Annotated in this window: 42 protein-coding genes and 1 pseudogene (1 of these 43 cut by a window edge); 31 read left to right on the forward strand and 12 right to left on the reverse strand. The window is 69.0% G+C overall.

All coding sequences use genetic code 11. The features are described from left to right. Positions 1-121: 121 nt before the first annotated feature. The gene (locus tag ACGFWJ_RS27115; protein ID WP_392954262.1) at positions 122-577 is read left to right on the forward strand and encodes a spore-associated protein A; all 456 of its coding nucleotides are present in this window, start codon (positions 122-124) and stop codon (positions 575-577) included. 406 nt (positions 578-983) lie between these two features. Next, complete coding sequence (locus tag ACGFWJ_RS27120) at positions 984-1,526, forward strand: hypothetical protein (RefSeq protein WP_392954263.1); 543 nt, start codon at positions 984-986, stop codon at positions 1,524-1,526. 513 nt (positions 1,527-2,039) lie between these two features. Here ACGFWJ_RS27120 and ACGFWJ_RS27125 read toward each other — a convergent pair. Further along, entirely contained in the window at positions 2,040-2,195 is a 156-nt protein-coding gene (locus ACGFWJ_RS27125) for a hypothetical protein (RefSeq protein WP_392954265.1), read from the reverse strand. 938 nt (positions 2,196-3,133) lie between these two features. On the opposite strand from ACGFWJ_RS27125, the gene ACGFWJ_RS27130 reads away from it, so the two are divergent. Then, positions 3,134-3,397, forward strand: a complete 264-nt coding sequence (locus tag ACGFWJ_RS27130) for a hypothetical protein (protein ID WP_392954267.1) — start codon at positions 3,134-3,136, stop codon at positions 3,395-3,397. Positions 3,398-3,921: 524 nt separating this feature from the next. Here ACGFWJ_RS27130 and ACGFWJ_RS27135 read toward each other — a convergent pair. Then, a pseudogene (locus ACGFWJ_RS27135) lies at positions 3,922-4,397 on the reverse strand (DUF4158 domain-containing protein); the annotation flags it as partial. 41 nt (positions 4,398-4,438) lie between these two features. On the opposite strand from ACGFWJ_RS27135, the gene ACGFWJ_RS27140 reads away from it, so the two are divergent. Then, positions 4,439-4,675: a hypothetical protein gene (locus ACGFWJ_RS27140; protein WP_392954269.1), complete on the forward strand. Its 237-nt coding sequence runs from the start codon at positions 4,439-4,441 to the stop codon at positions 4,673-4,675. A 262-nt stretch (positions 4,676-4,937) separates the two neighbouring features. Here the strand turns inward: ACGFWJ_RS27140 and ACGFWJ_RS27145 are convergent, their stop codons facing one another. Continuing rightward, positions 4,938-5,378: a roadblock/LC7 domain-containing protein gene (locus ACGFWJ_RS27145; RefSeq protein WP_392954271.1), complete on the reverse strand. Its 441-nt coding sequence runs from the start codon at positions 5,376-5,378 to the stop codon at positions 4,938-4,940. A 373-nt stretch (positions 5,379-5,751) separates the two neighbouring features. Then, a complete protein-coding gene (locus tag ACGFWJ_RS27150) occupies positions 5,752-6,147 on the reverse strand; it encodes a contact-dependent growth inhibition system immunity protein (RefSeq protein ID WP_392954273.1) in 396 nt (131 codons plus the stop codon). 754 nt (positions 6,148-6,901) lie between these two features. Here ACGFWJ_RS27150 and ACGFWJ_RS27155 point away from each other — a divergent pair. Then, positions 6,902-7,411, forward strand: a complete 510-nt coding sequence (locus tag ACGFWJ_RS27155; RefSeq protein WP_392954275.1) for a hypothetical protein — start codon at positions 6,902-6,904, stop codon at positions 7,409-7,411. A gap of 438 nt (positions 7,412-7,849) precedes the next feature. Here the strand turns inward: ACGFWJ_RS27155 and ACGFWJ_RS27160 are convergent, their stop codons facing one another. From ACGFWJ_RS27160 to ACGFWJ_RS27170, 3 genes are read right to left on the reverse strand one after another with little or no spacing between them, the layout of a single operon-like run. Then, positions 7,850-9,811 carry a DUF3732 domain-containing protein gene (locus ACGFWJ_RS27160; RefSeq protein ID WP_392954277.1) on the reverse strand — a complete coding sequence of 654 codons (1,962 nt, stop codon included), beginning with the start codon at positions 9,809-9,811 and terminating at the stop codon, positions 7,850-7,852. Continuing rightward, positions 9,808-10,293 (reverse strand): three component ABC system middle component, encoded by a 486-nt coding sequence (locus ACGFWJ_RS27165; protein ID WP_392954278.1) that lies wholly within the window; start codon positions 10,291-10,293, stop codon positions 9,808-9,810. Before ACGFWJ_RS27165 ends, ACGFWJ_RS27160 begins: the two co-directional genes overlap by 4 nt. Then, positions 10,280-11,506, reverse strand: a complete 1,227-nt coding sequence (locus ACGFWJ_RS27170; protein ID WP_392954280.1) for an ABC-three component system protein — start codon at positions 11,504-11,506, stop codon at positions 10,280-10,282. Before ACGFWJ_RS27170 ends, ACGFWJ_RS27165 begins: the two co-directional genes overlap by 14 nt. Before the next feature lie 888 nt (positions 11,507-12,394). Here ACGFWJ_RS27170 and ACGFWJ_RS27175 point away from each other — a divergent pair. From ACGFWJ_RS27175 to ACGFWJ_RS27245, 15 genes are all read left to right on the forward strand, one after another. Further along, positions 12,395-13,729, forward strand: coding sequence for a Mu transposase C-terminal domain-containing protein (locus ACGFWJ_RS27175; RefSeq protein WP_392954282.1), 1,335 nt, complete (start codon positions 12,395-12,397; stop codon positions 13,727-13,729). Positions 13,730-13,767: 38 nt separating this feature from the next. After that, positions 13,768-14,493, forward strand: a complete 726-nt coding sequence (locus tag ACGFWJ_RS27180; RefSeq protein WP_392954284.1) for an AAA family ATPase — start codon at positions 13,768-13,770, stop codon at positions 14,491-14,493. A 68-nt stretch (positions 14,494-14,561) separates the two neighbouring features. Continuing rightward, positions 14,562-15,338 carry an AAA family ATPase gene (locus ACGFWJ_RS27185; RefSeq protein WP_392954286.1) on the forward strand — a complete coding sequence of 259 codons (777 nt, stop codon included), beginning with the start codon at positions 14,562-14,564 and terminating at the stop codon, positions 15,336-15,338. After that, a complete protein-coding gene (locus ACGFWJ_RS27190; protein WP_392954288.1) occupies positions 15,335-16,681 on the forward strand; it encodes a hypothetical protein in 1,347 nt (448 codons plus the stop codon). Before ACGFWJ_RS27185 ends, ACGFWJ_RS27190 begins: the two co-directional genes overlap by 4 nt. A 33-nt stretch (positions 16,682-16,714) precedes the next feature. Beyond that, on the forward strand, positions 16,715-17,458 hold the full coding sequence (locus ACGFWJ_RS27195; RefSeq protein WP_392954290.1) for a hypothetical protein: 744 nt from the start codon (positions 16,715-16,717) through the stop codon (positions 17,456-17,458). Between the two features lie 1,524 nt (positions 17,459-18,982). Continuing rightward, the gene (locus ACGFWJ_RS27200) at positions 18,983-19,237 is read left to right on the forward strand and encodes a helix-turn-helix transcriptional regulator (RefSeq protein ID WP_380330250.1); all 255 of its coding nucleotides are present in this window, start codon (positions 18,983-18,985) and stop codon (positions 19,235-19,237) included. 164 nt (positions 19,238-19,401) lie between these two features. Continuing rightward, positions 19,402-20,295 (forward strand): DUF6083 domain-containing protein, encoded by an 894-nt coding sequence (locus ACGFWJ_RS27205; protein WP_392954292.1) that lies wholly within the window; start codon positions 19,402-19,404, stop codon positions 20,293-20,295. A 159-nt stretch (positions 20,296-20,454) separates the two neighbouring features. Then, positions 20,455-23,679 (forward strand): DEAD/DEAH box helicase, encoded by a 3,225-nt coding sequence (locus ACGFWJ_RS27210; RefSeq protein WP_392954294.1) that lies wholly within the window; start codon positions 20,455-20,457, stop codon positions 23,677-23,679. A gap of 379 nt (positions 23,680-24,058) precedes the next feature. Continuing rightward, positions 24,059-24,772: an XRE family transcriptional regulator gene (locus ACGFWJ_RS27215; protein WP_392954296.1), complete on the forward strand. Its 714-nt coding sequence runs from the start codon at positions 24,059-24,061 to the stop codon at positions 24,770-24,772. Positions 24,773-24,789: 17 nt separating this feature from the next. Further along, on the forward strand, positions 24,790-25,995 hold the full coding sequence (locus ACGFWJ_RS27220; protein WP_392954298.1) for a M20 family metallopeptidase: 1,206 nt from the start codon (positions 24,790-24,792) through the stop codon (positions 25,993-25,995). A gap of 121 nt (positions 25,996-26,116) precedes the next feature. Further along, the gene (locus tag ACGFWJ_RS27225; RefSeq protein WP_392954300.1) at positions 26,117-26,857 is read left to right on the forward strand and encodes a hypothetical protein; all 741 of its coding nucleotides are present in this window, start codon (positions 26,117-26,119) and stop codon (positions 26,855-26,857) included. After that, complete coding sequence (locus tag ACGFWJ_RS27230) at positions 26,851-27,486, forward strand: hypothetical protein (protein WP_392954302.1); 636 nt, start codon at positions 26,851-26,853, stop codon at positions 27,484-27,486. The genes ACGFWJ_RS27225 and ACGFWJ_RS27230 overlap by 7 nt, the downstream gene beginning before the upstream one ends. Then, positions 27,483-27,947 carry a tyrosine-protein phosphatase gene (locus ACGFWJ_RS27235; protein ID WP_392954304.1) on the forward strand — a complete coding sequence of 155 codons (465 nt, stop codon included), beginning with the start codon at positions 27,483-27,485 and terminating at the stop codon, positions 27,945-27,947. The genes ACGFWJ_RS27230 and ACGFWJ_RS27235 overlap by 4 nt, the downstream gene beginning before the upstream one ends. Continuing rightward, positions 27,944-29,017: a glycosyltransferase gene (locus ACGFWJ_RS27240; RefSeq protein WP_392954306.1), complete on the forward strand. Its 1,074-nt coding sequence runs from the start codon at positions 27,944-27,946 to the stop codon at positions 29,015-29,017. Before ACGFWJ_RS27235 ends, ACGFWJ_RS27240 begins: the two co-directional genes overlap by 4 nt. Beyond that, positions 29,008-30,042 (forward strand): hypothetical protein, encoded by a 1,035-nt coding sequence (locus tag ACGFWJ_RS27245; RefSeq protein ID WP_392954308.1) that lies wholly within the window; start codon positions 29,008-29,010, stop codon positions 30,040-30,042. The genes ACGFWJ_RS27240 and ACGFWJ_RS27245 overlap by 10 nt, the downstream gene beginning before the upstream one ends. On the opposite strand, the gene ACGFWJ_RS27250 is transcribed toward ACGFWJ_RS27245, so the two are convergent. Then, complete coding sequence (locus tag ACGFWJ_RS27250; protein WP_392954310.1) at positions 29,926-30,435, reverse strand: NUDIX domain-containing protein; 510 nt, start codon at positions 30,433-30,435, stop codon at positions 29,926-29,928. The genes ACGFWJ_RS27245 and ACGFWJ_RS27250 overlap by 117 nt on opposite strands. 233 nt (positions 30,436-30,668) lie before the next feature. On the opposite strand from ACGFWJ_RS27250, the gene ACGFWJ_RS27255 reads away from it, so the two are divergent. Both ACGFWJ_RS27255 and ACGFWJ_RS27260 read left to right on the forward strand, forming a co-directional pair. Beyond that, positions 30,669-30,833 (forward strand): hypothetical protein, encoded by a 165-nt coding sequence (locus tag ACGFWJ_RS27255; protein ID WP_392954312.1) that lies wholly within the window; start codon positions 30,669-30,671, stop codon positions 30,831-30,833. Then, entirely contained in the window at positions 30,834-31,097 is a 264-nt protein-coding gene (locus ACGFWJ_RS27260) for a hypothetical protein (RefSeq protein ID WP_392954314.1), read from the forward strand. Between the two features lie 106 nt (positions 31,098-31,203). Here ACGFWJ_RS27260 and ACGFWJ_RS27265 read toward each other — a convergent pair whose 3' ends face one another. Both ACGFWJ_RS27265 and mycP read right to left on the reverse strand, forming a co-directional pair. After that, positions 31,204-31,734, reverse strand: a complete 531-nt coding sequence (locus ACGFWJ_RS27265; RefSeq protein WP_392954316.1) for a hypothetical protein — start codon at positions 31,732-31,734, stop codon at positions 31,204-31,206. Continuing rightward, entirely contained in the window at positions 31,731-32,945 is a 1,215-nt protein-coding gene (gene mycP, locus ACGFWJ_RS27270) for a type VII secretion-associated serine protease mycosin (protein WP_392954318.1), read from the reverse strand. Before mycP ends, ACGFWJ_RS27265 begins: the two co-directional genes overlap by 4 nt. Before the next feature lie 312 nt (positions 32,946-33,257). On the opposite strand from mycP, the gene ACGFWJ_RS27275 reads away from it, so the two are divergent. Both ACGFWJ_RS27275 and ACGFWJ_RS27280 read left to right on the forward strand, forming a co-directional pair. Then, positions 33,258-45,587: a LamG-like jellyroll fold domain-containing protein gene (locus ACGFWJ_RS27275; RefSeq protein ID WP_392954320.1), complete on the forward strand. Its 12,330-nt coding sequence runs from the start codon at positions 33,258-33,260 to the stop codon at positions 45,585-45,587. Positions 45,588-45,592: 5 nt separating this feature from the next. Then, complete coding sequence (locus tag ACGFWJ_RS27280; protein ID WP_392954322.1) at positions 45,593-46,312, forward strand: hypothetical protein; 720 nt, start codon at positions 45,593-45,595, stop codon at positions 46,310-46,312. A 756-nt stretch (positions 46,313-47,068) separates the two neighbouring features. On the opposite strand, the gene ACGFWJ_RS27285 is transcribed toward ACGFWJ_RS27280, so the two are convergent. Further along, a complete protein-coding gene (locus tag ACGFWJ_RS27285) occupies positions 47,069-47,347 on the reverse strand; it encodes a hypothetical protein (protein WP_392954324.1) in 279 nt (92 codons plus the stop codon). Here ACGFWJ_RS27285 and ACGFWJ_RS27290 point away from each other — a divergent pair. From ACGFWJ_RS27290 to ACGFWJ_RS27310, 5 genes are all read left to right on the forward strand, one after another. Then, positions 47,339-48,490 carry a hypothetical protein gene (locus tag ACGFWJ_RS27290; protein WP_392954326.1) on the forward strand — a complete coding sequence of 384 codons (1,152 nt, stop codon included), beginning with the start codon at positions 47,339-47,341 and terminating at the stop codon, positions 48,488-48,490. The two genes, ACGFWJ_RS27285 and ACGFWJ_RS27290, sit on opposite strands and share 9 nt — an antisense overlap. A gap of 717 nt (positions 48,491-49,207) precedes the next feature. After that, entirely contained in the window at positions 49,208-50,701 is a 1,494-nt protein-coding gene (locus tag ACGFWJ_RS27295) for an HNH endonuclease (protein ID WP_392954328.1), read from the forward strand. Positions 50,702-50,935: 234 nt separating this feature from the next. Beyond that, positions 50,936-51,661 carry a WXG100 family type VII secretion target gene (locus tag ACGFWJ_RS27300; protein ID WP_392954330.1) on the forward strand — a complete coding sequence of 242 codons (726 nt, stop codon included), beginning with the start codon at positions 50,936-50,938 and terminating at the stop codon, positions 51,659-51,661. Then, complete coding sequence (locus ACGFWJ_RS27305) at positions 51,658-55,521, forward strand: RHS repeat-associated core domain-containing protein (protein ID WP_392954331.1); 3,864 nt, start codon at positions 51,658-51,660, stop codon at positions 55,519-55,521. The genes ACGFWJ_RS27300 and ACGFWJ_RS27305 overlap by 4 nt, the downstream gene beginning before the upstream one ends. Before the next feature lie 5 nt (positions 55,522-55,526). Further along, positions 55,527-56,024, forward strand: coding sequence for a hypothetical protein (locus tag ACGFWJ_RS27310; protein ID WP_392954333.1), 498 nt, complete (start codon positions 55,527-55,529; stop codon positions 56,022-56,024). 162 nt (positions 56,025-56,186) lie between these two features. Here ACGFWJ_RS27310 and ACGFWJ_RS27315 read toward each other — a convergent pair whose 3' ends face one another. Then, positions 56,187-56,312, reverse strand: a complete 126-nt coding sequence (locus tag ACGFWJ_RS27315; protein WP_392954335.1) for a hypothetical protein — start codon at positions 56,310-56,312, stop codon at positions 56,187-56,189. A gap of 744 nt (positions 56,313-57,056) precedes the next feature. Between ACGFWJ_RS27315 and ACGFWJ_RS27320 the strand changes: the two genes are divergently transcribed. Together ACGFWJ_RS27320 and ACGFWJ_RS27325 are read left to right on the forward strand one after the other, a co-directional pair. Then, positions 57,057-57,488: a hypothetical protein gene (locus ACGFWJ_RS27320; protein ID WP_392954337.1), complete on the forward strand. Its 432-nt coding sequence runs from the start codon at positions 57,057-57,059 to the stop codon at positions 57,486-57,488. Positions 57,489-57,654: 166 nt separating this feature from the next. Beyond that, positions 57,655-57,671: the start of a tyrosine-type recombinase/integrase gene (locus ACGFWJ_RS27325; RefSeq protein ID WP_392954339.1), read on the forward strand. It continues 1,111 nt past the right edge of the window; the window shows 17 of its 1,128 coding nt (coding positions 1-17); it begins with the start codon at positions 57,655-57,657; its stop codon lies beyond the right edge, outside the window.

Raw genomic sequence — 57,671 nt, forward strand, 5'->3', positions numbered from 1 at the left:
TTTGTACAAGACGCCGCCCCCTCAGGTGAACGAGGCTGAGGCAGCCCCACCACAGCAGCCGGCGAGGGCTTCCCGCCGATGCGACCAGGCACAGCGATGCCACGGACAAGGGAGAAACGGCATGACCACACGCACTGCTCGGCCGAAGAACAAGACCCGTTCCGGCAAGGCCCTGGCGACGAAGGCCGCCCTCGGAGCGGCGGCGCTGTCCGTGCTCGGGACCATTCCCGCCACCGCAGCTCCGCAGCAGATCCTCGCGGCGCCCTACAACGGGGCCTGCGGCTCCGGCTACTCGGTGGTCAACTCGGCCCCCGTCGGCAACGGCACGCTCTATCTGACCTACAACTCCTCCAACGGCATGAACTGCGCGGTGACCACGCGCTACAACGACGGCACCAAGCCGTGGATGGTCGTCAAGATCTCGCAGGCGGGCGACCCCGGCTGGGCGGACGTCGACCAGGGGTACTACGGCGGATACGCCGGCCCGGTGTACGTCTACGGGAAGGGCCACTGCATCGACTGGTACGGCGCGATAGACAGCGCCTCCATGATCGTCCTGGGAACCAACTGCGGATGATCGCCCTGACCGGAGCCCCCGCCACCGCCCTGCCCCTCCGGACCGGCGTCAGCCCCCGGCAGCACTGCCAGTAGACGAGCCGCCTGCCCACCCCGCCCGTTCCCTGCGACCTGAGTACGGGCCGAGCGACAGACCGGTGCACGCCGTCCGGCCTGCCACCCGGCCCCGACCAGACCGTCCGGCGTCCGCCCCCGCGGCGGGCTGCTCATCGCCGCCGCCGCCGGCCGCCCGACGGCCAGACCGTCGAGTACAGCGGGCCCGGTCCTGATGATGGATGGCGGCAGAGCGGGCACGGCCGGCCCCGAGCGGGCCGCTCACCGACACTCGACCTCTCCTCCCACCCGCCTGTCGGCGACCGCAGTGGTTTCGTCTCCAGCCGCGCTCTCCCGCTCTCCGGGTGGGGCATGTGGATGAGCAACTACGCCCTGAGGGACGGCTACAGCTTGCCCAGTGGCACCTGGACCGGGCGGACGCGCTCCGCCTGGGTCTGGTGAACCGGGCAGGTACTCTCCTGAGCGCCAACGCGCTCTTGATGACCGGCGTGGTGTTCGCCTCCGGAGCGACATCGTCGGACGTATCGCCAGCCATTGGGGCGGTCGGGCTCCTCGCGCTGGTCGTGAGCGCGTTTTCGGCGACCCTCGCTGCCTCGGTACTCACCGGGTCGGGCAAGCTGCCGTCATTGGCGCAGCCGCCCGACGCCTTGGTCCCTGTGGCGTTCAGCTACAGCGACACCGTCAAGGCGTTCGCGTCCCCGGAGCAGTTCCGTGAGGGGCTTTCCGCCCAGACCGTCGAGGCCGCGGCCGACGCCGCCGCACTCGAACTGTGGCGGTGTATCAGCGTTCACCAGCTCAGAGCACGAAGGATGCGACGTGCCACCCAGTACCTGTTGGGTGGCGCGGCCCTCCTGGTCACCATGGCCGCGATGAAGCTCTTCACCGCTCTGACCTGAGGTATCGGACTGGTTGGGAAGCACCGGCTGGCGGTGGGGCCGGGGAAGTCTTGTGCTGGCCGGTGCCGGCCCGGCCGGGTAACGACGACGACCAAGCCGCCAAGTGCAGCCGGACGAAGCTCTCGTCCGGCTGCTTGTACAGGGTTCGGTACCCATGTCCGGCACCTGGCCGTTCCCGCAGGCCAGGGCCGGCTTTCGGTGCTTCTCACCGGCCCGACATACCTCTGTGCGCCTGGTCCTGGTGGCGGATGGTGGTGGCGGGTTGGGCGCGGTCGGTCGGGGAGGAGGCCGCTCACCGGCGCTCGGCCTGCTTTTTGTCGGACGACGTCAGAACGTCAGTGGGTCGCGACGTGAGATGTCAGTGATCGGCGACATGAGGCACGAGAAGTGACGGTCACAAGGACCAGCCGTGCGGCAACACGCTCCTCAGGTCTACCTGGCGCTAGCCCATGCGGGGACAGTCCCCCAGGGGGTGCTCAAAAGGGCCATCGCCGAGGGTCGAGAGGCGCAGGCTCAGTGCCAGTCGCAGGAGGCCGTGCAGCCGGACCGGCCGGGCGGGGCGCCGTTCGCGGTCGCCCCCCAGAGCATCAGGGCGAGCACGATCACCGCCAGCACCACGGCCATCACCGTTCCCGGTACGTCACGTCCGCCGTTCGGTCCGTCGGCCACCGTGACCACCTCCCCGCCGTCCTTCCATGAGAGGGGCTGTGGGGTGTGCGGTCAAGGGGCGGCCGGGCGGAGACGGCGCTCGGCCTCCCCTTCGCGTCCGTCTTGCCGGACGACATCCGGTTCAGCGAAACGACACGAAGTGTCAGCGGCGCGGGTCATCGGTGCGTCACCAGGCCTGCCGCCGATCGCGGTTGAGTCGCAGGCTGTGCCGCAGCCGAGCGCGCGGTACGGCCCGTCGCCAGCCACCGACAGTTCGCTGTCGTCCGACAGCGGTGGCGCGGGGCCGGCCCCACGCCGCATCTTGTGGAGCGCCTTGTGGGGCACCTCTCCGGCTCCCTTGTGGGGTGTCCTGTGGACACCCAGTCCCATGGCCTGACCTGGTATCACCGCAGCTCAAGGCACCTGACCGGGGCTCGGAAACTCCGGCAACCCCTTCTCCTCTGTCTTCTGGTCTTGGTCGGTTGGCGGTTCGGGGTTCGCGCCTGCGGCGGGCTGTTGTTCGCCGCCGCAGGCCGCCCCGACGGCCTGGCCGTCGAGCACCCGGACCCGGGCGGGCGGGGCCACTGGCGCTTGCTGCTCTCTGCCGCCCTGGCCGGGGGCCGCGCCCGCCCCCGGCGGCTGGAGGGCCGCGCGGCCGGGCTCTGGCGGGCCCGCTGTGGCTGTCTGACGGCCCGCCCGACGTCTTCCCGCCAGCCCGCCTGACGCCTCGTCTGCCGGGCCCGACCGTCGGTGATCGCTGGTTCGCGGAGTGGAGTGCCCGGTCCGTCCTGCCGACTGTCGGGCCATTCCTGCGGGCCAGTGGGGGCTGCCGGGTGCGAAATGGGGTGATAGCTGTTGGTTCGCGGCGCTCGGGCCCGGCTCTCTGCCGGCCCGGGGCGTCCGGTCATCCGCTGCCCGGCCGCCGGTGTGCGCGGCCCGGCGAACCGAAAGGAACTCCCGTGCGTCGACTTCTGACCTCGCTGGCCCTGGCCGGGGCCACCGCCCTCCTCCCCACCCTCGGGATGGTCGCCGCCGCCCCGGCGGCCCACGCCACCGTCTCGCAGTGCGTCGACCAGGCGACGCGGCAAGGCGCTCCTCCGCAGGCCGCCCGGGCGGCCTGCCAGGCTGCCGCAAACGGCGACTTCGATACCTGCACCGGCCTCCTGGAGGACTTCATCGGTCCCGTCGCACAGTTCGCCTGTCTCGTCGCGGGCCAGGACTGAGCACACCGGTGTTGCCCGCAGCCCGACCGGGCTGCGGGCAACACCGGTGCCGTGTGCACCCAGGCCACCCGGGCGGCCCGGCCAGGCCGCCGAGCACCCGCCCGCCGGGAGCCACCGCCGAGTTTGTCCCGGGTCTGCCGGGGCGGCCTGCTCGGCATTGGGGGCACAGGCCGGCAGGTGGAGGAGGGCTTTATGGCCTGGCCGATGACTTCGGGCGGTTTTGGTATGGGGTTTTTCCATACGAGGTCTCTTTCGGGGTGAAGCCGTTGCCCGGTCCGGGCCGCTTCCCCGGCCCCCTGGGCGGACCTGTCAGTGGCCGGTGGAGAAGATCTCGCGTACCTCGCGGATCGCGTAGTAGACGAGCACGTAGCCGGCCACCGGGTCGGCCCACCAAAGACCGGCCAGGGAGTTGAGCACCAGCCGACGAGGACGGCGGCGGCAAGCAGGCCGTCGATCAGGGTGACGCGGCCCTCGGTCTTCAGCACCGGGTTGTCCAGGGCCGCGCCGGTGCGGGCCTTGCCGAAGGCGAGCGCGATCATCACCGGCGCCCGGGTCAGGTTCACTCGGCCCAGCTGGAACGCGGAGATCTCGTTCACCCGGTCCAGCGCCCGCGCCATCGCCGTCCCGGTCGTGCAGGTCGGCGGCCGGCGCAGCCGCTCCAGCTCCGAGACCCGGGCGCCGTCGGGTACCCCAGCAGCCGCACCAGCTCGCCCAGCAGAGCGGCGTCCGTCCGCCGGGCGGCCCGGGCCACCGTGGCGTGCAGCCGCTTCTCCGCGACCGTCCGCACCTCCGCCACCTGCCGGGCCAGCACCGACACGCCCGGCAGCAGCACCCGGTGCCGGCGCAGCCACGCCACCGCGTGGTCGAACAGCGCCACCGGCCCCTCGGCGTGCGTCCACGCCCGCCCGCGCAGGAACGTCCGCAGCTGGCGGCCGGCCTGCGGGTCGTCGTACTCGCGGTACTCGTACCGCCGGCGAATCTCCCAGGAGTGCTCGGCTGCTCGGCAACGTTCGCAGTCGGGTCCCTCGCCGGGCGGCCGGGATGACCCTGGAGAGCCTCCAGCAGGCCCAGGACCGCGCCCGGTCCGAGGAACGCTGCGCCGACCGGTATGCCGACGCCGGCCACGGAGCCGTCCGCGACCTCACCCGCCACCTCGACCCCGCCACGCTGCGCCAGGTCATGAGCTGGCTGGAGCGCACCCGCACCGCGGCCTTCGCGTTGCGCGGCACCGAGCAGGCCCCGCACGTCCGGCCCGTCGTACGGCACCGCCAGTTCTGACGGCTGTGGTGCCGATCCACTCGCCGGGGAAGCCCGAGGCCTCATCGGTCTTGCGGTCGCAGACGTGGCCGGGGCCGACCGGGCCAGGCCGCCCCCGGCTACGCAGGAGCGCCGCTGCTCGGCGGCCCCGATACGCAGACGCCGGAGACGAGGCCGCCTACGCCGCTGCGGTCACCGTCTACGCCGGGGGGGCAGCGTGTACGCGCCCACACCGCACCGCCCAACCGCGCACGGCCGACCGCCGGTGGCACCGTGGGCGGGGCTACGCCTCGAACAGGTCCTGGACGTCCTCGTCGGTGATCGGGGCGAGGCCGGGGTCGTCGCCGAGGATCGTCTCCAGCTCGGCGGCGGCCCTCTTGACCCGAAGGCGGACCAGGCCGAGCGAGGACCGCTCGTCGAAGACGACGATGAGCAGAGCGGCCTTGGCGACGATCGAGAGGTGGATGTTGTCCTGCTGACCCGGGGAGAGGACCGTGGACTCGCCCTGGCCGATCAGCCGGGCCTGGCCGTCGCCGGAGTCGACGTGACCACCGGTCAGGGCGGCGGGCGAGGAGGTGTCGAGCCCTGCGGCGTCACTGGCTGCCGCGATCCGCCGGCCGGTCCTGTCGAACAGCACGGCCGCCTTGGAGTTCGCATCGGCGCGCAGCGTCGCCAACGCCCTGTCCAGCCTCGCGACCACTCCGCTGTTGTCGGTGACGGCCATGGGGATCCTCCGGGATGTCAGGGCGGGCTGCTGGTTTGGCGTGTACGCGGACAGTCTGTCGCCTTCGGCGGGCAGGACCGGCCAAGCCTGACGTGGAATTACCCGATCGGGTGATTCACTGCCGGCCCCGCCCCGGCCAGTCCCGTGCCGGATGCCCGGCAGTGGCTCTGGTCGTGACAACGGCCAGGCCGTCGAGCGCTGTGGTGTTCGGGTGCGGTGTCAGCGGGATGCGGCTTCGCGTCAGCGGTTGCTTGGAGGCTGAGCCGCAGGTGGGGATGTGCAGCAGGGTGGAACGCTGACGTTGGCCCGCACCTCCACTGACGTGTGGCCGCATCGGCCGGTGGCTTCCCGTCCGCGCCTTAGATGCGGCGAGCTACCGAGCCAAGAACCCCTCAACCTCGCGCTCCAGGGCGGGCGGCACCTCGGCCAGCTCCGAGACGATCAGGCGGACCTCCCGCCCGAGTTCGGGGAACCCACTCCAGGCCTCCGCACTCCTGGTGAGCACGGCAGCCAGCAGATCGCCCTCGTACATGTCGCCTTCCGCCAGTGGGTCGGCCCGGAGGAGCTCCACCGCCAGGGGCAGGAGATAGGCAAGGCCCGCGTCTTGCCCGATCAGCAGCCGCATGTCCTCGACCGTCAGGCCGCCGATCTGCTTGCGCCGAAGCTCGCGTACGGTCGCCATCAACCGGGTTTCGCCGCCCGACGGGACCGACCAGCGGTCGCGCTCAAGCTCCTCAAGAGAGCGGTCACGGTTCACGAATCGAGTCACCGACCGATCGTCCCATGTCAGATCTCAAACGCGGTCTCACAGGGGCGGTCGGTGGAACGGGCGGGGGAGAAGGCGTCATGACCTGCCCAACGACGGCAGGCGGTTTTCGGTATGGGGGTATTCCATATTCGGCTTGATGGGATTTCTACATGGTTGGGCATTCCAGTGGATGGGTGTTGTACCCGAATTCCGCGTTCATATCGTCAACGGGCCGAGGGGGTTCCTGCTGGCGTGCTTTTGATGCCGGTTGTGAAGTTCGGCTGAGGTGTCAGCAGGATGTGCGGCTTCTGATGTCAGTTGGGTGCGAGGTCGATCTGCAGCTGGGAATGCTTTTTAAGTGATGGATCCGCTGATGTGGGCCGTATTTTTTGGTGACACGAAGCCGTATCTATCGGTGATAGGCGGCCCGTACCTCCATTGTTTATCGAATCTAAGTTCTACTTATTGGGTGGTGCTGTTTCGATGGAGGTACGCGCGTGGAGCCGCACAGGCGCCGTGCCCTCGGGGCTGACACCCTCCCTGGGGGCGGTTCCACCCCGTGTCTCTACCTCAGGTCACCGGCCAGGCGCTGGTCCCGGTCGTCCTGCCGGGTTCCCCGGTCGGCCGCACGGGCTGACGCCGGCCTACCAGAGACCTACCAGGATTCGGAGATGCCTGGTAGGCGATCGGCAATATCCGTCAGTCGGGGACGGACGCGCCACTACGTTCGCCATCGAGCAGGTCCCATCAGCCTGCCGCCGAGGAGGAGGAATCCGTGGGCCGTCATAAGCCCGGCAAGCCGCGCCGCAGTTCGAAGGACCCGCACGACCACCCTGGCGTTCATCTGGAGGAACTGCCGCACTCCGACGGCCCGGACGCGGACGATGCCCTGTTCGCGGCCGTCACAGGGGCCGCACTCGCACGCTGCACCTCGTGTCAGGACGTGACGCTCACGTTGCTGGTCGAGGACCCGGCGACCTGTGCCCGCCTGGTGGAACTCGCGTGCGGCGCGATGATCGAGGCTGAAGGAAGTCCGCCCCCCAATCAGACCGACCCAGACCTGCCCGGCCTCGCCAGTCTCTCCTTCCGACGCCTGGCCCGCGCGGGCCAGGGCGCTACCGCCCACGCCATGCACGAGGAGTGCGAGCGGATGACGGCTCGCGAGCGCCGCGATGCCGCCAACACGGCCTTGGACACCATCGTCGGCTATGCCTATCTGCCCCCGGGAGGACTCGCCGGGCTGAGACGGCAGCACATGCGTCTTGGGGGTAACTCGGCTCTTTGACAGGCCGTATGCCGCGGGCGGGAAGTCCCGGGAGCCGGGTGCTCACCTGCTGCTGGTCGAGACAGCGCTTGGGGGGATGAGTGCTTCTCCGTCTCGCCAATGGGTGGCGTAGTTCCAGGACCACGCTCTCAGATGGTGCCCCTACCCCGGTCGTCGGCTTCCGCGACGACCGGGGTGGACATCTGCGGCCCGAAGGTAATGCCGGTTGTTCACAGGCGCATTGTCTTTCTCACGCTCTGACGACCTTCTTCCCATGGCTCGCCATTTGCAGGGCCCCTGCCTTTCTGAGAAGCCCATCCGAGAACAACCGATGGAAGCGGAGGGGCCAGCCAGCATCCGAGACCTGCACGTATCACCGCACCTGCCGGCCCCGGGCCGCGCGACGTGGCGGGATTCCGGGAGCAGTGCCGTTTGGAAGGCGGTCGTGCCAGGACCGGCTCAGGAATCGCCGTCGGGCTCGGTGATCCACTCCTCCGGGACGAGGGCCTGGCCGTTGCTGTGGCGCCAGCGGTCGACGACGTGGTCGTGGAAGACGGGATCCGCCAGGTCTGCGTGCTCGACCACGATGACCTGCAGCGCACCATCCAAGGACCGCACGGTGTCGTCGATGACGCGGTAGACGTCCAGCAACTGTGTGAGGTCGTTGCCCTGGAGCGTCGGATCCCCGGTGTGGTCGGGCGGGAAGTAGACCTGGGAGGGCTGATCCAGCATCAGGACCCGCGGCACGGGGCCGGAGTGTTCGCTGAACCACTCGTGCAGGGTCAGCAGGGTGGCGATGTGATAGCCGAGGTGGTTCTCGGCGCTTCCCATGTCCGGCAGGCGGATCGGGCCTTCGTCGGGGGTGTCCGCGATGATGGTCAGCTTGTTGACATCCAGGCGGATCGGCGACTTCGAGTGGTCAAGGGCCAGGGACTGGGCTTTGTCGCGGATGCGCTGGCTGATCAGCGACAGGTAGCTGGTTAGGCGATCGTCCTGGGTGTCATCGCTGAGCTGCGCCTCGAGGCCAGCGATCTGCTGCCGGAGCTGGTCGCGGTTGTCCTCCACACGTTCCGTACGGGGCTGCTGGGCGACGGTGTCGAGATAGAGGCTGATACGGCCTCGGACGTGCGCGGCGCGCTGCGCCTGGTCCGGTTCCTGCTGCAGTGCGCGAAGGCCGGCGCTGATCTCGTTGATCTCGTCCTGGTTGCGGGCAAGCGCCGAGCGCAGGGCCTGCAAATGTTCTTCATGACGGGCGAGCTGGCTCTGGAGGGCCGGGGTGTCGCTGCTGATGACCTGCAGGTCGCCGCTCAGCTGTTCCAGGTCCCGGGTAATTGCGGCCATTGTGGCGGTGGCCGAGGTGACAGGGGACTCGCACACCGGGCACTGTGCCACTTGCGCGGCCTGCCAGTTCACGCGCAGCAGGCCGAGGGAGGCCAGGCGTGAGCGCTGCTCGCCGGCCTGGCCGGCGAAGTCGCTGTTCTCCTCGAGAGCGCGTTTGAGATCGGCGATTCGCATACGGGTGGCGCCATGGGCGCGCCGCAGTTCACTACGCCGGGCCATGGCCTGGGCCAGAGGGTCGTCGTCGCGCTCGGAAGGAGGTCCGGCAGACAGTTCCCCCGAGAGGACGGAAGCCAGCAAGTGCAGGGCGTCTTCGAAGCTTGGCTCGCCGTCGCCTCGTACCAGCAGGTTCGCTTCGGCGGCTTCGGCGAGCAGGGCCAGGGCCTGGCCGGCAGCGGGACCGAGCGCGCGAGAGACGGTGAGTTTCGCCTCGAGTTCGGAGAGCTCTCGGCGTAGCAACTGCAATCGGTGGCGCAGGGCCGCCTGTTCGGGATCGACCGCGCCGAGGAAGTATGGGACGACGCCGCGGATGATGTTCGGTCTCCACTCCTCGCCCTGGGAGTGGAACAGCAGGTCTGGGTTGGCGATCTCGTTCTGGGCCTGGACGCAGAAGTACAGGGCGTGGCGGATTGAGGGGGCGATGGTCTGCGCCCGTGCGACGGCGGGGACTTGGACAGTGCGGTCGATGCCGCAGAAGTCGCTGAGGATGTCCTTGGCCGCTTCCAACGGGGTGCTGAAGGCCAGCTCCTCGATAGGCGGGGCCGGGCTGCCCGGTGCCTGGGGCAGGAGGCACAGGACCGTGCTGACGTTCTTCTTGGCGGCGGGGGCCTGGCGGGCGACGAAGAGCTGCCGCCCAGGAGCAGAGAGGGTGATGGCGTAGGTGCTGACGTAGGTGCGGACCTTGCCCGCTTTGACGGGGTAGTCGGAGCTGGCCAGGCAGTAGTCGATGATCGTCAACAGGGCGCTCTTCCCCCGTCGGGAGTCGCCGGTGACGATGTTGAGGGCACCGGTGTGGAACGGCACGGTGCGTACCTGGCCGGGGTGCTTACCGTAGACGGTGACCGCGTTGATCTGAAAGGTCACAGTTGGACTCCCAGGAGGGTCAGGACGGTGCTGATGCTGCCGGTGCTGGGGAGCCAGCGTCCGAGCAGGTGGGCGGCGCTCTGGATAGCGGTGTTCTGTTCGGTGTCGCCTTCTGCGATCGGGCCGACGGCTCGTGGAGTGAGCGTCAGCGCCGGGCCGTCCAGGCGCAGAATTTCGGTCTGCAGGGCGAACAGGATGCCTGGTCGGACGACGGCGGCCAGAGGGGCGGCGTTGCGGCTCATGGCGACGCGGACGGCTTCGTGCTCGTTGAGCCAGGTCATCAGGCCGTTACGGATGGTGGCCGGTAGCGCTTTGCGGATGGTGGGCTGGAGGGACATCACCGTGGCGGTCATCGCCACCGGCAGGGGGCATGGCCGTTGGTACTGCTTCGCGTGGCCCTGTACGGCTCGGGCGCACACGAGAGCGGTGAACGCGGGGTTGAACAGGGCGCGTTCCTCGCGGCTGAGTTCAAGGCCGGCCATCGGTGGCTCCGGCGGGTTCGAGCAACATGGCCAGCCGGGCGGCGAAGTCCGGGTGCCAGCCGACCCTCAACTCGTCAGCGAGCATCTGGTAGGAGCCTTTGGTGACGAAGAGTTCGTCGCAGCCGGGACGGATACGTAGTCGGGCTTCCTGGTCGACCCACCGGTAGATCACCTTGGCAGCCCGCAGCATCTGAGCCTCTGCGGCTTCGTCACCGAGGTCCTCGCGCATGTCGAGGAACCGGGCCTGCCACTCTTCCACGAGCCGGCGTTCGTACTTGCCGATCTCCCCGGCCTGGATCAGGTTCTCGTCGGCCCAGCGGGAGCGCTGGGTGAAGGCGCGAAGCCAGTCCCTTACAGCCAGACCGATCCGTTCGGTGCCGACGCCGATCAGTCGCAACTGGTGGACGAAGACCTTGTCGGATGCGTCCGCGTGGTCGGCCGCATCCGCTGGCATCTCCGCGATGTCGGGATCGATCGGCAGGTTGTGCTCGCCGATCTGGCGGCGCAGGTCGTTGAAGAACTCGTCGAACTCGGCCCCGGAGACCGGATCACTGCCGGGAGAGCTCATCTGGACGATGGCCCGTTCGAAGAACCATCCCTCCAGACGCTGGAGGAAGGAGTTGGCGTACCGCCGTTCTACCGCCAGGCTGGCGTAACCCAGCAGGTCGTTGCGGACTCGGTCCAGATCGGGGGCGGAGCCGATCACCTCGATGCGGCTGACGAGACGGGCCCGCTGCTGCTCTGTGAGCTTGTCGAACGCTTTGAACGCGCTGGCGAGGTCGGTATTGCCCGAGGCGGCACGCGCCGCGACAAGGAGGGCTTCGGCCGCCTGTTCGTCGCGGTGGCCGCTGGCTCTCGATTGCAGGTGGAACCCGGCCGTCCCCGCAGGCAGTTCGGCCGTGGTCAGAAGGTAGAGGTTCGTTTCGTCGAGATCGATCCGGTGACCGGTGACGCCCTCGGACCAGATCCGCAGCGTCTTCCACAGATCGGGTTGGAAATCCGTCAGCCGTATCCCGGGCGCGCGCCTCTTCAACTGTATGAGCTCGGTCCCCGCCTCGGTCGACACCTCGACGTCGTCGGCGGCCTCGATGGCCACGTTCCACTCGATCCCGTCCCGGGAAAGCTCCACGCACCTCTGCAGGGCCTTGCGGAGCTGGAACAGGTAGCCCAGAGCCGAGGCGGCCGCCTCGAAAGGATCTTTTGCCTGAGCCATACCCACTGCCTTTCGTGCTGGCTACGTTGTGATCGTTCCATGCACACGGTGCCGCGGGGGAGCGAACAGCCCAGAATGGTGCCGACGCCGTCAGGCGTGGCCGTTCACGGTCCGGCCGTCGATGGCGGGGGATCGGGCCAGTGGCGCGGAGCTCGTCCAACAGCCGGGGCAGGTGGGAACGTTCGCCGAGGACGGTGTTGAGCAGCGCGGTAGGTGGATGTGCCGGGGCGGGCCGCGCGGGCGGGGGAGAGGCCGGGATGTGCCCGCGCGGTACCAAGGCCCCAATCCGTTCAAGAACCGGGCCGAGTTTGTCGACGCGGCTGCTGTCCTCGCACGTTCTCTCGGGCGCGTAGCATGCGTCGGCCGACACGGCAGGGGTTCAGGGGCTCGTTCCCCTGAAAGGACAACAGGGGGATGCGGCAGGACATGGACGGTCCCTAGGGTCCGTTGTCGGAGGCGGGCGACGCGAGCCTGTGTGGCGGCCCGTTAGCGGATCGGTCGAACTGGCGTCCGGTGTTCGCTGCAGCCTCCGTTGTCCTTAGCCCCGCCTCGGTGAGCGGTGTCCCATGCATCATGACCCTGTTTCGGCTGCGCAGCCCGTGCTGTCGGACCACTCGCATCGAATGATGCCGACTTCGCTGGACGGCGAGCCCGGTGAGTGATTCTTCGGAGCCGCACCCTGGAGGACTGTCCAAAGAGGAAGCGGCGCAACTGCGGCCCGCATCGGTCGGGCAGTTGCTGGAAGCGGTGGCCTCCGGAACGCCGATCACCGCAGAGGTGAGCCTGGTCGCACGCTCCCTGGGGTGCACGCGTCGGACCGTGTGGCGGTGGCTGGCCGAAGCCAAGGAGGCCGGGACCCCGGAGAAACGGACCCGCGAGAGGTTCGAGGTGTCCGAGGACGTCATCGACGTCTTGGCGGACTGCTACGGGAACGTCAAACGCGCCCACGAAGAACTGTCCCGCAGGGCCCGTGAGGAGAACAGGAAGCCCGTCGGACTGACGACCCTCCACGACGCCATCCGCCGCGACCTGACCCCAGGATTCATGGCGGGACTGCGGCAAGGCGTCCCTGCAGCCCGCGGTTACAACCCCGCGCTCAAACGGCCCCCCGTCCACCGAAACCAGGCGTGGGAGGGTGACCACAAGAGGGCTCCGCTGAAAGTCCTGATGCCCAACGGCGAACTCGCGGTCGTATGGGTCACTTGGTTCGAGGACCGCGCCCACGGCGTCGTCATGGGATGGGCCGTCACTCCCGTCTCCGCGCATCGGGGATCGGTCCTCGCCGCCCTTCGTCACGCCGTCCTGCGCGATGAGCACTACGGGCCCGCCGGAGGCCTTCCGCAGGTCGTGCGGATCGACCGCGGCCGGGACTTCCTGTCCAAGACCGTCACCGCTGCCTTCGGAGCCCTCGGCGTCCGTGTCCACGTCGTGAACAGCCCCCGCCACAAGGGCGGCGTCGAGCGCCTCAACCGGACCGCCATGACGCGGTTCTTCGCCGACCTGCCGGGCTACGCCAAGGCCCCGCTCCTGGACCACCGCACCCGAGTCACCGACGGCGACCCGGCCATCGCCTTCACGCAGTTCGTCACCGAACTCCGTGACTGGGTCAAGCGCCACAACACCGAGGAGATCGTCCCGGAGACCGGAACGACGCGGCTGCAGGCATGGGAGGCGGACCCTGTGGAGATCCGCGAGGTCTCCCACGACGACGTGCGCGCCTTCATGCTCGAGAGCGACGACAAGGCATACAAGATCACCAGCCACGGCGTCACCTGGAACAGGCGCACCTACATGCCGGAGAAGGCCGCCGGCCGGATCGGCAGCGAGGTCCGCATTCGCTGGATGCCGCACCACGACCACGAGATCGAGATCTACGAGTACCGGTCCAACCGCTTCCTCGGCCGCTGCTACCTCTCGGACGAAGCGACCGACGAACAGCTCGACGAGGTCTTCGCCTCCCGCAAGGAATTGGAAGCGAACATCACGCGAGCCCTCAAACGCGCCCAGATCCGACGCCGCGAACGCTACGGCGCCGTCGACGCTCCGCAGGAACCCACGAAGCTCAAGCGCCGCACCCGCGCCGAGATCACTGCCGAACTCGACGCCACCGCGGCAAGGCCGGTGCGCCGCGCACCGGCCGAACCATACAAACCCCGCATCCAGCCCGCCGACTCGTGGGTCCTTCCGGGCCCGCGACCGACCCCGAAAGACGACGACGCATGAACCCAACAGGCCGATCCGAGGAACCCGACGGGGCCGGCATGTACCTCGACCTTCCCGACGCCAGGGTCGTCGTCACCGACGCCCTGCTGGAAATGCAGGACAACATCGCCGACACCATCGAAGCCCGCGCCATGAGCTGCATTTACGGCGACGCAGGACTCGGGAAGACCTTCGGCGTGGAACAGGCCCTCAAACAGCTCGAACCCGACCTGCTGCTGTCGCTCAAGTTCACCCGCTCCCGCCCCGGCCCGAAAGACCTGAGGTGGGCGTTGTTCGACGAGATGGGCCTGCCCAGCAAGAAGCCCGGCACCCCCACCGAGTTCGACGAACTCCTACGCAAGTCCCTGCCCCGCCGCCGCTACGTCATCCTGTGCGACGAGGCCCAGCAGTACCGGCGAGAGTGCTTCGAGTTCGTCCGCAACCTGTGGGACGCCTGCAAGCGAGACCGACCAGCCGTCCTGTTCGTCGGCGGTAAGGAGGCATACGACACCCTGTGCAGCGACCCGGCACTCGCCTCCCGGATCTACATCCGCCAGGAAGTGCTGCCTATGCACGAAAGCGAAGTCCTCACCGTCATCCCCAAGTTCCACCCTGCCTGGGAAGGCGTCGACGAGCGCCTGATCCTCAAGGCGGACACGAACAAGTGCGGTGGCGCGTTCAGAATGTGGGCGAAAGTCACCTTCCTCTGCCTGCGCGGCATGACAGTCCTGCGCAAGGACTGCATCGACGAGGAGGTTCTCGACTGGGCACTGCGCCGGTGCTGACGACCCGCCAAGTCCGGGCAGGATCAGGCGTCCGCAACGGCCGGACGGGCGCGAAGCCGCCTGCCATCTTGTCCGGCATCAGCCCCGACCTGCACTTCCTTCACCTGGACGGGGCCCGGGCCCTGCGCACCAGCCAGGTCGAAGCCGCCATCCGCGGCCTGGCCGACGTCGCAGCCACCGAATCGATCATGTGCGTGTCCGGGCCGGCCGGCTGCGGTAAGACCTTCGCCGTCCACGCGGCCCTCAGCACCCGCCCGGACCTCACCGCCCACCACGTGCCGCTGCGCTCCAACCCCGGAGCCGACGACATCCGCACCGCACTCCACCAAACCCTCGAAACGAGCAGACCGCGCCCCAAGGATCCCCTCGCCGCCGACACCGCCATCCGCGCCACGCTCCGCACCCACCTGCGCGTCCTGGTCGTCGACGAGGCACACCAGATCTCCGACTCCGGCTTCGAGTACATCCGCTACCTCTACGACGACCTCGACACCCGCCTGTGCGTTGTCCTGATCGAAGGCCAGAAAGGCCACGGCACACTGCGCCGGCAGCAGATGCTCCACTCCCGCACAGCCGCGTGGCTCAACCTCACCGCGCTGCCGCCCGACGAGGCCCGCCATGTGGTTCCCGCCCTGCACCCCCTGTGGCACACCACCCCGATCCAGGCCCTGGAATCCGCTGACGCCCGCTACGCCCGCGGCAACCTACGCCGCTGGGCCGCGCTCACCGACCTCGCGCTGCGCGTCATGGCCCGCACCGGGCACACCGACGCCGACGAAGCCTTCCTCCACCAGCTGATCGACCGGCTGGACACCACCCTCGCCCCCCGACCCAGGCGCCCATGACCATCCTGCCCACCGCCCCGCCCGTCACCCTCGTCCTCGACCGCGCCGACGACCACGCCCTGGGCGTCGCCGCGCGCATGAGCGCCAATCCCGAGCGCGGTCGGCTCACCGTCGATCCCACCCCGCACACCAGCAGCAGCTCATACCTCGCCCGCGACATCCTCCACGCGATGGGCCGCAGCGGCGTGCTCCTGCCCGGAAGCGAAAAACTGGAGGCAGGCCCGGCCTGGCGATCCATCACCGCCTGGATCCGAGTCAGCGGCCCACACCGGATCACCGTCCTACGGGCCCACCTGCTCACCCCCGAACGCCTGGACCGCCTCGCCGACCTGCGCGAACAGACCGCCTGCCACCTCGTCCTGATCGCCGCCACCCCGCACGCCCGCGACGTCAGGCAGCTCACTGTCCGGCTGAAGGAAGCGGGCCTGGCTGGCGACCTGCAGCAGATCACCGACACGACCGAGGCCATCAGCCTGTTAGGCCCGCCCTCCCAGCGCCGCTGGGGCCCACCCCCTCGCGACCACATCCGCCACCTTCCTCCCCTGCCCACCAGCGGCGTCACCCGATTCCGCGCCGACCTGCGCCGCCACCTCGACCCGGCCGACCACCACCACGCCGACAGCCAGTACCGTGCCGGCTTCCTCGCCGCCGGCACCTGGCTCAACCGCCCCACGCACACACTCAAAGCCGACACCGCGCCCCCTCCCCGCCCGTGGGACGAACCCGCACAACTGCGACTGTTCCTGGCCCGCCTTACCGTCACCAGCCCCAGCCGTCGCCACACCCTCGCACGCCTGCGCGGCGCCCAAGCGGGATTCCTACGCCACGGAGTCTTGCTCGACCTCCCCAAGGGCCTTGCCCACCTGGGCGGACCCGGCATCACCACGGTCCCCTTCACCCCCCGCATCGCCCACCAGATCCGCACTCAGGTGCTCAACCCGGTCCGCGCGGCGGCGCTCACCGCCCTCCTGGTAACCGGAACCTCCACGGCCTACCTCGGCCATGTCCTCATCGCAGGGGTAAGCCCCGACGGAAGCCACCTGGTCGTCAACCCCGACGCGCGCACCACCGTCGGCGAACCGCCAGGCCCCGACACCCTCTACGCCGTCCCGCCCAGGGCCAGACCCTTCCTCCTGGCGGCCGTCGACTACCGCAGGCGCGAGTCACGCACCGACGACACCTCCATGCTCTTCACCAAGTGCTTCGGACACCGCCTCAAAGCCCTCACCTTGGACGGCGGCATGCCAATCCCCGCGCTCGTCCATCCCCATCCCGGCAAGGACTGGCACGAACACGCCCGCTGCCACCGCCTCACCGAACCTCTGCCCCGACCCGTCCGGTGAACCTGCCCCCGCCGCCCGCATCGAGGAATACCAGTGACCGACCAACCCGCTGCCGACGAACCCCAACTCGACATCCCCCGGATCCGCCGCCGCGCCGCCGACTGCGGGCTCAGCGACGACGACCTCACCCAGATCACCGGTATCAAGCCCTCCCGCTTCGAGGGCCAACTCGACCTGCACACCCTCAGCGCCGCCCGCCTCCTGTACTTGGCAGCCGCCCTCGATACCCCGCCTCAGAACCTCCTGCAGGATGCCCCCGAACCCGAGCCCACCACCCCCACCGATCCGACCACACTCCACGCGGCACTCCTGGACGGCACCCGCCACCAACCCGGCGCACTCGCCGCAGCCCTCGGCTGGGAACCCGGCCGCTTCCAACGAGCCGCCAACGCCCTGCACCGCCGCCTCCAGAGCTCACCCACCAGCCCTCAGCGACTCCAACGAACCCGCGAATCCATCAAGCTCTCCAGCACACCAGGCCTGCTGACCGACCAGCAGCGCGAACAAGCCGATGCCGCCGGCTACGCCCCCAGCGACCTCACCCCCGCCGAAGCCGCCGCCGCCTTGCGCCTGCTGCACCACCACCTCGCCGGTCCCGACAAGCGCTCGCCCATTACCTCCGCCGACTTGGCACTCCTGACCGAACGCAACCTCACCGATTCCGGGGACCACCACCGTCTCCATCCCGACCTGCTCCACGCCCTCGACGTCCCTGGTTCCACGTCCGTGCGCCCGTTCGCCCCCGAAAAAGCGCCGCAGCCACGGCACATGCGGTGACGTATCTGCCGCGTGAGCGCCACACATCCGCCGTCACTACCGGGCAGTGGCGGCCCACCTGGTCATCGGGACCAGGTAACCCGAAATCGGAGGCATGGAGCGTCCTTCAATCGGCTCGGCGGTACTGCGGAGTGGGCCTTCGCCCGGGGCGTGAGAGCGGCCCGCACCTTTCGACGCGAGTATCAACACCTCGACGTGGGTGAGTCAGTAGACGGTTCGACCGCAGTCCGACGTCCAGCGGACAAGCAGCCGGGAGAACGGCAGGCGAGGCTTACCGGGCGTCAGGACCGCCCGAGGCCCAGGCCGCGTTCTGCGTGCCAAAGCCCCGTGCATTCGACCGCACGGACGGGCCCGGCACGAGGGCGACACAGCGGAGCAACTCGCTGGGCAGGACGGTGCAGATGCCGAGAGCGCCCGTGGCGCAGGCGCGGGCAACGGCTGCGCCGAAGGGCCGAAGAGACAGACCACTGGTGCGGGCGGCGGCTTCGGGTTCGACGAGGAAAGGCTCCCCGGGCTGCTCGGCCCAGGCGAGGACCGCGAGGACGGCCAGCCGGGCGGCCGGGTCCAGGCAAGCGACACGGGGGTCGGCCAGAAGCCGCAGTGCCCACTGGCCGGCGCGGCCGCGTCGATGGCCGGCCAGGTCGGGGACGAATGCAGCCGGACCGCCGAGGGGCCGGCCCAGGTAGTGCAGCCACCCGGCATCCTGCAACTCGCGGAGAGCGCGAGCGGGTTGGGCGAGGCGTAGGGACCGGACCAAACCTGGAGGTAGCGGCGCGACGCCGGTTCTGCGACAGCGAAGTGCGCACACCAACGCAAGCAGTCGGGCCTCGGCACCGACCCGCTGGTGCAGGGTGGCAACGTGGGCGAGCGCAGCCCGCGCGACCAAGCGCTGCGCGGTGACAGCGTGCGCCTCGCCACCGCGGCGCCTTCGAACCGGGCCGTCGACCGGTACGGGGGAGGGACTGAGATCGGGGGCGCAGGGGACACGAACGGCCCGCGGGACGGAGTTGGCGCACGTCTCGCACACATCGGCCAGGTGCCACGACCGGCCGTCCGGGCCGCGGAACAGGACGAGGACAATCTGCCCACCACAGCTATGACGACCCAGATGCCACCCGCAGCCAGCTGTCCTGCAAGCACAGGTCCGCAGATGAGCAAGCAGGCGTTCTCGCAGCACATGCTCGGCGAGATGCGCAATGGCCGCGTCGCGCACAGCCGAGGGAGTCGCCAGCCGCCCGCTCGCATACCCACAGCCCGCGCACCGGCACGCCATCACCCGGCGCTGCGCGTCGACGGCCGCCGACCACACGCCGTCCGACGCCGCACTGCCCTCGCGCATTCGCCGCAGCCCTTCCCCGTGGCCCCCGCACACGGTCCGCGAACGTGCCGGGCGGCGGGGAACCCGGGGCGGAGCGGCGGCCACCCTAGTGCAGACCTCTGCACCATCAGGTCGGCGGCAAAAAGGAAAAAATAGGGCAGAGGTCTGCACTGACAGGGCAGGGGTCTGCACCGTGCGATAGCACAGTGATCACCCCGCCACCCGACCCCAACCTCGCCGCGCTGCGCCTCGAGCTCGCGCGCCTGCGGGCCGGCCGCGGCTGGAGCTACGACGAACTCGCCGAGCACAGCGGCCTGTCACGCCGCACCCTCATCGAGATCGAACAGGGCCGCACCGTCGGAACCCTCGCCACCTGGCACGCCATCGCCCACGCCTTCGAACTCCCACTGGGCGACCTCACCGCCAGACTCTGCGACGACCACACCCCCTCCGGCACCTGACGTTCTCCCCACCCCGGGGCACCACGACAACCACCCGAACGAGCAGCCGGATTCGAACACGCGGTCACAACACGGCCTGACCGACGACCTCCACCCCTCCCACGGGTGACACCCTCGCCCCGCTGCCCCAACACCCCGACCCGTCCGGTGCGACGGTCCCCGGCATGGCACCCACCCCCTGCACCCCCGGCTTCAACTGGGACGGAACCCGCAAAGGCACACCCACCACCCGCACCCTGCGAATCGACCCCAACAGCCCCACCCGCCTGCTGCGCTCCGCCGCCGCCTCCACCTGCCGCTTCTGCGGCAACCTCATCGAATGGTGCTACCGCGCCGATGGCAGCCCCGTTCCCCTCCACCCCGCCGAACTGGCCGCCGCCAACGTCCCCTCACCTAAACGCTGGCACCTCGCCTCCGGCATCGCCCACCCCGGCGGCAGCGGGTCCGCCTGGTGCCGCATCGCCCACACCGCCCTGTGCCCCACGAACAGCCCCCACACCGGCGCCACCACCCCCACCCTCACCGAACTGCGCCGCACCCTCGCCCTGAACACCCGACACCTCGTCAACCACGGCTTCCAACCCGCCGCCCAAGGCCTCACCACCCCCAAGACCGACCCCGCACAGATCGAAACCGCACCCCCGCAACGCCCGATCGTCCACATGCTCCACACCCACTACCTCGCACCAGGCCCGCTGACCCACATCCGCTGCGTCGCCCAGAGCCGGACCCGCGACCGCTGCCGAAACCCTTTCACCGACCGGCATGAGGGCCGATGGGCCCTCATGCCAGTCGAACCCGCGGGCACTGCTCCCAGCCACCTCGCCACGCACCTGCTGCCCGCCGAGATGGCTGTCTACTACCTCAGCGATCTGCCCTACAGCGTCCAACTGCGATGGCGCAGACAACGTTGCGTCGTCCATGACTACGGCGCCGCCGCAGACATCGCCGTCACCGAGTGGGAACCCTTCGACCCCTTCCTCCACCACACCCACATCCACACCCACCTCCCCGCCGCACCCCCCATCCCCCATCCTCCTACTCCCGGCAGCACCTGATCACCCGAGCCCCGCCGACCGGCCAGCACCGCTGCACCCCAACCGCCCCGCGCTCCATCCACCCCGAAACGGAACACCTGCATGCCCGACGGCGACACCCAACGCCCCGCTGGGGCAAAGCCCCACGCAAACTCCGCCGCCGCTGGCACAGTGAACGCCGTGCACGAAACGGAAACCGCCGACGGCCTGACCATCCGCCAACTCCTCGCCCGCACATGGCAGAGCGACCTGCCGGAAAACGGCCTGCCCGAGCGGTTCACCGAACCCGGTTGGACCTACCAGGAACAGGTTCCCCGCCCCTGCCCCGACTGCGAGGGCCCCCTGCACTCACTGCGCCGCCCATACGAGTCCGCGGGCCGCCAGTACCGGTACACCGCGCTGGTCTGCCCCACCTGCCCGCGCGCGTTCACCCTCGCCGACCTCGGCGTGAAGACCTACGACAAACTCCTGCGGGACACCCCGGCCCGAACCCGACCCGCAGGTCGGCCCAAGGCCACCCCGGCCCCCAGGCCTGCCCCCGAAGCCGCTTGGGGCCGGCTCCTCCCGTTCCCGGCCGCCCCGTGCCCGGCACCCACCCGACCAGGCCCGACCGTCACCCCGCTCCGCCCGCCGCACCCGGCCGGCGCGGCACCGGCCGCCACCCCAGCCCTGGCATGGCCCGAAGACCTACCGCTTCCCGCGCAGCCAGAGACACGCGCCCTGTGGTGGGCCAAACTCACCGACCCCGGCCTCGTGCCCCCCGAACTCCTGCTGCGCTCCTGCGAGGACGCACGCGCCATCATCCCGGCGGGGGAGGAGTACGGCCCGCTGCGCGCGCGTCTGACCGCACTCGGCACTCAGGTGCGCACCGCGGAACACTGGGCGGAGGAAGAAGTGGTGACCACCCGCTCAGACCTGGGCGGCCCCACCGACCTGACCGCCTGGCCCGCCGGCGCGGCCACCCCGGTGGCGGGGCCGGCCGCGCACGCGGCCCGTGACGCGTTCGCGGTCCAGTGGGACGCCCTGGAAGACCTGCCCGCCGACGACATGTCAACGTTCACGCCCGTCGCCGAATTGGTGCCCGCGGTATGGGAGCAGTTGCTGCCGCACCCGGCGTTCAACCCGGTCCAGGCCGCCGCCGTCCCTGCCGTCACCGACGGCGACGACCATGTGGTGGTCGTCGCCCGTACTGGCGCAGGCAAGACCGCGATCGGACAGGTCGCCTGCCTCACCGCGCGCGAGCGCGGGCGCAAAGCCGCCTGGCTGGTACCGCAACGCTCCCTGACCGACGAACTCGACCGTGATCTCGCCTCCTGGCGCCGGGCCGGACTGAGCGTCGCCCGCCTCACCGGCGAGGCCGCTGTCGACGTCGACCTGATCCGCCGCGCTGACCTGTGGATCGCCACCACCGAGAAGTTCGAAGCGATCTGTCGCACCGCCTCCCTGCGCACCATCCTCGCCGACGTCGGCTGCCTCGTCGTCGACGAGATCCACCTGCTCGGCGACCCCGTCCGCGGACCCGTCCTCGAAGCGCTCCTCGCCCGCGTACGCGAGGACGCCGCCCGGGTACGGATCATCGGCCTGTCAGCCACCGTCGCCAACGCCGACCAACTCGCCGAATGGCTCGGCGCCACCCTGGTGCGCTCACCCTGGCGTCCCACCCGCCAGACCTGGCAACTACCTCAACTGCCGGCCGATGCCGAAGCCCCCGACTGGGCCACCCGCAACCAGACCCGCACCCTGCACGCCGTCCGCCTCGCCCGCCACCACACCGACGCCGGCGGCAGCGTCCTCGTCTTCTGCGGCAGCAAACGCGCCGTACGCACCACCGCCCTCGCCCTCGCCCACGACCGCGGCATCGACACCGCCCGCGCCGATGTGGACGACACCGACCTCGTCGAGCGCCTGTGCACCAAAGCAGGAGTACGCCTGCACTACCGCGACTGGCCCCACAAACACGACGCCGAACAGGCCTTCCGCGCCCGCGAGGCCGACATCCTCGTCGCCACCTCCACCGTCGCCGCCGGAGTCAACCTCCCCGCCCGCGCCGTCATCGTCCGAGACACCCAGATCGGCATGGACCGCATCGAAGTATCCATGGTCCAGCAGATGTTCGGCCGCGCCGGCCGCATCGGCGCCGGCGAACGCGAAGGCCACGCCTACCTCCTCACCACGCCCGGCGAACGCCACCACTGGCAGGCCCGCCTGGCCGCCGGATACACCGTCACCTCCCGCATCCGCGACCGCCTCCCCGACCACCTGCTCGCCGAAGCCGTCCAAAACCGCGTCCACACCCTCACCAGCGCCGAACACTGGTGGGAAGGCACCTTCGCCTTCCACCAGGGCCAGCACCCCTTCGACCCCCTCCACGACGCCGCCGACTTCCTCACCGACACCGCCTACCTCACCCGAACCCCCGCCCCCGACGGCGACGACCGCCTGGAAGCCACCGAACTCGGCCGCCTCACCAGCCGATTCATGGTCGACGCCGACCTCGCCTCCACCCTCGCCGACCACCTCGCCCACCGACCCGCACCGAACGACGCGGACACCGCCGAGGACACCCTCATCACCGCACTCGCCACCCACCTACCCACCCTGGAACAAGCACCCTTCACCGACCGCGCGAAAGCCGAGCTCTACAACGTCCTGCGCACCCTCACCGACATCGACGACCACTCCGACGCCCCCGACGACGAAGACGAGCCGGAGAACACCTGGCAGCCGGCCGCCGGCGACCTCGCCCGCGCCGTCCTCCTCCTCGTCGCCCGCGAACCCAAGGCATTCAGAGGACGTCCCTCCTACATCCGCGGCATCCCCGCCGCCTCCATGGCACCCGTCCTCGAAGACGCCCAGCGATACCTCGCCTGGCTCGGAGCCCAAGGACACCTCGCAACCGTCCACCCCTGGATCGCCACTGTCGCAGCCGACCTCGCCCAACGCGTCCGCTGGCGCGCCCTCGGCCCCACCCGCGGCGCCGGCCGCCTGCTGTGGATGTGCGAACAGATGGCCACCCCCGCCCACGCCCACACCCTCGTCCCCGAGATGTGGCGCGCCGCCCACGCCCGCCACATCGACTCCCCGGACTGGCCCGGCACCACCCCACCCGCCACCAACCGCCTCGCACCCCCCGACTACCGAAACCTCCTCGCCACCCGCACCACCGGCACGACCATCACCCTCCACCCCGGCCACGCCCGCATTCACGCACCCCGTGGCACCACCACCGTCACCTGGAACGGCACCGCGTACACCCACCACACCATCGGGAACACGCCCGTCGACCTGCCCTACCCGAAAGCCGCCCCCGACGACCCGTCGGCTGGCCGCACCGGCGCCGCCGTCTTCACCCGCGGCGACCACATTGCCGCTGGGTGGGGCGGCGTCTACAACGCGCTGGCCTGATCCCGTTCGTCCCAGCCGCGAACATCGGCGCCGCCTTGGCCGCATGACCACTGAGCAACTGGGCGTGTCTCCGGTGCCAGCACCCAGTTGCAGACCCACACGATCTGAGGCTGGGTCACGAGTCGACCGCTCTCAGCCCACAGCATCCGCGCGGGGATCGCAACGGGGCGCCTTGCGGGAGCGATGGCCAGCGCTCCCCAGGGGATAACTCGCTGGGATGCACACGGTCCTGCGGCAGCTGTACGGGGCGGCCTGCGGTGGACGATGGACGTTCGGGGAAGGCTCGGGGGGTGTCGGTCGGCGGACGGGAGGGACGGCGATCATGGTTGCGTCCGATGGTGACGACTCGGCGCTTCGGCGCGCCAGACTGGCTCGGAACATGACGCAGGAGGAGGTTGCCGCCGCTCTGAACCGGATCACGAAGCTTTCGGCGGACGGGAGTCTGGTCAGCGCCTGGGAAACGGGCCGCCGGCGCACCGGTCACCGTAACCGCGTGGGGCTGTCCAGGCTGTTCGGAGAGCGTCCCGAGGTGCTGTTCGCGCACCAGGACGGAGAAGCGGCCAGCGTGCTGGAGTCCTCGGGAACCGGGGTGGTCCTCAAGGTCCTCACACGGTGGACCGACCTGATGGAGGCGATGGTCGGCGTGGTGGCGGGCGCGCGCGAGCAGTTGGTCGTCACGGGCAGCCGTTCGCGGGAGAAGGCGTATTTGACGGCGATCGAGACGGTGGTGGCGCAGTACCCCGGACTCGTGCACTACCGGGTTCTGTATGGGCCGCCCCGCCACCGTGCACTTACGGACCACCTCGTGCGGCTGCTGGAGCTGCGCGATCCACGCGCCCGTCGTCACGGCATCAAGACCTTGCACATCGGCATCGTCGAGGGGCCGGCGCTGGAACGCTTCTTCGTCGCCTCCGAGACACAGGCGGTGGTCCCGCTGCCGTCGCTGCACGGCTCCGACGGCTTCGACTGCGGGGTGCTGCTGGGTCGCGAGGCGGCCCAGGGCCTGGTCCACCATGGGCGGGAAGCGGCAGCCGGGGCGCGCCCGGTGGAGACCACCGAGACGGTGCGCGCGCTGCCGGTGCGGCACAACTGACGTGGCGGGGAGAGAACATGAGCAGCAGTGAGGACGAACGGGCCGAGGCTCGGGCAGCGTCGGTGATCCAGCTGGCACAGGAACTCGTCCGCCGGCCGAGCAGAGCCGGGATCGACGACTACGGGCCGGTGCTCGCGGTGCTGGAGGACTGGCTCGGCGCCCGGGGCCTGCCGTGGCGGCGCCTGCACCACCAGGGCGAGCTGGCGGGGCTGCTGGTGGAGATTCCCGGCGGGCGGCCAGGCCGGTGGTGGGCGCTGGACGCGTGCGTGGACACCGCCCCGTACGGCGACGAGAGCGCATGGTCATTTCCCCCCACGTGCGGTGACGTCGTGTCAGGATGGCTGCGCGGGCGGGGCAGCGCCGACTCGAAACTCGCCGCGGCAATGTTCTGCCACATCGCGGCCGACCTGCTGCCGCGCGCCGCCGAACTGCACGGCGGACTCGCCGTGCTGCTGGACGTCGACGAGCATACCGGCGCCTTCGGCGGCGCGCGCGCCTACCTCGCCGACGAGCGCGCGGCCCGCCCGTCCGGCGTGATGATCGGCTACCCGGGGCTGGAGGAGGTCGTGGTCGGCGGGCGCGGCCTGTGGCGGGCCGTGGTCGCCGTGCACGGCCCGTCTGGGCACTCCGGATCGAGCCGCACCGTGGTGGGCGCCGTCTCCCGCGCAGCCCACCTCGTCCACCTGCTGGACGCGGCCGAACTTCCCGGCAGCGACGGGAGTTCGGGCTTTCCGTTGACCCCGAAGCTGACGGTCACCGCCTTTCACGGCGGCGCGGGCTTCTCCGTCACCCCGGACTTGTGCGAGTTGAACATCGACGTGCGCACCGTCCCCGGCTTCGGAGCCGACGAGGCCGAGGCGCTGATCCGCAAGGCCGTCGCGGAACTTGATGCCGAGATGCCCGCCCCGCGGCCGACGGACATCACGCCAGTGGCGAGCTGGCCGCCGTTCCGCCTGGGCCAGGACGAGCAGCCCGCCGCCGCACTCGTGGGCGCCGCCGAGGCCCAGGGCCTGCGCGTGCGTCCGAAGGTCGCCGGCCCCTCCAACATCGGCAACCTGCTCGCCGGCGAAGGCATCCCGGCGACGGCCGGCTTCGGAGTGTCCTACGAGGGACTGCACGGCACCGACGAGCGAGCGAACCTGGCCGCGCTGCCCCAGGTCTACGCCGCCTACCGGCAGGCAGCCCTGAGCCTGCTGTCCCCACCGGGCCCGGCCGCGTCCTAGCCGCATCCCACTTTTCTCCCGGACTGGTCCCGCCAAGGTCCCAACTTCGTCTCTGGGAAGGCAAGTTGAGAAGCGGTGCCATGGAGGCTCAACGTCCCGTCGTACAGACGAGGAGCCCTCCATGGCCACCGCGGACCCCGCCGTACCCACAACCGGGCACCACCCGAACACCCCCGCCCCCACCCTCCAGCCGCGTCGGAGCAACGCCGCACGGCCGGTCTCGGTCCTGGTCGACGGCATGGACCTCACCGGCAAGACCACCCTGACGCGCCTGCTCGTCGAGGAACTGCAGACCACGGGCCTGCGCGTACTCCACCACCGCGGCTGCCTCGCCGAACACCACCCGCAGCGCCGGTGGCTGGAGCGCACCGTGCCGGGACACCGGCCGGCCAGCAGCCGCCTCAACGCCGCGTTCATCGCCTCCGCGATCCTCGACGGCCCACTGCCCGGCGTCCTCGACGACACCCGTCTCGACGTGATCGTCCAGGAGTCCTACGTCGACCGGGCCGTCGCCTACGGCGTCGCAGCTGGGAACTGGCCCGCCGCCCGCTGGGCCACCCGCCACCCGGAACTCTTCCCGCGCTTCGACCTCGCCCTGATCACCCGCGCCGCCCACGCCGTGCGCCTTCGGCGTATGGCCGGGCGCACCCGCGCCGACGGCGTCGACGCAGCCACCGTCGCGGACGCCGCCTTCGAGAGCCGCTTCTACCGGGCCCTGGATGAAATGGTCCGGCGCCACCGTCGGGTGCGCCGGATCGACACCAATGCCACCGCCCCCGAGCGGGCCGCCGGCGAAGCCGCCGATTTGGTCCGCCAGTTGACTGCGGCGCGGGCCGCCACCTCGCGGGGGCCCGCATGGTGATCCGGATCGTCGTCGAGGGCATGGACTTCACCGGCAAGACCACCGTCTGCCGCCACCTCGCCCAACTCCTGAACCGGCAGGGCACCGAGGTGACGCGGTCGACCACCTCCCTGACCGGCGGCGCCATGCCGGCCCTCATCGAAGCCGCCTACCGCACCCCCCACCTGCCCGACGTACTGCGCTCGGCCCTGTTCCACCTCGCCTACCTGCCGGACCTCGCCATCGAACCCGTGCGCCGGGGCGAGCCGGCCACTGCCGCGCAGCAGGTGTGGCTCCAGGAGTCGTACGTGTGCCGGGTCTGGGCGAACGACCTCGCCCGCAACCGGCGCACGCTCGCACGGTCGGCCGCATGCCTCGCCCCGGTGCTGCACCGCCGCGTCGACCTGGCGGTGCTGCTGCACAGCCCCTTCGAAGTGCGTTGCGACCGCTACCTGCGAACCGAGGTCCGCAACCTCCGCGACGACCACCGCTTCGGCCCCGGCGCCGGCCACCACCGGCAGGTCGAGAACCACCTGACCCACCTCGCGCAGCAGTGCGGCTACCACCTGATCGACACCTCCACGCAGCCGCCCCACGAGACCGCGGCACAGATCGCCGCGCTCGCTGAACTCGATTCGGCACCGAAATGACCTCCCACACCCCCGCAGGGTCGGAGCCCGCCAGGCCGTGGCAGGTCCTGCCCGGCTTCCACATCTCCTCCGCAGCCACGGCCCGCACCCTCCCGGAACAGCCCGCCACCGTCCTGTGCCTGCGCCGTCGCCCGCCCCAACCCGGCGACTACCCGGCCACCTGGGCGGCGCCGCCCGCCACCGATATCCGCCACCTGCCCCTGCCCTACTGGGACGAGACGGCACTGCCACGGCTGCACCAGGCCGTGCACACCGTCCAACACAGCCCCCACCCGGTTCTCGCCCACTGCCTGCTCGGCTTGGACCGCGCCGGCCTCCTCGCCCTCGCAGTCCTCATCGCCCGCGGCGACACCCCCGACCAAGCCCTCGCCCGATATACGGACCGAGGAGTGCGCCTGCCCGACGGCCAAGCCATGAACCTGCTGACCCGCTACGCCCACACCCTGACGGAGCGCCGATGAACACCCTCGTCCTCGACATCCTCGCCCCCGGCACCCGCTACTTCCCGCCCGGCCGACTGGCCCGCGGACTCGGTGGGAACGAGGCCACCCTCGTCACCTGGTGGCAGCATCTACGCGCACGCGGCATCACCGTACGCGTCCTCCTCGGCCCGCCGGCCGACGGCGACGACCACCCGAGCCGCGAACTCGCAGCCGACGGCTGGTGCACCCCGAACACCGCACCCCAACCCCGCCGCCCCGCCCGGGCCGTCATCGCCTGGCGCAACGCCGACCTCCTGCGCACCGTCCCCGACAGCGCACTCAAGCTGCTCTACATCGGAGACCGCTCCACCCCCGGCCTCGCCGGAGCCGCACCCGCCTGCGACCTCGCCTTCGTCGGCTCCCAAGCAGCCCACGCCCGCTACGCCCCACTGCTGACCCCACGCCACGGATACGTCGTCCACAGCTGCGGCCACGACATCGACCCCGCCCCGCTCGCGAACGTACCGCGCGAACGCTTCCGGTGCGTGCACGCCAGCGTCCCCGAACGCGGCCTCGGCCCGCTCCTCACCCTCTGGCCACGGCTGCGCGAGCAAGTCCCCGAGGCCACCCTGACCGTCATGGGCGGCTACCGGCTCTGGGGCTACAGCCCCTGCCAGGCCCGCGCGCTCGCCCACCACCAGGTCCCCGCCCTTACCCGTCTCCCCGACGGCGTCACCTACCTCGGCGACGTCGACCGCGCCACCTACCTGCGCACCCTCGCCTCCTCCCAGCTCATGCTCTACCCCACCGACTACGACGAGATGTGCTGCATCGCCGCGCTGGAGGCGTCCGCCTGCGGCGTCGTCCCGGTCCTCTCCGACCGGGCCGCCCTGCGCGAGCGCGCCGCCGACGGCACTGCCGGCCTCCTCGTCCCCGGCCCCGCCGGGCACCCCGACGTGCATGCCGCGTTCGCCGACCGGGCCGTCGCGCTGCTGTGCGACGAAGACCGGCTCGACCGACTGCGCGCCGCCGCCCGCGCGCACGCCGCCGAGCACACCACCACCCGCGTGATTGACCACCTGCTGGAGGCGATCCGCCAATGCCTGTGACGCGCACCCCCGCCGTGACGGTTGTGGTCGTCACCCACACCGCGCCCGTCACCCTGCCCGTCGTCCTGTCCGCGCTCGCCGCCCAGGCACCCCCAGACCTGGTCACTGTCCTGTTCACCGGATCCACCGGTACCCCCGCCCATGACGAGGCCCGCCGAGCAGCCGCCGCAGCGGGCGCGCAACTGGTCGAGACCGGCACGGAATTACGGATCGGAGCCGTTCGTGTCTGGCTCGTCGACCACCTCGCGACGACGGCGCCGCACCTCACGCACGTCGCCTTCCTCGACGACGACTGCCCGCCCCGCCCGGGCTGGTGGACAGCCGTCCACGACGTTGCTGCGGGCGGCAACGTGCTGGCCTTCGGCCCCCGCTACCCGGCCCACCCGAAGGGAGCCGGAGGCCGGATCCGCGCGTGGGAAGCGGAATCCTCGGCCAAGATCACCGCAGCCCGCGCCGTGCCCACCCGCATCCGGCACGCACCGCCGATGATGGCCGCCGGCGGGAACATGCTCGTCGACCTTCCCACCGCCCGCAGCCACCGGATCACCGCGCCCGCCTTCACCCGCGGCGCCTTCGAAGACGTGGACTATCAACTCCGGCTCGTCGCAGCTGGCTTCGCGGGCCGGATCTGCTTCGACCCGCGCATGAGCACCGACCACCACGACCACCTCGGCACCGGCGCGCTCCTGCGCAAGAGCGCCCTGTCCGGCCAGGGCCTGGCCCGCTGCCGAACCCTCCACGGCACCCGCCTCTGGCGCCTGTCGCGATGGCGCCCCTACCGCACGCTCGTCCGCACCCTGCGGGAGACCGTCCGCCCTACTTGCCGAACAGGCGAACTCCCCTGGAACCTGCGAGTGCTGGCGTTGGTACGCGCCACCGTCGTCGCGGCCGCGTACACGATCACCCGCCTACACCAGATCGCGTCGCTCCACACCCGCGGCAGGGATCGTCAGACGCCACCGCTGCACGGCGACGCGGCATGCGGCATGCAGCTGAGCGGCGCCCCGATCACCCCACCCGAGTAGTTCGGCGGCATCGGACGGTGACACCAGAATCCGTCCGTACGCCCGGCCCGTGCACGGGTCCGGCGCCACCGGGTCGGCGCGCTCCAGCAGCGCTGCATACCGCACCTGGGCGTAAGGATCGCGCCCGACCTCGCGCACCACCTGATAGCCCACCGGCTCCCAGTCCTTCAGAACGAGTTGGCTCTCCTCGTAGCACTCACGCCGCAGCGTGGCGACCAGATCCTCGTCGTCCTCCTCCGGAGTCCCGCCAGGAAGGTTGCAGCGTCCGGCATCGTCCTGAACAACCACGGCACCGCTCTCGGCCTCGAAGACCACCGCGTACACCTGGCGAATCGACATGCCGTGCGGAGGCGGCCACTGCTCCACCCACTCGACGGTCTCCTCCGTGGACACGAATTCCTCCTTCGACCGCAGGGTGCGACTTACACCCTTCCACACGAACAACAGCATGTACGCGGGATTCAAGTGCCCGCTCCAGGTCCACGGTCCAGCAACTCGGGGAGGCGTGCCAGGGCGCGTCGTACGAGGCGCTGCTCGCCAAGTGGGCATCGATCTCGGACAGCCACCTCAACGAACTCGTCCAGGCCTGCCACGCGGTCGCCGACGCGCTGGACATCGCGGCGGACGTGATCATCGCGATGAAGGTCGAGACGATCGGTGAACTAGTCGCGCTGGCGGCCGCGTTCATCGCCGACCAGGCCGCAGCCGTCGCCACACTCAGCGCGGCGGAGGCCGCCGTGATCCTGATCGAGGAGACCGCGAAGCGCCTGATCAACTACCTCGAGCAGTAGTTGGAGCAGTACATCATCGCGCAGGTGGTGGAGGCCGCGATCGGTCCGCTGGTGGACACGGTGGCGAACGCGGTGCAGGGGAGGAGGGTGTTCCAGGCGGCGGAGTCCGCGCTAGGGGTGTCCGCCGGCGGGGGAGGTTCCGGCTTCCAGATCGACCCCGACGCGCTCGAGGAGCACGCGCGGATGATGCACGACCAGGCGGAGACCGTCGCCGGCCACACGCAGGTGTTCCAGTCCAAGATCGCGGGGGTGAGCTTCGAATGAGCAACCAGATCGTCAAAGCGCTGGAGCACGGCGCGCAGAAGCTCGGCAAGACATTACCCTCCCCGAAATCGCGTGGAGAGGCCCGCCAGCCTACGGATCCGGCCGGTCAGCGGGAGGGCACCGATCGGGAGACGGCCACAATCTGTGATGGCAGTGCCTGCGCCAGGTCCTGCGGCTTCACGACGGTGACTGTCGGGCCCTGCGGGTTCGATGGGGAGTCCACGACCACGAAGCGCAGCGTCGGATCCGCCGCAGTGAGTGCAGACACGCCATTGGCTGCGACCGGGCCTGCAGTGACGATCAGATTGCAGTGCTGCGCCGCAAGCCCGGCCAGGTATGAGGACGCCTCCTTCGGGGCGGTGGCCGGCACGGCCAATTCCTGGACGTTCGTGGTTCGGGCGTCCGCCGCGTCATGGATGACGCTCCGCGCGGTCGCGGCGGTGGCCCTGCCGTGGTCGTCGTCATCGAAGGCGAGACAGAGTCGGGTACGCCCGGAGTAATCCATCGCCGGGACGAGGGGAGGGAGTTCGGGGGCGTCGTCGGGCCAGACGAGGATGGCAACAGCCATAGCGGCCGCGCCGCCCGCCGCCACGAGCGCGGCCCATCGGCGGCGGGTGAGGACTGCGGGGATTCTCATCGGCGGGGTCCTTTCTTTTGATTGCCGGTACGGCGTGCGGTGCCCGCCGGATTCTTCTTCCGGACGGTCGGCTGCAGGGGTATGACACCGGAGGGCGCTGTGCCCTGGCGCCGCTTCCGCAGGGCGAGTGCCACCCAGGCCAGGGCGGCCGCAGCGCAGGCGGAGGCCGCCCATGGGACGGACGGGCCCCAACTGTCGCTTGAGGAGGCCGCAGTCGTGGGGACGGAAAGGAGTGGATTGCCGCGATCAGCGGCGGGTGGAGCCGGATCGGTGAGCGCCCGGAGAGGAGCGATCGTTCCATAACCCGAGCGGGCGTCGGGCGTTGCGTGGTGATGGTCTGCGGTGTCGGTCAGACGGCGGATCACCTGACCGGCACTCAGAGCGGGGAAACGAGAGCGGACGAGCGCGGCGGCCGCTGACACGTAGGCGGTGGAGTAGCTCGTCCCGTCGGCATTGACGTACGCGTCTTGGTCGTTGGTGGAAAGTATGTCCGTCGCAGGAGCAGCCAGGGCTATGCCCCGACCTGATTGACCATGGGCCCACGGAGCGCCGTCGCGTTCCGTGCCTGCCACGGAGACAACACCGGGATATGCCGCCGGATACTGCGGGAGGTTGTCGGTGTTCCCACTGTTCCCCGCAGAGGCGACCACGACCACATCCTGCTGGATCGCGTATTGGACCGCTTGGTGCAGCAGAGCGTCCGGCTGGGGGGTGGTCATCGAAACGTTGATCACCTGGGCTCCGTGGTCGACCGCCCAGGTAATGCCGCGGGCCAGGAGGGACGGCGCCACCGCCTCCCCCGCGGTGACCCGGACAGGCAGGATGCGGGCGGCCGGGGCGAGCCCGGTCATGCCCGTGCCGTCCCGACCGCCCGACGCCGCGATGATGCCGGCGACGGCTGTCCCGTGGGACTCAGCGGAGCTATCGCTGCGCCCATCACTGCCGTCGCCGAGGAAGCTGGCCCCGGGCACGACCTGACCTACGAGATCGGGATGGGTGGCGGAGACCCCGCTGTCCACCACTGCGACCGTCACACCCTCGCCCTTGGTGACGGTCCAGACCTTCTCGGCGTCGAAGTGGTCCGCGTCGAGTGGCCATTCTGCGGACCGCACGGTCTCGATGGCCTGAGCCACAGCAGGGGACCAGCCGACGATGGCGGCCGCCAGCGCGGCAATGAGCCGCCGCAGAGGACGTCTTGGGGGAGCACTCATGTCGCCTTGTCTTCCTGCAGATGTGCATCGGCCGGCCTGGCACGCGTATTGACGGCCGCATCGGCCCGCCGAGCGTACAGGCCGCTAGGTAGCGCGCGACCTGCACCCCCCGGGGCGGATCCCGCAGCAGGTGGAAGAAATAAAGGCTTGGCAAAGTTTGCGACTTGACATGTCATGACATCTGATTCTTAATCACTCGATATCAACCAACCAGGACGCGAGTGCAGTTGTACGTGCACGCCCCTAGGGGGTATCCAGTTCGCTGTCCATCGCCACAAGGGCGGTGCGATTGCTCCTGGTAGGGGACGGCAAGTGCGTCGCGTCTGGTTCCGTGTGTGGTCAAACCTCATTGCGGCGGCTCAAATCATTCGGCTCCGGAAGCACCACATCCGGCCGTTCCGGTCTGTGCTGCGCCGTCCCTCGCTCGCGACCTCTGTGATCGTCGTGCTGATGCTGGTCGTCTCTCTCGGTACGCAGGACGCCCTCGCCTTCGCGGAGAGCAAGGCACCCCAGTACTTCGCCAGCCCCGACGTGCCGCAGCAGCGCTCCGGGTCCGCTGACGGCCGCGACGGTGCCGTCAGTGCCGATACGACCCGCGCGAAGAGTGCTGGAAAACAGGGTGACGCACATCGTCCCGGCGATGGCGAACTCCCGGAGGACCAGGGCGCGCACGACCATGGCCCGGGGGCGGTGTCGACAAGCACTGCACCCCAGCAGGGACAGACGGTCCAGCCGTCCGATGCGGTGCGGCCGGAAGGCCGGGCCGACGGTAGCGACGGAGCGTCAGACGCCTCGGCAACGACTGGCATACCTGGCCCGACGACCGCAGGCACCGAACTGAAATCCGAGCGCACCGAGACCAGCTCCGTCTTCCTCAACGCCGATGGCACCATGACGGAACGGCTCTACTCGCGGCCCGTACATTTCAAGAAGGCCGACGGCTCATGGGCCGACATCGACACCGGCCTCGTCGCCGGCTCGGACGGGAGGCTGCGCGAGAGCGCAAACAGCATCAGCGCGTCATTCGCCCCCCGCGCGGACGCACACGATCTGATTGCCCTTCAGCTCGACTCGAGCCACCGGGTCGCCTACTCCCTCCAAGGAGCCGCGCCGGTGGCGGCTCAGGCCAAGGGCGACACGGTCACCTACCCGCTTGCCGGACCCTCCACTGACGTCGTCTACAACGCTCTGGCACAAGGGATCAAGGAGTCGCTGGTTCTCCACGACGCGTCCGCGCCCACCAGCTGGGTTTTCCCGCTCAGCCTGACTGGCCTTGAAACGTCCATCGGCAAGGACGGCGAGGTTCGGTTCACCGATGGCGCCGGTGCCATCCGGCTGACCATCCCACAAGGCTTCATGGAAGACGCGGCCAAGGACCCCGCGTCCGGCGAAGGCACCAAGTCTGGTGGCGTCCACTACTCGCTTGCCGAGGTCGACGGGCGTCCCGCCCTGAAGATGGACCTCGATGCCGCCTGGCTGCACGACTCTTCCCGTGCCTACCCGGTCCGGGTGGACCCGACGACCTCGACCAACGTGAACGTCGGCCAGTCGACCTATGTGATGACCGGCGTCACCGCGAACTTCTCCAGCGACTCCGAGCTCAAGGTCGGCACCTACAACGGCGGCGGGCAGATCGCCAACAGCTACCTGTACTTTCCCGCTGTATCCAGCAGCGTCGGCCGCAACTACGTGCTCTCCGCCTCCGTGCACATGGCCGTCACGCATTCCTACGAGTGCAAGGGACACTCGGTCTACATCAAGCAGATCACCAACGGCTGGAACCCCTCCGGCATCTCGACCTACCCGGGCCTGAACATCGGACAGCAGCTCGGCGAGGCGTCCTTCTACGGTGGTGACACCTGTTCGAACGGCGTCCAGTGGGAGACGATCCCGATCGGAGCGGACCCGACGTCCCCCGGATCACAGCTGGTGAACAGCTGGACGAACGGCGGCGCGAACTACGGTCTCGCCGTCACCGCATCCACCACCGACTCGAACGCGTGGAAGAAGTTCGACAGCGTCAACACCAGCTACCCGCCCTACCTTGCGATCACCTACAGCGGCTGGGCGGCCGACTACACCACCAACGGCTCCTACACGCCGCCCACGTCGAACTCCACCGGTTCGCAGCAGGTGACGCTGACCAATCTCGCCTCGAACTGGTGGAACTCCACCAGCATGCAGGTCAAGGCCCGCCTCTTCGACGACAACTGGGGCGAGCAGTCAGTCGGCAATGCCCCGCTGACCGGTGTTCCCGGCCTGGTCAAGACCGGCGAAAGCGTGACCGTCAACGGCGTGATCCCGCCGCTGCCCAACAATCGCGCCTACATCCTCTGCTGGGACGGCTACGTCAACGGCACCACCTCCCTGCACGACTCCTACGGCGTGCCGTATCACAACTGCACCTGGGTAAGTTCGCAGAATGTCCCGCCGCAAATCGACGCCGCTGAACCCCCCGGGAACACCGTCGTGGGCACGCTCTCCCCGCAGCTCTACGCCGCTGGGCACGACCCCGACAACTACCCCGGCACTGGCCTCCAGTACCAGTTCCAGGTCTACGCGGGCACGACTCTGCTGACCGACTCCGGCTGGGTCACCAACCAATCCTACGCGGTGCCAGCTGGCCACTTGGCCTGGAATGAGTCCTACACCTGGACCGTCCGAGTCTTCGACGGCCAGGCGTCCAGCGCCTGGTCCAACCCGATCCCCCTGAAGACCGCCGTCCAGCAGCCGCTCATTACTTCCCGCCTGGGCGAGTCCGCAGGCAACGGTGCCACCCGGTCGTTCGATCCTCAGGTCGGCAACTACACCACCTCCGCCACGGACGCGTCGGTGCAATCCGTCGGCCCGGCATTGTCAGTCACCCGCGCATACAACTCGCTCGACCCACGAACTACGACCCTGTTTGGGTCAGGCTGGTCCTCCCAGTACGACATGGCCGTGGTACCCGACGGCGACTCCACCGGCTCCGTCGTGGTCACGACGACCAGCGGTCGTGCCGAGCGGTTCGGCCGCAACGACTTCCAGCTCGGAGAGCTCGCCGGCGTCGGTGACCAGACCGGCGACGGCATTGGCGACGCTGTGGCCGTCGACACCAGCACCGGAAAGCTCTGGCTGTTTCCCGGGCCCGGGTACTCCCAGGCCGAACGCAAGTTGATGGGGGAGGGCTGGAACGGCCTGTCCCAGATCACCGGCGGGGATGTGACAGGTGACAGCGTCGGCGACCTGTACGGCGTAGCTACCAGCGACGGCAGCCTGCGACTCTATCTCGGTCGGGCCGGTGGTGGCTTCGAGGAGCCCATCACGGTCGGATCGTCCGGCTGGAACGGCATGACCGGGTTGGCGGTGACGCCGCCGCTGGCCGCCGATGGCCGCAAGGACTTGGTGGCGGTCGAGAAGTCCACAGGCATTCTGTATGCCTACCCGCTGGCCGCCGACGGCAGGCCCGGGACCAGGGTGAGCCTCGGCACTGGCTGGAACGGCATCAGCGAACTGGTCGGCGGCGACTTCAACCACGACGGCAAGGGCGACGTTGTCGGCGTGCAGACCAGCACTGGCGCGCTGATGGAGTACCTGGGCACCGGAAATGCCGCCCTTGGTACCTCGACCTTCGCCGCACCGGTACAAATCGGTACCAGCTGGACAACCATGCGTGACCTCGCCACCGTGAACGGACTCCCGGGCGATCCCGGCACGGACATCCTCGCCGTTGACCGCGCGACCGGCGTTCAGTACCTGTACCACAGCGGCAGCGCTTGGAGCGGACCATCCCGGACGACGACCGGCATGGCGCTCTACACCTCGCCCGCAGGTGAGTTCGAGACCCTGGCGGCCCGCACCGGCGGCGGCTTCACCCTTGTCGACAAGACCGGCACCAACTACACCTTCGCCCAGCCTTCCGGCACCGGGTTCCTGCTGTCGCAGATCACCGACCGCCAGCAGCACATCCAGGCGCTGCACTACACCGGCGGCAAGCTCGACACCGTCACCGACCAGGCCTCCGGCCGCGCCCTGCACTTCACCTGGACCGCCGACGGCGGGCACGTCGCGCAGGTCACGACCGACCCGGTGACCGCCGGTGACGCCACCACAGCTCTCTCCTGGACCTACGCCTACGACAGCGCCAACCCTGACCGGCTGACTCAGGTCTGCACCCCGCCCGCGGGCACCAACACCACCCGCCCCTGCACCACATACACCTACACCTCCGGCTCGCACCTGCGCTCGGCCGTCGCGGACGCCGCGCCCGCCTCCTACTGGCGGCTGGGCGAGGCCTCCGGCACCACCGCGAACAGTGAGGTAATCGCCAACCAGGGCACCGACAAGGCCGCCTATTCCGCCCAGGGCATCACCCTCGGCACCGCCGGCCCCGGCGCAGGCTCCGCCGCCACCGCCGCGACCTTCAATGGCACCTCCGGCGTTGTCACCCTGCCCCGCAGCCTGCTGGACACCTCGTCCTACGCCACCATCGGCCTGTGGTTCAAGACCACCGGCCAGGGTGTGCTGTTCGGCTATCAGAACGACTCGTTCCCCGCCGCCACCACACCCGGCAACTACACTCCGGCCCTGTATGTCGGCACCTCCGGCAAGCTCTACGGCGAACTGTGGAACGGCTGGGCCAACCCGATCGCCTCGACCAGCACGGTCAACGACGGCAAGTGGCACCACGCGCTGCTGACCGCCGCCGGTGACACCCAGACCCTCTATCTCGACGGCGCAGCCCAGGGCACCCGCAGTGGCCAGGTCGTCGCCCCCGGCCAGCGCGTCGGGACCGTCGGCGGCGGCTTCATCGGCGGCGGCTGGCCCGATGAGCCGTTCTACAACGGCAGCGACAACACCGGCCACGCCAGCTACTTCAACGGCACCATCAGCGACGTCGCGTTCTACAACCACACCCTCGGCGCACCCGCCGTCGCGGCCCAGTGGGCTGCCGCGCAGAAGCCGTCCGCCGAACTCACCAACATCGCCCTGCCCTCGGGCAAGACCAAACTCGCCGTCAGCTACGACACCGTCAACGACCGCGCGACCCAGTACACCGACCCCAACGGTGGCGTCTGGAAGCTCAACCAGCCCACCGTGTCCGGCTCCGAACAGGAGTACCGCAGCGCTGTCCTCGGCTCCCGCCCTGCCGGCTACTGGCGCCTCGCGGAGGGCAAGGCGGGACAGGCGACCAACGCCGTTTACACCCCGCGCCCCACCCCCAACAACGGCACCTACTCCAACGTTGCGCTCGGTGCGGCCGGCCCCACCACTGGCAGCACTGCAGCAACCTTCGACGGCAGCACCTCCTGGGCCGAGATCCCTGCCGCCTACGCACCCACCACCGGCACCGGCGCCTTCGCCCTGTGGTTCAAGACCACTGGCCCCGGCGTTCTGATCAGCTACCAGTCCTTCCCCATCGGCGGTGCCCACACCGCGGGCGTCGACAAGTGGGACCCGGCCCTGTACGTCGGCGCCGATGGCAAACTCCACGGCCAGTTCTGGACCGGCGACCCCACGAAGACCCTCGCGACCACGGCTACGGTCACCGACGGCAAGTGGCACCAGGCCGTCCTGTCCGCCGACAACCCCACCAGCCAGACCCTCTACCTCGACGGCCAGGCCGCAGGCACGCTCACGGGAGACATCAAGTCGAACGGGCAGACCCACGTCTACCTCGGCGCCGGCACCTCGGACGGCGGCTGGCCCAGCAAGCCGACCGACCCGTCCGGCCACTTCAACGGCCAGATCGCCGGCGTCGCCGCCTTCGACCACGGCATCAACGCCGCAGCCCTGTACACCCAGGCCGCCAACGGCACGGCCGCGTACGACGCTGCCGTCGTCGACGCCCGCCCCTCCGGCTACTGGCGCCTGAACGACACCGCCGGGAACCAGGCCTCCGACCTGCTCACCTCCCAGGCCCTGGCCCAAAACCAGGGCAGCTACTCCAACACCACCCTGACCGCGGGCGGCCCCTACACCACCGGAAACACCAACACGGCGACGTTCAACGGCACCACCTCGTACGTCCAACTGCCCACCAACGCGGCCCCGCACATCGGCAACACCGCCACCGTCGAGGTCTGGTTCAAGACCGCGAAGCCTGGCGTCATCTACGGCTACCAGTCCGATCCCATCGGCGGCGCCACCCCGGCCACCTACACACCCGTCCTGTACGTCGGCGCCGACGGCAAACTCCGCGGCCAGGTCTGGAACGGCGACAACACCAACACCGCCGTCTCCGCCACCACTGTCAACGACAACGCCTGGCACATGGCCGACCTCGTCGTCGGGTTTGCGAACGGCTCCTTCTTCCAGCAGCTCTACCTCGACGGCGCCGCCAGCGGCAACCCCGTCACCGGGGCCACCAAATACACCAGCCCCCAGTACTCCTACCTCGGCGCGGGAACCGTCACCGGCTGGCCCAGCCAACCGACCGACACCAACGGGCACTTCACCGGACAGATCGCCGACTTCTCCTACTACGGCTACGCCCTGGAGACCAACACGATCGGCCGCCACTACAGCTATGCCACCGCCCCTGCGGGCGAGGCCGGCAGCCAGTCCGCGAACTACCGCACCGGCGTCGTCGACTCCACCCCCGAGGCCTACTGGCGGCTGAACGAACCCGTCGGCGCCAAGACCGTTCAGGACACCCTCGGCACCGCCCTCCCCGAACAGGGCCACGGCACCTACACCAGCATCAACCTTGGTGTCACCGGCCCCTCCGGCAGCACTGACGGGACCGCCGCTTCCTTCAACGGCACCACCTCATCCACCCAACTGCCCAGCACCGCAATACCTGTCCGCGGCCCCAACAGCATCGAGCTGTGGTTCAAAACCAGTGCCGCCGGCGTGCTGTACGGCTACCAATCCTTCCCGCTCGGTGCCGCCCACGCCAGCGGCGTGGACCAGTGGAACCCCGCTCTGTACATCGGTACCGATGGCAAGCTCTACGGTGCCCTTTGGACCGGTGACACGGCCAACGCCCTGATCTCCACCAAGACCGTCAACGACAACACCTGGCACCACGCCGTCCTCGCCGGCGACGACAACGGCCAGACCCTCTACCTCGACGGCGCCAAGGCGGCGGGCAGCACCACCAAGCGCACCGTGTTCGCCAACGGCACCGCCTACGCCTACATCGGCGCCGGCACCGCCGACGGCACCTGGCCCAACCACCCCACCAGCCCCGACGGGCGCTTCACCGGCACCATCGCCGAAGTTGCTTACTACCCCTCCGTGTTGAACGCGGACGCCGTTACTGCCCACTACAACGCCATGGGCAGCGCGGCCGCCCAGACCAAGATCACCACCGTCACCACCACTGACCCCCTCTCCCACACCCTCACCTGGCGTTGGGACACCCGCACCGGCAAACTCACGGCCGTCACTGACGCCAACGCCACTACCACCCGCTACACCTACGACACCCACGGGTTCCTCTACACCGTCACCGACCCCGACGGCCACACCATCACCACCGGCCACGACGAACGCGGCAACACCGTCTCCACCACTACCTGCGTCACTGCGGCCGACTGCCACACCGCGTACGCCACCTATTCGCTCGACCCCGTCAACCCGTTCAACCCAACTAACGACCACCGCACCAGCGTCAGTGACGCCCGCTCCCGCGACGCCGACGACGCCACGTACACGACCCGCTACACATACAACGCACTCGGGGACCCCACCACCACGACCACCCCTGCCACCCCGGACTTCCCGAGCGGCCGCACGGCCACCGCCACCTACACCGCCGGCACCGAGACCGCAGTCGGATCCAGTGGCACCCAGCCCGCCGCGCTCGTCGCCACCAGCACCGACACCGCCGGGGCCACCACCGCCTACGCCTACGACAGAACCGGCAACCTCGCCCGGACTACCGCCCCCACCGGCCTGGTCACCACTTACACCTACGACAACCTCGGCCGCCGTACCGCCGCCACCACCACCTGCACCGACTGTGGCTCTGCCGCCGCCAGCACCACCACCTACACCCGGGACGGCCTCGGCAACCCGCTGACTCAGACTGACCCGGCCACCATCGACGCGGTCACCGGCACTATCCACACCCGCAAGACCACCATCGATTACGACCGCGACGGCAACCGAACCACCCAGACCGTCTCCGACACCACCGGCGGCGACAGCCCCCGCGCCACCACCTGGGCCTACAACACCCACAACCAGCTGTCCAAGACCATCGACCCGGCTGGCCGCGCCACCAGCTACCTCTACGACGCCGAAGCCCACCCCATCAACAAGACAGACCCTGCCGGTACCTCCTGGAGCTATACCTACGACGGCAATGGCCGGCTCCTTCGAACCGGAATCAACAACTACACCGGCAGCCCGCTCGACCCCGTCCCCTCCCGCTTCCAGATCCTGGAAGCCCGCGCCTACGACCCCGCCGGCCGCCTCGCCACCGTCACCGACGCGATGGGCCGCACCACCCACACCTACTACAACGACGACAACACCGTCGCCGAGACCGACCTCGACGCCTACCGCAACCCCGACGGCACCCAGCGCACCATCGTCCTCCAGCAGAACAGCTACGACGCCGCAGGCCACCTCACCCAACAGACCACCGGCGGCGGCAAAACCACCGTGGTGAATGCCTACGACGCAGCTGGGCGCCGTACCAGCACCACGCTTGACCCGGGCGGCCTGAATCGGAAGGAGACCTACACCTACGACGCCGGCAACAACATCCTCACAAGCGTCCTGAACGGTGGCGGCGAGACCAGGAAGACCGACTACACCTACAACCCGGTCGGCCAAGTGCTCACCGAGACCGTCCGCAACCAGCCCGCCGACAGCATCACGAAGAACACCTACGACCAGCGCGGCCTGCCACTCACCACTGTCAGCCCACTCGGTAACGTGACCGCTGCCGACCCGGCCGCCCACACCACCACCTACATCCATGACGAGCTGGGCCGTCTGACCGTCACCACCGCCCCGCCTGCCGATACCACGGTCTTCAATCCGGCGACCGGCCAGCCCGTCACGCTCCCGAACGCCCGGGCGATCAGTCGCACCGGCTACGGCATCTACGACGAGCCGACCTCCACCCAGGACCCGACCGGCAACATCACCACTCTCACCCACACCTACGACGTCGGCGGCGAGCACACCTCCACTACCCAGAACACCTACACCGCCCCCGGCCAGAACACGCCTGTCACCCCGGTGACCCAGATCGACTACGACAGCCTCGGCCGAATCAAGACCGTCCACGACGCCCAGAATCAGCTCACCACCAACATCTACGACCAGCTGGGCAATCTCGTCGAAACGGACCTGCCCACCCTCAACGGCACCACCCCCAAGTGGCTCTACAGTTACGACCTCGCCGGCGAGAACTTGTCCATCACCGACCCGGTCGGCGCCGTGACCCTCTCCACCTACGACGACTTGGGCCGCGCCGCCACCTTGAGCCAGCAGGTCCGCAAGGCAGGCCAGCCGACCGCCGTGTACACGGGGACGTTCGGCTACGACGACGCCGGCAACCGCACCAGCGCGACCGGGCCCAACGGCCAGACCAGCCAGTCCACCTACAACGCCTTGGGCCAGCTGACCTCGATCACCGACCCGTTCCAACGGACGGCGAAGATCGACTACAACCTCGGCGGTGACACGGCGTCAGCCACCATGCCGAGCGGTGCCTACGGGAACAACACTTCTGTCGGGACCACCTACATCTACGACGGCGCCGGAAATCAGACCGGTACGCGGAAGACCTCCACGAACCTTCAGACGTCCGCGACCACGATCCTCGCCACAACCTCCGCGACATACGACGTCGAGGGCCACGCGATCTCCATTACCGACGAGGACAACCACACCTCGCAGACGTGGTACGACGCGCTGGGCCAGGTGGTGCGGCAGGTCCAGCCGACCGGTCAGGCCGACATCACCACCCGGTTCAGCTACGACGCAGCCGGTAACCGCAGCGCCTACACCGACGGCAACGGCAATTCCACCTACTACACCTTCAACACCCTGGGGCTGCAGGAAAGCGTCATCGAGCCTGCCACCAGCGCCTACCCCAACATCGCCGACCGCACCTACACCACCGCCTACGACGTACTCGCCAGGCCGACCGTCATTTACCAGCCGGGCGGCCTCATCCTCACCAGCACCTACGACTCGGCTGGCAACGTCGTCTCGCACTCAGGCAGCGGAGCCGAGACACCCACAACCACCAGAACGTTTGGCTACGACGCTGTAGGCCACCTCATCTCGCTGTCCACCCCCCAGGGCACCCAGACCTACACCTATGAGGACCGCGGCAGCATCGCCACCGCCAGCGGACCCCTCGGATCGGCCAGCTACACCTACAACGAACTCGGCCTGCTCTCCAGCCGGACTGACACCACTGGCACCACAACCTTCGGCTACGACGCCACGCAGCAGCTCAAGACCCAGACTGACCCCCTGATTGGAAAGACCCTCAGCTACTCCTACACCCCCAGCGGACAGGTCTCCTCCGTTTCCTACGGCACCGGCACCACCCGCAACTTCACATACAACGATCTCGGTAACACCACCTCCGACGCACTGAAGAACGCCGCTGGCACCGTCACAGCCTCGATGGCCTACGACTACACATCCTCCGGCCGGCTCAAGAGCCAGACCTCGACCGGCCTCGCCGGAACCGCGAGCAACACCTACACCTACGACGACGCCGGACGCCTCAGCTCCTGGAACAACGGCACCACCACCAACGCCTACCGATACGACGCCAACGGGAACCTCACTCAGAACGGCAGCCGCACCGCCAGCTACAACCAGCGAAACCAACTCCAGTCCGCCAACGGAACCACCTACACATACACCCCGCGCGGCACCCGCAGCACCGCCACCAACACGACTGGCACCAACTCCGCCACCTACGACGCCTTTGACCAACTCACCTCCCAGGGCGGTCAGACCTACAGCTACGACGCCCTCGGCCGACTCGCCGGCACAAACGGCCACACCTTTACCTACGACCGCCTCACCGGAGACGTCACTTCCGACGGAACCGAGACGTACAGCCGCGATACCCACGGCGAGCTCACGGCCATCGGAAACGGATCCACCGCGGCTGCCGCATTCAACGACCGCCGGGGCAACCTGGTCGCCACCTACGCGGCCGACGGATCCGGGATCGGCGGCTCCAAGGCTTACGATCCGTGGGGCGTGCCGACCGCCAGCAGCGGAACCCAGCACAATCTTGGTTACCAAGGCGGCTGGACTGACAGCGCAACCGGTCAAGTGAGCACCAAAAGCCGCTGGTATGACCCCGCCACCGCCGGCTTTACCAGCCGCGACTCCGTCGACCTCGCCCAGACCAGCAGCGTCGTCGGCAACCGCTACGCCTACGGCGATGACGATCCGCTGAACCGGGTGGACCCGAGCGGCCATAACTCCTGTATCACCAGCCCCGCGATCGGTATCCGTGGCGGTGGCGGTGGCGGTGGCGGTGGCGGTGGCGGTGGCGGTGGTGCCGGTGCCAGGTCGGGTGGTGGTGGCGGCGGCACGAACTATCCGGACTGGACCGACCCCAGGGCCCGGCAGCGGGCCGCACGGGCACAGGCCACGTCCATCTGGGCCGTCCACTCGGTCACCACCTACACCGCCGTGCGGAACCAGAGCTCCGGTGGGTCCGGCTGGAAGTGGCTCCTGGGTGCAGGCATCAGCGTAGGCGTCGCCACCATAGGAGGCGTAGTCATCGCAGGAACCGGAGGCGCAGCCGCACCTGTTGTCATACCCGTTGCTGGCGGCTTTGTCGCCTCTGCTTTCGCCCTGGCCGCAGGATCCGGTAGCTGCGACACTCCAGCGCCACCGCGACGCGACCCCACCAAGGAGAAGCCGGGCACCAACGACTCGCGCAGCGACGGCGGCCACGCGACGACCGGTACCATGAACGGCCTTCAGAACGGCCAAACCCTTTCCGGGGAAGCCGTTCGGAACTTGTCGGACGATGTGGCCGGCTACATATCGGGCAGCGTCGATGCATCACTGCAGAGCATCCTCCAGGGGTCGACGGATACAGCGAGTTTCAACGGATTTGACGACGAGGACAACGGCTGTGGAAGCGGATGGGTGAAATATGGCGCGCTGGACAAAAAGAACGGCAACCGGGCGACTTCCGTAGACGCGTGCATCACGAAGGCGCTTCTGGACGGCGGGACAGACCCCTCATCCAATCCACCTGCCTATGAGTGGGCAAAGGATTTTGCCGACAGTATGGGAGTGCAGAGTAGTAGGATGTCGGTCAATGCGTGCCACCTCTTCGGCAAGCAACTCGGCGGCACTGGATCAAAGTACAATCTGGCCACCTGCGGGCGCTCAACCAATGCTTCCCGTCAGGACCCCACCGATCCCGGCAGGCCTGGAAGTATGGTTAATTTTGAGAATAAAACCCGCGATGATGTCGAGAATGGTGAAAGTGTCAGATATCACACCAGTGCTATGTATCTTGGGAATCGGACTGTTCCCTATGCCTTTGTCATGATTGCCCATGGTAGTCGCGGTAATGTTCGGGCTGATGTGGTGCCAAATGTGATATATAGCCCAAATCAGGGGCGCTGGGTTAACATCGGGACGGAATCCTGCGCAGTTCCGGCGTGCAAGAGTGCGTTGCCGACGCCAAACGTCAAGTGAGCGGAGTGAATGAACCAATGGTGCATTTTGCAGTAGAACGGCTTTCCTCCCTTCTTGTCCCCCCATCGAAACCCCTTGGGTGTCCGCCCGACTGGGGGAGTGTTGCCGAGAGCTGGAATGTTGCCTTTCCCGGCGACTATCGCGATTTCCTAGCCGTCTACGGGGCCGGCTCTATCGACGACTACATGGAAATTGCGACCGTTCTCGATTCTTCTCTTGGCTTCGAGCAAGGACCTACAGTCAGTGGCCTCACTGAAGTGGCGCGGTCGCTCCACCTGGAGAATAGCGACTGGCCCTACCCGGTATGGCCGGAGGCTGGCGGGCTCATTTGTTGGGGAGTAACGGTCGACTACGCCGTCCTCTATTGGGATACCGCAAATTCCGATCCCGACCGGTGGTCCGTGGTAGTTCGTGACCGTGAGGGAGAATTTACGCGTTTCGATTTCGGCATGGCCGAGTTCGTCCTCAGGATGCTCGGCCCGTCTGGCGAACGACCGCTCAGCAGTCCCAGGCTCTACGGTGCGCCGAAGTCCCGCTTCCTGAACAGGGATGATGAGAAGCGGATCAAAGCAGCTGGCGGTGACCCGTGGGAGTACCTGGAGGAGCTCTTCGAGGCCAATGAAGAAGACGAATATGATGAGGATGAGGGCCTTCTGATCGTTTACTACTCCGACGGCGGCAAGGAAGAGATTCCCGGTGGAACACCTCCTGAACGGCACGGCTGAACATCGACGTTAATCGCGTACGCGCCCCGGCGGCCTCCCACATCGCTGCCGGGCCACGACCCGGGACCGGCGGGCGTCGTGCGCCGGCGCTGTCGGCGGCGGGTCGTAGGTTTGGGCGGCGACCATCATCGACCCGCACGCCGCCTACCCGGTGCCTGATCTCCTGCTGGGTGGCGGAGCGCAGGTCCTGCTGCCGCCTGTGCAAGAAGTTGATCAGCATAAGGGCCGTGTGGGCGTAGGCCTTCATCGTCTTCGGAGCCAGGCGGTGCATAGCCAGGCGGCGGAACCAGGAGCACAGCGGCTCGACCGGACGCATAGCGTCGTCCAGCAGCACCGGCATCCCGTCCGGAACCCCTACGCCAATCGAAGAGCACATTCAGTTGATCGGCGTCGAGCTCGGCAACCGGTCCAACCTTCCATACCTTGCGCCTGTCGGTGAAGAACAGCATCACCCGACCTCCGCGAAGCGACCGCCGTGAAGCTGAGCAGCAGCTTGGTGGAGGCGAATGCGCTGATCAAGCACGCTCGGTGAGACACATTCTCGTGTCTGGTGAACCGTCCCACTTCGGCTCCGCCACCCATCCCTCCGGTAGCACCGGGCTGCTCACCGGCTCGATGAGCATCGGCTCGGGCAGTGTCCACGAGGTCATGCCCCCCAGCGTCGGGCCGGGAACCGGTGGGCGCAGCCGGGGTGCCGCCTGTTCTGGGTGGCGTGCCGGGGCGGGTCTGGTGTCAGCGCGCGCGGTCGTGCGGCGGTTACTGGTCGCAGGTGTCGAGCATCTCGCTCAGGGCCAGCTTCTCGGTGGCGGTGATGTTGAGCTGGTAGTGGCTCTTCACCTCGACCCACGCCCGAGAGTAGGTGCACCAGAAGGATCGCAGCGGGGGCTTCCAGGCGTCGGGGCCCTTGTCGGCCTTGGACCGGTTGCTGACCGCGGAGACGGCGACCAGCTGGGGTTGTGCGCCGTGCCCGATGGCCGTCCGGGCCGTTGTTGCTATCCACCGTGCCCGCCGAGATGATCTCCACCCGTGACACATCTTCTGATCCTGGTGGCCGCTTCCCTGGCCGTCGTCCTGGTACGCCACCTCCGCGGCAACAGCACCGTCTCTTCCCCGGCCAATCGCAGGTCCAAGCCGAAACGCCGTGTGCCGGTGTCGTTCGATGCCGCGGCGTACGGGCTGGTGCCGCGCGAGTCCCTCGACCCGCGCCGGCCTGGTCCGCCGCCGTCGGAGGGGGAGCGCAAGCAGTCGCAGGCGGTCGCGGACGCCGCGTGGGACGGCGACTGGCGCGCCGCCGCGGCGTACGTCGCGGCGGCCGGCGACGACTGGGACGAGCGCTGGTCGCGGTTCGAGCTGCTGCGCGAGATCGCGCGCGAGGACGACGAGTGGCTGAAGGCCTGGCGGGACGCCGACCCGGACAACTGCGACGCGGCGGCCCTGGAGGCCGACCTGATGGTGCACCAGGCCTGGGCGATCCGCGGCGGAGGGTTCGCCAACGAGGTCCCGGCCGAGAACATGGCCCGCTTCCGCGCGCTTCTGCCCGCGGCGATCGAAGCGGCCCGGCGGGCCGCGCTCCTGGACCCCGAGAACCCCGCGCCGTGGGTGGTCATGGTGACGGCGGCGCGCGGCGCCCAGTACAAGCCCGACCGCTTCCAGCCGCTGTGGGAGGGCCTGGTCGCCCGCGCCCCGCACCACTACGAGGGCCACTGGCAGGGCATGCAGTACTGGTGCGCCAAGTGGTACGGCACCAACGGCAAGATGATGGACTTCGCCGAGAAGGCCATGGACGCCGCCCCGCCGGACAGCCTGCTCGCGGGCATCTACCTGCACGCGCTGTCCGAACTGGAGGGGCGTGGCTGCGGAGTCCCGATCGGCTCCGCCGCGACCGCGCGCCTGACGGCCGTCGCCCGGGCGCTGTCCTCGGCCCGGCCCGACGACCCCCGGGTCCCGGGCCTGCGTCACCTGCTGGCCCACTACATGGGCGAGGCCGGGATGTACGGGGAGGCGCTGGAGCAGTTCCGGCTCATCGGCCGCTGGTGCGGCGCTCAGGTGTGGGCGAAGCAGGGCGACCCCGTCGAGGCGTTCCACGCCGCCCGCGCCGAGGCCGCGCGGAAGTCGAACGCCCAGCCGCTGCCGCCCGAGGAGAGGACGAAGAACACGGACATCGCCCTGCACCCTTGACCGAACGCCACCACGATTCGGCGGGCCTAGCTTCGGCGACTCGTCAGGCCGGGCCCGCCGAATCGGGTCCCGCGTGTCGAACCGGGGCCGGCGAGGCCGGGCGCGCGATACGAGGAGCGGACAGACTCTACTTGCGTGACGGCTCCCGTCCCAGAACCTGCTCCGGAAGCGGATCCTTCTGACAGGGCGCCAGCGCCGACCAGGTCGAGCTGTTGACCCTTGTGCGCCAGTCTCCACCACAAACCAGCTTGGGCACGTTTCTCAAGGCCGTGGAACCGCCCCAGCACGCTACCTTCCTGCAGTTGCCACGATCGGCCTTGACGATTGCGCCGTCGAGTCAGGGGAAGACGCCGACCCGCAGGCCGTTCAAATGCCGGGCCGGCCTGCCTCACCGAGGGCATACAGCGATGGTGGAGAAGACCAGAGGCACCGTCATGTACGCCGGTGTGACCGGCCCGACGACACTGCAAGCCATCGCCACCGCAGCCCAGCGATGTCTGTTCCATGCGGTCGTGGTCGAATCCAGGTTTCACTGAGCGGACCCGTCCACCTTCACTCTCGCCGAACTCCCCGCCCACCCGGACACACTTTGCCCGCGTCACATCCGGTGACGTCCACAGCATCACCTGGCGGCCGACCCGCAAATCCGGCCGATGCTGTCAGAGACCGGTGATAGATCATTAACAGAGGTCGAGTAGTCAATGCCAGGGGGTACAGGTGTCGGACGTCGTGATGCGTGGTCCGTTGCGGGACATTGCACGGCGGATGCAGACACAGAGCGGTGTCGACGCCGAGGACGCCTACGCGGCGGCCCTGTGCTGGTGGTCCGCAGCCGTGGCACCGGTGGTGAACAGAGCGGCCTGGTGGCCCTGCCTCGTGTGGGGAGCGTTCCTGACCCGGGCAGGTCGGCCCCCGATGCTAGCCGCCGCATTGGAGAGCGCAGGACTCGAACCGGGCCGGCCGGGCAAATTCTCCACTCTCACCCTCCACCCCGACGTCACCACCGAGACCGGCCTGCGAGCAGCCCACTCCGCCACCGCCAGGCGGACCCGGCCGGACACGGCGTTCTCCATGCTGCTCACTGGCAGCCCGATCAAGTACGGGGCGTTGAGGACGTCCGCCGACGAGTTCCTCGCGTCCGCTCTCAGGCGTGCCTGGGACGGCCGGGACTACCGCAGTAATGAGGAACGGCGCCGCCTGAGCAGCCTCGGTCTGGCGGGACACGTCCCTCGGATCGGTGTGCTGTGGGAGATGCCGGAGTGCGACTGGCGGCATGACGCGCAGCTCGATCCCGCGTCGTCCACCAGGGTTCTGATCTTCAAGTGCAGGGACACGCGCCCCGTCAGGGCCACCGACCATCAGGTGCGGGCAGCGGCAGAGCAGTCAGTGGAGGAACTTGCACGCATCTACGATGGGCTGGCGGCCCGCCAGGTGGACTTCGACATGACTGGTGAGGCCGCGGAGAAGCTCGACCTGGTCAGGGCCGCAGAGGATCTTTTCGACAGCCAGGCGGCCCTGCCGGAATCCCAGTTCCTCCGCCTCGGTGACCATACTCTTCGGATCGCCGCTGCCCTCGCTCTCGCCGAGGACACAGATGTGACCACGGGGGAGCATCTCGATGCGGCGTGGTCCGTGGTGGCTCGTTCCTGCCGGGACCGGGTCTGGCAGCTGTGCCCCGATGGCCAGGATCTCGCAAGCAGCATCCTCGACGCGACCAGCACCGGTATTGCGGCGGTGACCGGTTCACCGGAGGCTCTGTCCAGGTGGGATCCCTCCCCGGCCCGCAGCACCGATACCGACGCAGGGAACATGCCGGTCAGGGCGGTCAGGGGCAGGAACGGGAAGATCAGGCGGGACACCGCAGTGGGCCAGGAGGTCAAGGGCTGGTACGGCAACCAGTGTCAGATGTGCGGGACCGTCTTGCGGATACCGGGACCACGACAGGCGGTCAGCGAAGGTGCCCACATTCGCCCCTTGGGCAAGGGGGGTCATGACTACACCGGAAACGTTCTGTGCTTGTGCCCCAACTGCCATGTGCAGTTCGACCAGGGCGGCCTCTACTTGGACGACGACCTGAGGGTCATCGAAGCGGTGACCGGCACAGCCCGTCGGAGCCTTGCGGCGGTCCCTCAGCACGTCGTCGACCTGGAATATGTCCAGTGGCACCGCGAGTGGCACAGAGAATCCGAAGCTTCGGCCGCAGGGGAGTAGGCGATGCAGCCCCGTACGGCACGAGAGCGCAGGGGATTCACGTACCTATTCAGATCGCCGGAAGCACTGGAGGGGCGCATACCGAGACGACTCTGGCAGCAGTGGAGCCGGTCAGACAGTCTGCAGGCACGGATCTGGGGCTCTGCGTCACGAACCTGGAACTGCCGTGACGGCGAGTCCTAGCCGTCGACTACTGTCTGTTCAGTTCTGGTCGCTGTCGGGGGAGGTCGTGCTGTGGCAATCGAACTGCCGGGCGAGGTGGTGGAGTTCCTGTCGTTCATCGGTATCAACTGGCCGACGGTGAACGAGGACAAGGTGCGCGAGTTCGGCTCGCATGTGCGGGAGTTCGCGCAGAACGTCGAGTCGGTCCACCAGCAGTCGACGTCCACGATTCAGCGTTTGGGGCAGGCGTATCAGGGCGCGTCGTACGAGGCGCTGTTGGCGAAGTGGGCGTCGATCTCGGACAGTCACTTGAACGAACTGGTGCAGGCCTGCCACGTGGTTGCGGACGCGCTGGACATTGCGGCGGACGTGATTGTCGCGATGAAGCTGGAGACGATCGGTGAACTCGTTGCTCTGGCGGCGGCGTTCATCGCCGACCAGGCCGCGGCGGTCGCCACCCTCGGCGCCGCCGAGGCGGCGGTGATCCTGATCGAGGAGACCGCGAAGCGCCTGATCAACTACCTCGAGCAGCAGTTGGAGCAGTACATCATCGGCCAGGTGGTGGAGGCTGCGATCGGTCCGCTGGTGGACACAGTGGCGAACGCGGTGCAGGGAATGGTGTTCCAGGCGGCGGAGTCCGCGCTCGGGGTGTCCGCCGACGGCGGCGGAGGTTCCGGCTTTCAGATCGATCCGGACGCGCTGGACGAGCACGCCCGGATGATGCACGAGCAGGCGGAGACCGTCGCCGGCCACGCGCAGATGTTCCAGTCCAAGATCGCGGGGGTGAGCTTCGAATGAGCAACCAGATCGTCAAAGCACTCGAACACGGGGCGCAGAAGCTCGGCAAGACCCTCGCGGAGGACGCCGGCAAGGCGCTGAAGAACTTCTACCGGCACGCTGGCGACAACCTGAAGAAGGTCGCCAAGAACGTTCGGGAGGTCGAGGAGAAGCACGTCAAGGATCTGGAGAAGATCCTCAAGGGCGAGGGCACGGGCAGCCTCCCTCACCCCCGGACCAGCAGCGGACGCGGTGGTGGCAAGGGCTCGCTGGGGCGTGGCGGACGGCGCGGGCAGGGTGTCGACGGCAACATCGGCTGCCACACCGCGGGCGACCCGGTGGATGTCGTCTCCGGGCAGGTGATCACCTCGGAGACCGATCTCGTTCTGCCGGGCCTGTTGTCGGTCGTCCTGCGCCGCGCCTACGCCTCCGACTACGTGGGCGGGCGCCTGTTCGGCCCGGGCTGGTCCTCGACGCTCGACCAGCGGGTCGAGATCGACGGAAGCGGCCTGCACTTCGCCGGGGACGACGCGCAGATCCTCCACTATCCCTTTCCCCAGGTCGGCAGCCCCGTTCAACCGGAAGCCGGTGCCCGGTGGCCGCTGACATGGGACTCCCAGACGGGTGACTTCCGGATCGAGGACCCCGACCGCGGCCTCGTGAGGCACTTCACCGGCCCAGGCCAGGGTGCCTACCGGATGGGCGAGACCCGACCGATCTCCGCGCTCACGGACCGCAACGGCCACCGCGTCGAGTTCGTCCGCGACGAGGAGGGCACGCTGCTCGAGGTCCGGCACAGCGGAGGCTACCGCGTCGCCGTCGACACGATCATCACGTCCAACGGCGTGCGCGCCGAAGCCCTCCGGCTGCTGGACGGCACCCACAGCGGCCTCGGAACCACCGTGGTCGGCTACCAGTACTACCCGCAGGGCCAACTCGCCGGAATCGTCAACTCCTCCGGCCTGCCGTACGTGTACGAGTACGACGACGCGAACCGGATGACCGCCTGGATCGACCGCAACGGTCAGAGCTACGAATACGAATACGACCAGGCCGGGCGGGCCGTCCGCGGCATCGGCCAGGACGGGATCCTTTCCGCCTCCTTCCGCTACGACACCGACCTACGGGTGACGGTGGCCACCGACAGTCTCGGCCACGACACCGAATACCACTACGACGAGCAGCACAGGGTCCACCGGACCGTCGACCCGCTCGGCAACACCACACTCACGGGCTACGACGAGGCGGGCCGCGTCGTCAGCCGCACCGACGAGATCGGCCGCACCACACTCCTCGTCCTCGACGACCACGGCGACCCCGTCCGGATCACCGAGCCCGGCGGCAGCGTCATCGAGCTGGCCTACACCAAACTGCGGCAGGTGGCGTCCGTAACCCAAGGCGGTACCACGGTCGCCACATTCGACTACGACCCGCGCGGCAACCTGATCACCTCGACGGACGCGGCCGGTGCCACGACGACGCGTCAGTACGATTCACAGGGACGACTTCTGGCGGTCACCGACGCCCTCGGCCACACGCAGCGCCTGGAGAGCAACCCGGCCGGCCTGACCACGGCGATCACCGACGCCGCCGGCACGACCACCCACGCCACCTACGACACGTTCGGCCGCATCGCCACGTTCACCGACGCCCTGGGCGCGACCACCTCGCTGACCCGCCGCACCGAAGGACACATCACCGAGCGCCGTCTGCCCGACGGCACCCGTGAGACGTGGGAGTACGACCCCGAGGGCAACCTCGTCCGTCACGAGCACGCCGGCGCGATCACCGCCCTCACGATCGGCCCGTTCGGAAAACTCGCCGCGCGCACCCTCCCCGACGGAGAGGAGCAGCGATTCGAGTACGACACCGAACTGCAACTCCTGTCGGTCGCCACAAACGGCGCCGCCTGGCGCTACCGCTACGACCAGGCCGGGCACCTCATCGGCGAAAGCGACTTCAACGGCCGCGAGCTGACCTACCGCCTCGACGGCGCCGACCAACTGCTGACCACCACCGACACGGCCGGGCGGACCACCACCTTCACCTACGACCTCCAGGGCCGGCTCGCCGAACGCCGCAACCACGAGGGCACCACCACGGCGCTGGCCTACGACGCCCTCGGACGCCTGTCCCAGGTCAGGACAGGGACAAGCGTCCTCGACTACACGCACGACGCACTCGGCCGCGTGGTGAGCGAGACGGTAGATGGGCGAACCACGTCTTTCACCTACGACGCAGCAGGTCGCCGCACCAGCCGCACCACGCCGACCGGCATCACCTCCACCTGGACCTACGACGCCGCCGGCAGGCCCACCACGCTGGCGAACCAGCTGGCGGCCCTCACCTTCGCCTACGACGGCGGCGGCCGCGAGACCACCCGCTACCTCGGCGCCGGTGCCGCGCTGACCCAGACCTGGGACCCCTGCGACCGCCTCAGCGGCCAGTCGATCTGGGCCTCCGACCCAAGCGCTCAGGCATCCGGCGGGTACACAAACGTCCAGCAGCGCACCTACAGCTACCGCGCAGACGGAATGCCGGCGGCCGTCACCGACCGACTCCGCGGCGGCCACCACACCTTCGAACTGACCCCCGCCGGACGCGTCACCAAGGTCAGCGCCGACACCTGGAACGAAACCTACGCCTACGACCGGCTCGGGAACATCACCCACGCCCACGACACCCGCACACCCGACAACCCGACAAACGGCGAACGCGCCTACCAGGGATCCCTGCTGCACGCAGCCGGACGCACCTCCTACGAGTACGACGACCAAGGCCGCCTGGTGCGCCGTCTGGCACGCACCCTGTCCGGCCAGCGCCGCGAGTGGCGGTACACCTGGAACGCCGAAGACCAACTCGTCGGTCTCGACACACCCGACCGCGGCTCATGGGCCTACAGCTACGACCCCCTGGGCCGACGCACCGCCAAGTGGCGCCTCGCCGAGGACGGCAGCGAACTCGAGCGGACCCACTTCGCATGGGACGGAACCCAGCTCACCGAACAGTACCGGGCCCTCCCCGACGGCACCCGACACAGCGTCACCTGGGACTGGGACCCCGGCGCGTGGAAGCCCCTGACCCAGACCGAACGAGCCTGGCAACAAGACCGGCAAGGCATCGACGAGCGCTTCTACGCCATTGTCACGGACCTGGTGGACGCGCCCAGCGAACTGGTCACCACCGACGGACAGATCGCCTGGTCCGACGAATCGGACCTATGGGGGCGACGGCGCGAAGGCGCCGACAACTCCGTGACCTGCCCGCTCGGCCGACCCGGCCAGTACCACGACCCGGAATCAGGGCTCGGATACAACTACTTCCGTTACTACGACCCGTCGACCGGCCGCTACCTCAGCAGCGACCCCCTCGGCGTGGACGGTGGTCCCAACCCGCACGCCTACGTGCCCAACCCCCTGTTCTTCGTCGACCCGCTGGGCCTCTCCCCCAAACGGCAGCCCGTCGGCTGGGGCGGATCCCACTACAGCCTGAGGCCCAGCAACTGGACCGATGGCAGCGACAACAACCGCTACGAGCGCAACCACATCCCAGCCCGGAACTCCTACCTGGGCGTCGGCAGCTCCGTGCTCGGCGAAGGGCCCGGGCCGGCGATCCGGATGGACTACGACGACCACCGCGACTTCATCAGCACCGGCAGCAGCCACGAGGGCATCGCGTGGCGGGCCAAGCAACGCGCCTTGATCGCCCAAGGAAAATTCGACGTCGCGATGAAGATGGACATCGGCATGATCCGCAAGATCCACGGCACCAAGTACGACGCCGCGATCAAGGAGATGGTCGACTCCCTGCCCCACAACAAGTCCTTCCAGAAGTACCTCTCCGACAACGGCTGGAAGATCCGTACCTGCCTCCTAAAATGACCGCCATGGACATCGAACTCGACCCGCCGCACGGAATCACCGGCTTCCCCATCGGCATGCCCACCGACGACCTCAAGCAGGCCGCCGCCCGCCTCGGCCAGGTCAAGGTGTCCAACGAGGGGTCCACCAGCACCTTCCGCCCCATGCGCGTCACCGCCCTCCACCCCCAGTTCGAGATCGTCTTCCACATGGAGCGGGGCAAGACGCTGCGCGCCGCCGAAGTATGGAACCCGCGGCCCGGCCCAGAGGAGATCACCGTCCGCTTTCGTGGCATCGACGTGTTCCGCACCCCGGCCCTCCAGCTCATCCAGCAACTGGAGGCGATGGGTGAGACCGTCCTCCACAACGAGCCGAGCTTTTGGACCATCCCCAAGCTCTCACTCGGCTTCACCCGCACCGCCGGACACGAGGTCCCCCTCGACACCGACGGCGAACCCCTCTACTTCCAGGCTGTTCTGACCGGCCCAACCGACTACTACGACTTCCTCCTCGAACAGGCATAACAACCTCACGGCCCGCCAGGCATACGCAGACCCCCAGCACCCGGTCGGCGTGCTCGAACACGACATGCAAACCGCATCCACCGGGTGCTGCTTGGCCGCTGCCAGGCTTTTGGGCGGTGTGCCACGACGACGGTGCAGGGGTGGCTTCGCAGTTGCGGCAGATCAGTTCGGCAGCGTGACCGCGAGTGGTGCGTTGAGGGCGTTCTTCTCGGCCTCGGTGACGGACAGGCCGTAGACGTGCTTGATGTCAGCCGCTCCTCGCGGTCCTGGTGGCAGGGCCAGCAGCATCGGTGTTCGTCTCCACGTCGCCGACGGCGCAGCGTCCGCACCGGCAGGTAGCGGTACTTGCCGGAGAGCCCGCGCATTCGCCGGAGCCGGCCTGGCAGAGTCTCCGGCAGCGCGGGGCGGAACAAGGCTGTGACGCCGTTCTGGGCGCGGGGTTGACATCGTGGGCCGCTGACTCCGCCTTCCGGCCACGGTTCCTGGCGTTCGGAACAGGGGTCTGCTGGAGCCCAGAGGAAGACGGCGAGCCGACCGACTGACGGCCCAGGACCGGCGCGAAAGCCCCCCTTCAAGTGGAGAACCCCCAGGTCGGGGTCTTTCCGTCGCCTCACCGAAGCATGTTCTCCGGGCCGGCCCACACCGACGAACAGCCGGCCGCCACGCTGCTCCGGAGTTGCGCGAGGAGCTCTGCTTGGACCCGGCCGCCAAGCCGCTGACACCGCGGTTCGAGCAACACCACGCCAGCAGCCTCCCGGGAGAAGGCCGGTTGCACCGGCGTCGCCATCTCACTGGCGTCACGCACCTGCCGCGGCCGCCCGCCGAGGACGTCGCCCCGGCCGAGCGGGACGACCAGGACCGTGTCCTGACACCGTTCCGTACAGGCAGTTGCCGACGTGCCGTGCGCCTGTCTGTCAGTGTCTTCGGATCTCGTGCGGGTGATGGTCGGCGGTCGGCCGCAACCGGGTTCGGGTGACGGGGGTTGGGCCGAGTACTGCTGCCCGTACCCGGTTCCTCTGGAGAGTGCTGCCCGTGCGCATCCGTCCCATTTTCGCCGCCGCCCTGTCCGCCGCGGCCGCCGTGCTGCTGGCCGTCCCGGCCAGTGCCGTCGGCACCATCGTTCCCGGTGCGGCAATCCCCGCCGCAGCGCAGCATCGGGCGGCGGGGGAGGAGGTCACCACCACGCTGCGGGAGGCGATCGACGCGCTGCCCGTGGCGCCCGAGGACCGCACCGGGTACGAGCGCACGAAGTTCCGGCACTGGATCGACGCGGACAAGAACGGCTGCAACACCCGGGCGGAGGTGCTGATCGCGGAGGCGGTCACCGCGCCGGCGATCGGCGCGGGCTGCGCGTTGACGGGCGGCACGTGGTTGTCGAAGTACGACGACCTGGTCCTGGCCGACGCCAAGCTGTTGGATGTCGACCATGTCGTGCCGCTGGCCGAGGCCTGGGACTCCAAGTAGGCGGAGTTGCGCTGGGTGCATCAACTCCGCGCGGGGTGGGCACGGCCGTGACCTGGTCAGAGATGTTCGGGTGGGTCGTTCGTTCAGGTGATGCCGGGGTATCTGGCCTCGGGCGATGTGCACCCAACGCCACGATGTTGCATCAGGTGCAACCGTGGGAGTGGCCGTGCGGACTGTCGATGT

The sequence above is a fragment of the Kitasatospora sp. NPDC048407 genome (genome assembly GCF_043200475.1).
In the GTDB taxonomy this organism is placed as follows: domain Bacteria; phylum Actinomycetota; class Actinomycetes; order Streptomycetales; family Streptomycetaceae; genus Kitasatospora.

What these genes read in the sequence shown, in the direction of transcription:
- ACGFWJ_RS27230 (WP_392954302.1), top strand. Translation starts at nt 26,851, where the DNA reads ATGGTGATCCGGATCGTCGTCGAGGGCATGGACTTCACCGGCAAGACC.
- ACGFWJ_RS27310 (WP_392954333.1), top strand. Translation starts at nt 55,527, where the DNA reads ATGGACATCGAACTCGACCCGCCGCACGGAATCACCGGCTTCCCCATC.
- ACGFWJ_RS27265 (WP_392954316.1), bottom strand. Translation starts at nt 31,734, where the DNA reads ATGAGAATCCCCGCAGTCCTCACCCGCCGCCGATGGGCCGCGCTCGTG.
- ACGFWJ_RS27140 (WP_392954269.1), top strand. Translation starts at nt 4,439, where the DNA reads ATGACCCTGGAGAGCCTCCAGCAGGCCCAGGACCGCGCCCGGTCCGAG.
- ACGFWJ_RS27245 (WP_392954308.1), top strand. Translation starts at nt 29,008, where the DNA reads ATGCCTGTGACGCGCACCCCCGCCGTGACGGTTGTGGTCGTCACCCAC.
- ACGFWJ_RS27205 (WP_392954292.1), top strand. Translation starts at nt 19,402, where the DNA reads ATGGCACCCACCCCCTGCACCCCCGGCTTCAACTGGGACGGAACCCGC.
- ACGFWJ_RS27235 (WP_392954304.1), top strand. Translation starts at nt 27,483, where the DNA reads ATGACCTCCCACACCCCCGCAGGGTCGGAGCCCGCCAGGCCGTGGCAG.
- ACGFWJ_RS27285 (WP_392954324.1), bottom strand. Translation starts at nt 47,347, where the DNA reads ATGTGTCACGGGTGGAGATCATCTCGGCGGGCACGGTGGATAGCAACA.
- ACGFWJ_RS27190 (WP_392954288.1), top strand. Translation starts at nt 15,335, where the DNA reads ATGACCATCCTGCCCACCGCCCCGCCCGTCACCCTCGTCCTCGACCGC.
- ACGFWJ_RS27215 (WP_392954296.1), top strand. Translation starts at nt 24,059, where the DNA reads ATGACGCAGGAGGAGGTTGCCGCCGCTCTGAACCGGATCACGAAGCTT.
- ACGFWJ_RS27180 (WP_392954284.1), top strand. Translation starts at nt 13,768, where the DNA reads ATGTACCTCGACCTTCCCGACGCCAGGGTCGTCGTCACCGACGCCCTG.
- ACGFWJ_RS27145 (WP_392954271.1), bottom strand. Translation starts at nt 5,378, where the DNA reads ATGGCCGTCACCGACAACAGCGGAGTGGTCGCGAGGCTGGACAGGGCG.
- ACGFWJ_RS27220 (WP_392954298.1), top strand. Translation starts at nt 24,790, where the DNA reads ATGAGCAGCAGTGAGGACGAACGGGCCGAGGCTCGGGCAGCGTCGGTG.
- mycP (WP_392954318.1), bottom strand. Translation starts at nt 32,945, where the DNA reads ATGAGTGCTCCCCCAAGACGTCCTCTGCGGCGGCTCATTGCCGCGCTG.
- ACGFWJ_RS27115 (WP_392954262.1), top strand. Translation starts at nt 122, where the DNA reads ATGACCACACGCACTGCTCGGCCGAAGAACAAGACCCGTTCCGGCAAG.
- ACGFWJ_RS27315 (WP_392954335.1), bottom strand. Translation starts at nt 56,312, where the DNA reads ATGCTGCTGGCCCTGCCACCAGGACCGCGAGGAGCGGCTGACATCAAG.
- ACGFWJ_RS27305 (WP_392954331.1), top strand. Translation starts at nt 51,658, where the DNA reads ATGAGCAACCAGATCGTCAAAGCACTCGAACACGGGGCGCAGAAGCTC.
- ACGFWJ_RS27240 (WP_392954306.1), top strand. Translation starts at nt 27,944, where the DNA reads ATGAACACCCTCGTCCTCGACATCCTCGCCCCCGGCACCCGCTACTTC.
- ACGFWJ_RS27165 (WP_392954278.1), bottom strand. Translation starts at nt 10,293, where the DNA reads ATGGCCGGCCTTGAACTCAGCCGCGAGGAACGCGCCCTGTTCAACCCC.
- ACGFWJ_RS27225 (WP_392954300.1), top strand. Translation starts at nt 26,117, where the DNA reads ATGGCCACCGCGGACCCCGCCGTACCCACAACCGGGCACCACCCGAAC.
- ACGFWJ_RS27170 (WP_392954280.1), bottom strand. Translation starts at nt 11,506, where the DNA reads ATGGCTCAGGCAAAAGATCCTTTCGAGGCGGCCGCCTCGGCTCTGGGC.